This window comes from Saccharopolyspora sp. NPDC049357, assembly GCF_040677225.1.
Taxonomy (GTDB): domain Bacteria; phylum Actinomycetota; class Actinomycetes; order Mycobacteriales; family Pseudonocardiaceae; genus Saccharopolyspora.
Genome location: NZ_JBFAQJ010000028.1, coordinates 1 through 56,621, shown reverse-complemented (window position 1 = coordinate 56,621; position 56,621 = coordinate 1). Strand labels below are relative to the sequence as shown.

Annotated in this window: 50 protein-coding genes, 2 tRNA genes and 1 other RNA gene (1 of these 53 running past the window's edge); 30 read left to right on the top strand and 23 right to left on the bottom strand. The window is 70.3% G+C overall.

From position 1 onward, the window contains the following. Positions 1–655 carry the 5' portion of an MFS transporter gene (locus AB0J91_RS22220; RefSeq protein ID WP_363871934.1) on the bottom strand. It extends 587 nt beyond the left edge of the window, so only the first 655 of its 1,242 coding nucleotides appear in the window; the start codon lies at positions 653–655; its stop codon lies beyond the left edge, outside the window. A 70-nt stretch (positions 656–725) separates the two neighbouring features. On the opposite strand from AB0J91_RS22220, the gene AB0J91_RS22215 reads away from it, so the two are divergent. Continuing rightward, positions 726–1,703 carry a helix-turn-helix domain-containing protein gene (locus AB0J91_RS22215; protein ID WP_363871931.1) on the top strand — a complete coding sequence of 326 codons (978 nt, stop codon included), beginning with the start codon at positions 726–728 and terminating at the stop codon, positions 1,701–1,703. A 48-nt stretch (positions 1,704–1,751) separates the two neighbouring features. Here AB0J91_RS22215 and AB0J91_RS22210 read toward each other — a convergent pair whose 3' ends face one another. The 4 genes from AB0J91_RS22210 to AB0J91_RS22195 all read right to left on the bottom strand — a co-directional run bounded on the left by AB0J91_RS22210 (position 1,752) and on the right by AB0J91_RS22195 (position 4,676). Continuing rightward, complete coding sequence (locus tag AB0J91_RS22210) at positions 1,752–1,958, bottom strand: hypothetical protein (protein WP_363871928.1); 207 nt, start codon at positions 1,956–1,958, stop codon at positions 1,752–1,754. A 314-nt stretch (positions 1,959–2,272) separates the two neighbouring features. Further along, entirely contained in the window at positions 2,273–2,743 is a 471-nt protein-coding gene (locus AB0J91_RS22205) for a YbaK/EbsC family protein (RefSeq protein ID WP_363871925.1), read from the bottom strand. Between the two features lie 44 nt (positions 2,744–2,787). After that, positions 2,788–3,969 (bottom strand): cytochrome P450, encoded by a 1,182-nt coding sequence (locus AB0J91_RS22200; RefSeq protein ID WP_363871922.1) that lies wholly within the window; start codon positions 3,967–3,969, stop codon positions 2,788–2,790. Between the two features lie 23 nt (positions 3,970–3,992). Then, positions 3,993–4,676 (bottom strand): helix-turn-helix domain-containing protein, encoded by a 684-nt coding sequence (locus tag AB0J91_RS22195; RefSeq protein WP_363795167.1) that lies wholly within the window; start codon positions 4,674–4,676, stop codon positions 3,993–3,995. A gap of 210 nt (positions 4,677–4,886) precedes the next feature. Between AB0J91_RS22195 and AB0J91_RS22190 the strand changes: the two genes are divergently transcribed. Next, positions 4,887–5,084 carry an antitoxin gene (locus AB0J91_RS22190; RefSeq protein ID WP_363871918.1) on the top strand — a complete coding sequence of 66 codons (198 nt, stop codon included), beginning with the start codon at positions 4,887–4,889 and terminating at the stop codon, positions 5,082–5,084. Between the two features lie 295 nt (positions 5,085–5,379). Here the strand turns inward: AB0J91_RS22190 and AB0J91_RS22185 are convergent, their stop codons facing one another. Continuing rightward, entirely contained in the window at positions 5,380–6,351 is a 972-nt protein-coding gene (locus AB0J91_RS22185) for a prephenate dehydrogenase (protein ID WP_363795171.1), read from the bottom strand. Positions 6,352–6,473: 122 nt separating this feature from the next. On the opposite strand from AB0J91_RS22185, the gene AB0J91_RS22180 reads away from it, so the two are divergent. The 4 genes from AB0J91_RS22180 to AB0J91_RS22165 all read left to right on the top strand — a co-directional run bounded on the left by AB0J91_RS22180 (position 6,474) and on the right by AB0J91_RS22165 (position 9,649). After that, positions 6,474–6,962, top strand: a complete 489-nt coding sequence (locus tag AB0J91_RS22180; RefSeq protein ID WP_132673303.1) for a tRNA adenosine deaminase-associated protein — start codon at positions 6,474–6,476, stop codon at positions 6,960–6,962. Beyond that, positions 6,959–7,453: a nucleoside deaminase gene (locus AB0J91_RS22175; protein ID WP_363871915.1), complete on the top strand. Its 495-nt coding sequence runs from the start codon at positions 6,959–6,961 to the stop codon at positions 7,451–7,453. The genes AB0J91_RS22180 and AB0J91_RS22175 overlap by 4 nt, the downstream gene beginning before the upstream one ends. Before the next feature lie 169 nt (positions 7,454–7,622). Further along, positions 7,623–7,708, top strand: a tRNA-Ser gene (locus AB0J91_RS22170). Between the two features lie 159 nt (positions 7,709–7,867). Continuing rightward, positions 7,868–9,649, top strand: a complete 1,782-nt coding sequence (locus AB0J91_RS22165; protein WP_363871912.1) for an endonuclease/exonuclease/phosphatase family protein — start codon at positions 7,868–7,870, stop codon at positions 9,647–9,649. A 38-nt stretch (positions 9,650–9,687) separates the two neighbouring features. On the opposite strand, the gene AB0J91_RS22160 is transcribed toward AB0J91_RS22165, so the two are convergent. Both AB0J91_RS22160 and AB0J91_RS22155 read right to left on the bottom strand, forming a co-directional pair. Then, entirely contained in the window at positions 9,688–11,049 is a 1,362-nt protein-coding gene (locus AB0J91_RS22160) for an FAD-binding oxidoreductase (protein WP_363871909.1), read from the bottom strand. 149 nt (positions 11,050–11,198) lie between these two features. Further along, a tRNA-Ser gene (locus AB0J91_RS22155) sits at positions 11,199–11,284 on the bottom strand. A gap of 122 nt (positions 11,285–11,406) precedes the next feature. Here AB0J91_RS22155 and ffs point away from each other — a divergent pair. After that, positions 11,407–11,501, top strand: an RNA gene (gene ffs / locus AB0J91_RS22150) — signal recognition particle sRNA small type. Positions 11,502–11,559: 58 nt separating this feature from the next. After that, complete coding sequence (locus AB0J91_RS22145) at positions 11,560–13,755, top strand: DNA polymerase III subunit gamma and tau (RefSeq protein ID WP_363871906.1); 2,196 nt, start codon at positions 11,560–11,562, stop codon at positions 13,753–13,755. 5 nt (positions 13,756–13,760) lie between these two features. Here AB0J91_RS22145 and AB0J91_RS22140 read toward each other — a convergent pair whose 3' ends face one another. After that, on the bottom strand, positions 13,761–15,563 hold the full coding sequence (locus AB0J91_RS22140) for a S9 family peptidase (RefSeq protein WP_363871903.1): 1,803 nt from the start codon (positions 15,561–15,563) through the stop codon (positions 13,761–13,763). A gap of 240 nt (positions 15,564–15,803) precedes the next feature. Here AB0J91_RS22140 and AB0J91_RS22135 point away from each other — a divergent pair, with 240 nt between their 5' ends. The 8 genes from AB0J91_RS22135 (at position 15,804) to AB0J91_RS22100 (ending at position 23,213) form a co-directional block, all read left to right on the top strand. Continuing rightward, positions 15,804–16,124 (top strand): YbaB/EbfC family nucleoid-associated protein, encoded by a 321-nt coding sequence (locus AB0J91_RS22135; RefSeq protein ID WP_235877941.1) that lies wholly within the window; start codon positions 15,804–15,806, stop codon positions 16,122–16,124. Between the two features lie 16 nt (positions 16,125–16,140). Then, complete coding sequence (gene recR / locus AB0J91_RS22130; protein WP_132673322.1) at positions 16,141–16,737, top strand: recombination mediator RecR; 597 nt, start codon at positions 16,141–16,143, stop codon at positions 16,735–16,737. 345 nt (positions 16,738–17,082) lie between these two features. Further along, a complete protein-coding gene (locus tag AB0J91_RS22125) occupies positions 17,083–18,759 on the top strand; it encodes an ABC transporter substrate-binding protein (RefSeq protein ID WP_363871900.1) in 1,677 nt (558 codons plus the stop codon). A gap of 84 nt (positions 18,760–18,843) precedes the next feature. Then, positions 18,844–19,854 (top strand): ABC transporter permease, encoded by a 1,011-nt coding sequence (locus AB0J91_RS22120; protein WP_363871897.1) that lies wholly within the window; start codon positions 18,844–18,846, stop codon positions 19,852–19,854. A gap of 6 nt (positions 19,855–19,860) precedes the next feature. After that, positions 19,861–20,793 (top strand): ABC transporter permease, encoded by a 933-nt coding sequence (locus tag AB0J91_RS22115; RefSeq protein ID WP_363871894.1) that lies wholly within the window; start codon positions 19,861–19,863, stop codon positions 20,791–20,793. Between the two features lie 12 nt (positions 20,794–20,805). Continuing rightward, on the top strand, positions 20,806–21,804 hold the full coding sequence (locus AB0J91_RS22110) for an ABC transporter ATP-binding protein (RefSeq protein WP_363871891.1): 999 nt from the start codon (positions 20,806–20,808) through the stop codon (positions 21,802–21,804). A 70-nt stretch (positions 21,805–21,874) separates the two neighbouring features. After that, a complete protein-coding gene (locus AB0J91_RS22105; protein WP_363871889.1) occupies positions 21,875–22,957 on the top strand; it encodes an ABC transporter ATP-binding protein in 1,083 nt (360 codons plus the stop codon). A 79-nt stretch (positions 22,958–23,036) separates the two neighbouring features. Beyond that, the gene (locus tag AB0J91_RS22100) at positions 23,037–23,213 is read left to right on the top strand and encodes a hypothetical protein (protein ID WP_363795195.1); all 177 of its coding nucleotides are present in this window, start codon (positions 23,037–23,039) and stop codon (positions 23,211–23,213) included. Positions 23,214–23,251: 38 nt separating this feature from the next. On the opposite strand, the gene AB0J91_RS22095 is transcribed toward AB0J91_RS22100, so the two are convergent. Beyond that, positions 23,252–24,151, bottom strand: a complete 900-nt coding sequence (locus tag AB0J91_RS22095) for an EamA family transporter (protein WP_363871887.1) — start codon at positions 24,149–24,151, stop codon at positions 23,252–23,254. 72 nt (positions 24,152–24,223) lie between these two features. Here AB0J91_RS22095 and AB0J91_RS22090 point away from each other — a divergent pair, with 72 nt between their 5' ends. Next, positions 24,224–25,135, top strand: a complete 912-nt coding sequence (locus AB0J91_RS22090; protein WP_363795199.1) for a LysR substrate-binding domain-containing protein — start codon at positions 24,224–24,226, stop codon at positions 25,133–25,135. Here the strand turns inward: AB0J91_RS22090 and AB0J91_RS22085 are convergent. Further along, the gene (locus AB0J91_RS22085; RefSeq protein ID WP_363871885.1) at positions 25,124–26,740 is read right to left on the bottom strand and encodes a hypothetical protein; all 1,617 of its coding nucleotides are present in this window, start codon (positions 26,738–26,740) and stop codon (positions 25,124–25,126) included. The two genes, AB0J91_RS22090 and AB0J91_RS22085, sit on opposite strands and share 12 nt — an antisense overlap. Further along, positions 26,737–26,949, bottom strand: coding sequence for a hypothetical protein (locus AB0J91_RS22080; protein WP_363795301.1), 213 nt, complete (start codon positions 26,947–26,949; stop codon positions 26,737–26,739). Before AB0J91_RS22080 ends, AB0J91_RS22085 begins: the two co-directional genes overlap by 4 nt. A 434-nt stretch (positions 26,950–27,383) precedes the next feature. Between AB0J91_RS22080 and AB0J91_RS22075 the strand changes: the two genes are divergently transcribed. Next, positions 27,384–28,013 (top strand): DedA family protein, encoded by a 630-nt coding sequence (locus AB0J91_RS22075; RefSeq protein ID WP_363871884.1) that lies wholly within the window; start codon positions 27,384–27,386, stop codon positions 28,011–28,013. A gap of 214 nt (positions 28,014–28,227) precedes the next feature. On the opposite strand, the gene leuA is transcribed toward AB0J91_RS22075, so the two are convergent. Next, positions 28,228–30,021 (bottom strand): 2-isopropylmalate synthase, encoded by a 1,794-nt coding sequence (leuA, locus tag AB0J91_RS22070; protein ID WP_363871882.1) that lies wholly within the window; start codon positions 30,019–30,021, stop codon positions 28,228–28,230. Positions 30,022–30,271: 250 nt separating this feature from the next. Between leuA and AB0J91_RS22065 the strand changes: the two genes are divergently transcribed. Next, entirely contained in the window at positions 30,272–30,622 is a 351-nt protein-coding gene (locus AB0J91_RS22065) for a hypothetical protein (protein ID WP_363795207.1), read from the top strand. Between the two features lie 86 nt (positions 30,623–30,708). After that, entirely contained in the window at positions 30,709–32,568 is a 1,860-nt protein-coding gene (locus tag AB0J91_RS22060; RefSeq protein ID WP_363871880.1) for an FUSC family protein, read from the top strand. Between the two features lie 13 nt (positions 32,569–32,581). On the opposite strand, the gene AB0J91_RS22055 is transcribed toward AB0J91_RS22060, so the two are convergent. The 3 genes from AB0J91_RS22055 to AB0J91_RS22045 form a co-directional block, all read right to left on the bottom strand. Further along, the gene (locus tag AB0J91_RS22055) at positions 32,582–33,676 is read right to left on the bottom strand and encodes an aminotransferase class V-fold PLP-dependent enzyme (RefSeq protein WP_363871878.1); all 1,095 of its coding nucleotides are present in this window, start codon (positions 33,674–33,676) and stop codon (positions 32,582–32,584) included. A gap of 223 nt (positions 33,677–33,899) precedes the next feature. After that, positions 33,900–34,523, bottom strand: coding sequence for a permease prefix domain 1-containing protein (locus tag AB0J91_RS22050; protein WP_363871876.1), 624 nt, complete (start codon positions 34,521–34,523; stop codon positions 33,900–33,902). Continuing rightward, the gene (locus AB0J91_RS22045) at positions 34,520–34,849 is read right to left on the bottom strand and encodes a helix-turn-helix transcriptional regulator (RefSeq protein ID WP_363871875.1); all 330 of its coding nucleotides are present in this window, start codon (positions 34,847–34,849) and stop codon (positions 34,520–34,522) included. Before AB0J91_RS22045 ends, AB0J91_RS22050 begins: the two co-directional genes overlap by 4 nt. A gap of 85 nt (positions 34,850–34,934) precedes the next feature. Between AB0J91_RS22045 and AB0J91_RS22040 the strand changes: the two genes are divergently transcribed. Both AB0J91_RS22040 and AB0J91_RS22035 read left to right on the top strand, forming a co-directional pair. Further along, a complete protein-coding gene (locus AB0J91_RS22040; RefSeq protein ID WP_363871873.1) occupies positions 34,935–35,360 on the top strand; it encodes a DUF2269 family protein in 426 nt (141 codons plus the stop codon). Positions 35,361–35,363: 3 nt separating this feature from the next. Further along, entirely contained in the window at positions 35,364–35,600 is a 237-nt protein-coding gene (locus AB0J91_RS22035; RefSeq protein ID WP_363871871.1) for a DUF3817 domain-containing protein, read from the top strand. 87 nt (positions 35,601–35,687) lie between these two features. Here AB0J91_RS22035 and AB0J91_RS22030 read toward each other — a convergent pair whose 3' ends face one another. Together AB0J91_RS22030 and AB0J91_RS22025 are read right to left on the bottom strand one after the other, a co-directional pair. Further along, the gene (locus AB0J91_RS22030) at positions 35,688–36,278 is read right to left on the bottom strand and encodes a nitroreductase family protein (protein ID WP_363795303.1); all 591 of its coding nucleotides are present in this window, start codon (positions 36,276–36,278) and stop codon (positions 35,688–35,690) included. A 109-nt stretch (positions 36,279–36,387) separates the two neighbouring features. Then, entirely contained in the window at positions 36,388–37,542 is a 1,155-nt protein-coding gene (locus AB0J91_RS22025) for a hypothetical protein (protein ID WP_363871869.1), read from the bottom strand. A gap of 362 nt (positions 37,543–37,904) precedes the next feature. Between AB0J91_RS22025 and AB0J91_RS22020 the strand changes: the two genes are divergently transcribed. The 4 genes from AB0J91_RS22020 (at position 37,905) to AB0J91_RS22005 (ending at position 42,506) form a co-directional block, all read left to right on the top strand. Then, positions 37,905–39,170: an aspartate kinase gene (locus AB0J91_RS22020; RefSeq protein ID WP_363795223.1), complete on the top strand. Its 1,266-nt coding sequence runs from the start codon at positions 37,905–37,907 to the stop codon at positions 39,168–39,170. Beyond that, on the top strand, positions 39,170–40,237 hold the full coding sequence (locus tag AB0J91_RS22015; protein ID WP_363795225.1) for an aspartate-semialdehyde dehydrogenase: 1,068 nt from the start codon (positions 39,170–39,172) through the stop codon (positions 40,235–40,237). Before AB0J91_RS22020 ends, AB0J91_RS22015 begins: the two co-directional genes overlap by 1 nt. A gap of 353 nt (positions 40,238–40,590) precedes the next feature. Continuing rightward, on the top strand, positions 40,591–40,977 hold the full coding sequence (locus tag AB0J91_RS22010; RefSeq protein WP_363871866.1) for a Uma2 family endonuclease: 387 nt from the start codon (positions 40,591–40,593) through the stop codon (positions 40,975–40,977). A 56-nt stretch (positions 40,978–41,033) separates the two neighbouring features. After that, a complete protein-coding gene (locus AB0J91_RS22005; RefSeq protein WP_363871863.1) occupies positions 41,034–42,506 on the top strand; it encodes a gluconokinase in 1,473 nt (490 codons plus the stop codon). 29 nt (positions 42,507–42,535) lie between these two features. On the opposite strand, the gene AB0J91_RS22000 is transcribed toward AB0J91_RS22005, so the two are convergent. The 3 genes from AB0J91_RS22000 to AB0J91_RS21990 form a co-directional block, all read right to left on the bottom strand. Further along, entirely contained in the window at positions 42,536–44,644 is a 2,109-nt protein-coding gene (locus tag AB0J91_RS22000; protein ID WP_363871860.1) for a dynamin family protein, read from the bottom strand. Continuing rightward, positions 44,641–46,461 (bottom strand): dynamin family protein, encoded by a 1,821-nt coding sequence (locus tag AB0J91_RS21995; RefSeq protein WP_363871857.1) that lies wholly within the window; start codon positions 46,459–46,461, stop codon positions 44,641–44,643. Before AB0J91_RS21995 ends, AB0J91_RS22000 begins: the two co-directional genes overlap by 4 nt. 165 nt (positions 46,462–46,626) lie before the next feature. Further along, positions 46,627–48,600 (bottom strand): IniB N-terminal domain-containing protein, encoded by a 1,974-nt coding sequence (locus AB0J91_RS21990; RefSeq protein WP_363871854.1) that lies wholly within the window; start codon positions 48,598–48,600, stop codon positions 46,627–46,629. 300 nt (positions 48,601–48,900) lie between these two features. On the opposite strand from AB0J91_RS21990, the gene AB0J91_RS21985 reads away from it, so the two are divergent. Further along, the gene (locus tag AB0J91_RS21985; protein ID WP_363871851.1) at positions 48,901–50,256 is read left to right on the top strand and encodes an Hsp70 family protein; all 1,356 of its coding nucleotides are present in this window, start codon (positions 48,901–48,903) and stop codon (positions 50,254–50,256) included. A 121-nt stretch (positions 50,257–50,377) separates the two neighbouring features. After that, complete coding sequence (locus tag AB0J91_RS21980; RefSeq protein ID WP_363871848.1) at positions 50,378–52,837, top strand: LuxR C-terminal-related transcriptional regulator; 2,460 nt, start codon at positions 50,378–50,380, stop codon at positions 52,835–52,837. A gap of 121 nt (positions 52,838–52,958) precedes the next feature. On the opposite strand, the gene AB0J91_RS21975 is transcribed toward AB0J91_RS21980, so the two are convergent. Continuing rightward, positions 52,959–54,026 (bottom strand): alpha/beta hydrolase, encoded by a 1,068-nt coding sequence (locus AB0J91_RS21975; RefSeq protein ID WP_363871845.1) that lies wholly within the window; start codon positions 54,024–54,026, stop codon positions 52,959–52,961. Between the two features lie 170 nt (positions 54,027–54,196). Here AB0J91_RS21975 and AB0J91_RS21970 point away from each other — a divergent pair, with 170 nt between their 5' ends. Both AB0J91_RS21970 and AB0J91_RS21965 read left to right on the top strand, forming a co-directional pair. Beyond that, positions 54,197–54,754, top strand: a complete 558-nt coding sequence (locus AB0J91_RS21970; RefSeq protein ID WP_363795243.1) for an NADPH-dependent FMN reductase — start codon at positions 54,197–54,199, stop codon at positions 54,752–54,754. Positions 54,755–54,836: 82 nt separating this feature from the next. Next, positions 54,837–55,376 (top strand): DNA starvation/stationary phase protection protein, encoded by a 540-nt coding sequence (locus AB0J91_RS21965; protein WP_363871842.1) that lies wholly within the window; start codon positions 54,837–54,839, stop codon positions 55,374–55,376. 43 nt (positions 55,377–55,419) lie between these two features. On the opposite strand, the gene AB0J91_RS21960 is transcribed toward AB0J91_RS21965, so the two are convergent. Beyond that, positions 55,420–56,487: an NADH:flavin oxidoreductase/NADH oxidase gene (locus tag AB0J91_RS21960; protein ID WP_363871839.1), complete on the bottom strand. Its 1,068-nt coding sequence runs from the start codon at positions 56,485–56,487 to the stop codon at positions 55,420–55,422. Between the last annotated feature and the right edge of the window lie 134 nt (positions 56,488–56,621).

The following is a 56,621-nucleotide window of genomic DNA, read 5'->3' as shown; positions in this document are numbered from 1 at the left end:
GCAGCGGCAGGGCGCGCACCGCGCGGGCCACCGACGCGGGTGCGGTCCGCGGTTCCGGGTGCGTCGCGCCGTAGGGGAGCAGGCCGACGTCGGCGGGACGGTCCCGCAGCACCGCCCAGGCGAGCGGGGTGACCAGCAGCGCGACCGCGACCAGAACGCCGGTGGCGGCGTGCCAGTCGAAGTCGACCAGCAGCGAGAACACCGGCAGCAGCGCGAACTGGCCGAACACGGTGGCGGCGGTGAGCACGCCCGCGACCAGGCCGCGCCGGGCGGCGAACCAGCGGTCCGCCACCAGCGCGGCGAACGTCGTGGCCAGCGCTCCGCAACCGGTGCCGACGAGCAGTCCCCAGCCCAGCACGAACTGCCACGGCGCGGTCATCGCGGTGGTCAGGCCCGCGCCGGAGGCGATCAGCAACAGGGCTGCGGTGACCACCCGGCGCATGCCGAAGCGATCCATCGCGGCGGCGCCGAACGGCGCGGTCAGCCCGTACAGCACGAGGTTCACCGAGGCGGCCGCGCTGATCGTGCCGTGCGGCCAGCCGAACTCGTGGTGCAGCGGCGCCACCAGCAGCCCGGCGGTCGTGGCGCATGCTCCGGCTCCGATGATCACCACGGCGGTCACCGCGGCGACCCACCAGGCTCGATGAACGGACATGCCCCCACCCTGCGATCAGGTGGGGCTCGCGACGAGTGGCCTGATGGCCAACATGTGAAAGGATCGGGCCATGTCCACTCGGGTGGCGGTGCTGGTCCGCGACGGCGTGATGCCGATGGAGCTCGGTCTGGTCCACCAGCTGTTCGGCAGCGCCCGCTCGCCCTCCGGCGAACCGCTGTACGAGGTCGTGACCTGCGCGCTCGTGCCGGGCGTCGTCCGCACCGACGCGGACTTCCCGATCCACGTCGAGCGCGGACCGGACGCGCTCGCCTGCGCGGACACGGTGGTCCTGCCCGCCAGCCACGAGCCGGACGAGACCGAGACCGAGGGGCGGTTGCCACCCTCCCTGGCCGCCGCACTCGCGCGGATCCCCGACGGCGCCCGGATCGCGTCGATCTGCACGGGCTCGTTCGTGCTGGCCGCGGCCGGGCTGCTCGACGGCAGACGGGCGACCACGCACTGGAAGTCCTGCGATCACTTCCGCCGGCTGTTCCCGCAGGTCGAGCTGGAACCGGACGTGCTCTACACCGACGACGGGAACGTGCTGACCTCGGCGGGGGAGGCATCGGGCATCGACCTGTGCCTGCACCTGATCCGCCGCGACCACGGGGCGGCGGTGGCCAACGAGGTCGCGCGCACCACCGTCGTTCCACCTCATCGGGAGGGTGGCCAGGCGCAGTACATCCGCCGACCGGTTCCGGAACCGCGGGTCTCGACGACCGCTCGGGCGCGCGCGTGGGCGCTCGAACACCTCGACCGGCCGCTCACGCTGCGTGAACTCGCCGCGCAGGACTCGCTGAGCGTGCGCACCTTCACGCGGCGATTCCGCGAAGAAGTCGGCATTTCTCCGCTGCAATGGCTGACCCGGCAACGGGTGGAGCGAGCGCGGCAACTGTTGGAGGAAACAGACCTTCCGGTCGAAAAAATTGCATGCGATTCAGGATTTGGAACAGCTGCGTCGCTGCGCCAGCACCTGCAAAGCGAACTAGGTGTTTCCCCGAGCGCCTACCGCGCGACATTTCGCGGCGTGCCCAGGTCCGACCCGTAGGTGAGGCCCCGCCGGGTGTGGCCGGCGGGGCCTCGGTCCGCGAGCGGGTCAGCCGATGATGCCTGCGTTGATGATGGAGGTGTCGTTGTGGTTCACGGTGGTGTCCCAGTCCCACCAGTTGCAGGAGTGGTGGACGCACTTCCCGTGGCCACCTCCGCGCGTCTCCATGTCGCCTGCGGAGGCAAGGCCTGCTCCGGCGAAAGCGAGCGGCAGGATGAACGCACCGACGACAATGGGACGAAGCAGCGAGCGCATAATTGCCTTCCTTCCAATTCGGCTTGCCCGGGGGTATTTCTGGATCAGGCTGACCCGGAATCGGGCAAATCAAGGTGTACCTGCCGGACCTCCGGGCCGCAGATGCTCCGACGGGGTCTTCACCGAAAAGTGTTCCTCCTCGTGAATGATTGCCCGACGCAACTCAATTCATCCGGCGAAAGGGTGACTTCCGCGTGGTTGTCACCTTGAGTGTTGAAAGCGAATCCAAAAGGGTGGTTTGCGGTGACGTGGCGCTGATGCCGCCGTCAGGTCGCCTCGCACCAGTCGTAAAAGGTTCCCCCTGACGGTGGCGTTCAGGATTGGGCGACGTCGGCCGCGGATCCGCCGGTGATCCGCAGCAGCTCGGCGAAGTTCGTCGGGAACATCGCGTGCTTGCTGCCGGCCCCCGCCCAGACCGTCGGATGCGCGGCCAGCGCGCGGTCCACCACCGTCCGGATCGCCTGCGGGTGCCCCACCGGCCCGACGCCGCCGACCGGCTGACCGGTCGCCTCCGCGACGAACTCCGGACTGGCCCGCCGGATCTTGCGGACCCCGAGCGACCGCTCCAGACCTCGCGTGTCGACCCGGTGCGCGCCGCTGGCGATCACCAGCAGGGGGTCGCCGTCCGCGGTGAACACGAGGCTGTTGGCGATCGCCCCGACCTCGCAGCCCAGCTGCTCGGCGGCCGCCGCGGCCGTGGGCACCCCGGTGTCGAACTCGACGACCTCGCCCTCGGCGCCGAGGGCGCGCAGCCGTTCGGTGAACGCGTCCGTCATGTTGCTCATGCCGCGCAGACTATTGATCTGCGCGGCACGACGGCCAGCGGGTTTCACCGCAGCAGCAGCGGCAGCTTGCGGACGCCGGTCATGTTCGGGCTGGGCAGGAACTCCGGTGCGTCGTCGGGATCGGTGCGCAGCTGCGGGAAGCGGTCCAGCAGCAGGTTCAGGGCGACCTTGCCCTCCAGCCGGGCCAGCGGAGCGCCCAGGCAGAAGTGGATGCCGCGGCCGAAGCCGAGCTGCGGGTTCGGATCGCGCGTCACGTCGAAGACGTTGGGGTCGGCGAACTGCCGGGGATCGCGGTTGGCCGCGGCGATCCACAGCAGCAGCATCTGGTCCGCCGGGATGCGCACCCCGCCGAGCTCGGTCTCCTCGTTGGTCACCCGCGACACCGCCGCGAACGGGCTCAGGAACCGCAGCGACTCCTCGATCGCCGCCGGAACCATCGACCGGTCGGCCCGCACCGCCGCGAACTGGTCCGGGTGCGCGTCCAGGCACAGCAGCGTGTTCCCCAGCAGCATCGTGGTGGTGATGTGCCCGGCCACCAGCAGCACCATGCCGAAGTTGGTGATCTCGGCGTCGGTGAGCCGGACACCGTCCACCTCGGCCTCGACCAGCTTGGTCAGCAGGTCCTCGCGGGGCTTGGCGCGGCGTTCGCGGACGTGCTCGGTCAGGTAGTGCGCGAGCTCGCCGACCTGCTCCATGGCCGAGGCGAAGTACGCCTCGTCCTCGGGTGAACGTTCCTTGATCGAGATCTTGTTGGTCGAGTTGAACATCCCGTCGACCCACCGCTTGAACTTGTCGCGGTCGCTGGCGGGAACCCCGAGCAGTTCGGCGATGACGATCACCGGCAGCGGGTAGGCCAGGTCGGCCACCAGTTCCGCTCGGTCCTCCATCTGATCCATCAGCTCGACGGTGATCTCGGCGATCCTCGGCTCCAGGTCGGCCACCACCTTCGGGGTGAAGGCGTGGCTGACCAGCTTCCGGAGCTTCTGGTGGTCCGGCGGGTCCAGCTGCGTCAGGTTGCCCTCGGAGAACCCGCTCGCCTCCGGGACCATTCGCTGGGTGTTGGAGGAGAAGGTCGCCGGGTCGCTGAGCGCCCGCAGGATCTCCGGGTACCCGTGGACCTCCCACATCCCGGTCGCTTCGTCGTAGTCGACCTCGCGGTCCGGCCGTTGGCCGCGCAGCCAGAACTGCGCGGCGTTGATCCCCCAGGTGTCGGCCAGTGCGGTCATGTGATGCCCCCAATCGCGGCCGGTCAGCCGCGTTGTTGTGGTGTGTAGATCCACTCCCGGAACTGCTCGTTGAGCTCGTCGAAGAGGCTCCCGATCTCGTCGGCGACGGTCGTCAGCGACTCGGGATCGGGGTCGCCCGCCGGCTCGAACGCGTTCCGGATGGTGTGTTCCAGCGCCCTCGCCTTGGCCTCGTCGTCGAGGGCGGCGAATTCCGGGTTGATGTTGTCGGTGAGGTGGAAGCCGGTCGCGGTGGCGACGACGGCCATGTAGACGTCCGGCACGTCGTCGCGCAGCAGCCGGTGCTTGAAGATCAGCTCGCGGTAGCGGTCGCCGAACCGCTGGGACTGCCCCTGGTGCGCGGACTGCTTGATGCTGCCCAGCAGCTCGGTGTCGCCGGTGACGAGCGCTTTCATCAGCGGATCGCGCATGGCGGCCAGGAAGCTGCGGGCGAAGAACCGGTGCGGCAGGACCTCGGTCGGATCGGCCCGGAACGCCTCCACCAGGCCGTTGAGCACGCCGATCGACTCGCGCATGATCAGCGCCTCGAACAGCTGCTCCTTGGTGCGCCAGTGCAGGTAGACGGTGCCCTTGCCGATTCCGGCGCGGCGGGCGATGTCGTCGATGGTGACCTTGCGGTAGCCCAGCCGGACCATCAGCTCGGCGGCCGCGTCGAGGATGCGGTCCGCCCGGTCGGTGGGCTGTGTCATGCGGCTACCTCCGTGACTCGTTGACCAGAATTGCAAATCTGGTCATCAGGTCACTTCAAGGTAGACCCGTGGTCGACCGCGCGCAAGGTGTCACCTGGACGAGTCATTGGCCCTGCCCTGGCGGGTGTTGCGTCGAGCAGGAACCGACGATCGGGCTTAGCTTCGCCGGGGACTGAACGATGCTTTCCACGAGGCGCGGGAAGGAGCACCATGGGCTTCGGAGACTTCAAGGACAAGCTGCAGAACCTCGGTCAGGAGCACGGCGACAAGGTCGAGCAGGGCATGGACAAGGCCGGTGACGCGGCCAAGGACAAGTTCGGTCACGAGGACCAGGTCGACCAGGCCGTGGAGAAGGGCAAGGGCTTCGTCGGCGGAGACCAGCAAGAGCCCCCGCCGCCCGGCCAGTAGGACAACTCGAAGCAACGGCGCTGCGGCCCAGGCTGGCGGCGGGACCAGGCGAGAGCCGTCCCGACCAGTGGTCGGAGCGCACCATAGAAGAGGTCGCCCCCACGCACAGGGCGACCTCTTCTTCGTGTTCTGTCCGTGGCGCTGTGGTCGGTTTGCTTAGCGGTGCGGGTGCGCCACTCCTTGAGTATGCGGAATACGCGGCGTCGCGGCGTGCTCGCCACGAAGCCGCTCAGAACCCCCGGCGGTGCCAGCTGCTCAGGTGGGGTACTGAGAAAGCACCTTCGGTGCTTGCCTGTTAGGCCACGGGGACTTGGGTCGTCGCCTGGTCCTCTTCGATGGCTGTGATTCGGCCGCCGAGTTCGCCGAGGTCTCGGAGTCGGGACAGGGCTTCGGGGCGGAGGCGGACCGTCGAGGTCGTCGTGCCCTCGCCGGTGGCCAGGTCGTCGAAGCGCTTCCGGGCTTCGTGGCCCGAGTCCAGAGTGGACTTGAGGCCGCCGGTGGAGGCGAGCGAACCGCGGGTGGCGCCCAAGCGACCCAGGGCGTCGTCAACGGCGTCGAGCAGCGCGGCCTTGTTGCCCTCGGTCATGGCGCGCACCAGCTCCGGGTCGCTGCCCGCGACCCGGGTTCCGTCCCGGAAGGAGCCCGCCGCCAGCGAGAGCGCGAGCGGGCCGCCGTCCGCGCCGACGGTGGCGAGGATCGCCGCGAACAGGTGCGGCAGGTGGGAGATCCGGGCCACCGAGTCGTCGTGCGCGGCGGCGCCGGTGGGGACCACGTGGGCGCCGCAGTCCAGCGCCAGCTGAGCTGCCTCGCGCCACGCGTCGATCGTGGTGGCCTCCTCGATGGTCACCGCCCAGGCGGCGCCCTGGAACAGCTCCGCCGAGCTCGCCGCGAAGCCCGAGGCCGAAGTTCCCGCCATCGGGTGGCCACCGGCGTAGCGGGCGTTCGGCACGAGCTTCCGGACCTCGAAGTCGACCGGGTCCTTCACGCTGACCACGTCGGTGAGCCAGGCGCCCGGGTGGACCTCGGCGATCTCGCGCAGCACCCCGCGCAGCGCGGTCAGCGGCACCGCGACCACCACCAGCGCGTCCTCCTGCTTGGCCCGGCGCAGCGCGGCATCGGTTTCGAGCACCTCGAAACCGTCGTCGCGGGCTGCTGCGGCATCCGCTTCCGACGCGGTGGCACCCCACGAGGGGCGCCCGGCGCCGGAGGCGGCCCGCAGCACGGATCCGCCGATGAGTCCCAGTCCGATCACGCACACGGCACGCATCCGTCCATCCTGCCCGACGGAGCCACATCGCACGCACCCGGTTGAGCGCATTCCGTCCCCTGATGGATACGACAATCGCAATAGTGCTTTCGGGTGGCCTTCGTACGCTTTACGGTGTCTCCATGACGGTGCAGGAGCCGGTCGCAGGCTTCGCCGTCGCCGTGGTCCGGGAAGACGGGCGGTGGCGGTGCAGCGCGATGGACAACTCGGTGCTGACCGGCCTGGACGCTTCGATCACGGCGTTGCGCGAGCTGCGTTCCACCGGCGCGGTGTTCGGAATGTGCAATGTGGACGACGAGTTCTTCGTGCTGATCCGCCCGGTCCCGGGGGGTGTGGACCTGCTGCTGTCCGATGCCGCTGCGGCGCTGGACTACGACATCGCCGCGGACGTGCTCGACCTGCTGCGCGTGGACGCTCCGGACGAGGACGACGAGGAGGTCTGGCCGGAGGGCAACCTCGCGGTCCTGTCCGACCTGGGTCTTCCCGAGGGCGAGCTGCTGGTCATCATCGAGGAGGTCGACCTCTACCCGGACGAGCAGCTGGAGATGATCGCCCAGCGCTGCGGGTTCGGCGACGACTTCTCGAAGCTGTTGGAGAACATGTACCGGTGAACACCACCGAGGCCCGCGCCGGCGACGTCGAGCTGGTGCGGGCCGCGCTGCGGGTGGCCGCCGACGCGCCGTCCACGGGCGACGTGCCCATCGGCGCCGTCGTCGCCGATGCCGAAGGCCGCGTGCTGGCCGAGGCCTGCAACCGGCGCGAAGCCCACGGCGACCCCACCGCGCACGCCGAGATCCTCGCCCTGCGCGCCGCCGCCCAGGTCCACGGCGACGGCTGGCGGTTGGAGAACTGCACCCTCGCGGTCACCGTCGAACCGTGCACGATGTGCGCCGGTGCCCTGGTCCTGTCCCGGGTGGCCAGGGTCGTCTTCGGCGTCTGGGAACCGCGCACCGGGGCCGTCGGTTCGCTCTGGGACGTCGTCCGCGACAACCGCCTCAACCACCGCCCGGAGGTCGTCGGTGGTGTCCTCGCCGACGAGTCGGCAGCCCTCCTGGAGTCCTTCTTCGCCACCCACCGCTCCCACGGGCCTCACGCGCTCTGACTCCGCCTCGGGGACCTCGCCGATGGGCGGTTCTGGTCCGGACTGACCGGGCAAAGCGGTCGTTGATCATGGACGGTTCGGACCGGAACCACCCGTTGCCGCGGGGTGCGCGCCGGGAGGCGCACCCCCCTTTGCAGGCGTCGAGGAGGCGGCCGGTAGCCTTATCGGCGGTAGCGTGTCCGAGCGGCCTAAGGAGCGCGCCTCGAAAGCGCGTGTGGTTAACAGCCACCGTGGGTTCGAATCCCACCGCTACCGCTCGCAAGGGCCGGTCCTCTCGGGGACCGGCCCTTTTGCATGCCCCGCCCCTGTGGATCGTGGCGAGTTCTGCTCAGGGGGTTCGGTGTTCACGCTGTCGTCGATTTGGCTGTTCAGCGTCCGCGTTGATCGGCTCTTCGACTTCAGGGGGAACGCGACGTGCGCGTCTTACCGTTGATCGCCACGGGTTTGCTCGCCACCACCGCCTTACCGGCCACGGCCTCGCTCGCCGCTGCGCAGCAGGCCGTGCGCATCCACGACATCCAGGGCACCACGCGGGTCTCCCCGCTGAACGGGCAGCAGGTGAGCGGGGTGACGGGCGTGGTCACCGGCGTCCGGGCGACCGGCTCGGCGCGGGGGTTCTGGTTCCAGGACCCGCAGCCCGACACCGACCCGCGCACCAGCGAGGGGCTGTTCGTCTTCACCGGGGAGCAGACGCCGCAGGTCGCGGTGGGTGATGCCGTCACCGCCTCCGGGACCGTCGTCGAGCACTACCCGGGCGGCCAGGACGGGCCGAACCAGTCCGTGACCGAGCTGACCTCGGCGACCTGGCAGGTCAGCGGCACCGGTGAGATCCCGCCCGAGCTGCTGGCCGCCGACACCGTGCCGGTCGAGCACGCTCCCGCGGGGGAGATCGATTCGCGCGAGCTCGAACCGCAGCGGTTCGCGCTGGACTTCTACGAGTCGCGCGAGGCCATGGCGCTGCGGGTCGACGACGCCCGCGTGGTCGGTCCGACCGACGAGTACCGGTCGCTGTGGATCACCAGCAAGCCCGAGCAGAACGCCAACGAGCGCGGCGGCACGACCTACACCGGCTACGCCGACCCCAACGCCGGACGGCTCAAGGTCGAATCGCTGCTGACCGGCGAGTTCCCGGCGGCAGCGGTCGGCGACCGGCTGCAGGGGTCCACCTCCGGCCCGCTGGACTACAGCTCCTTCGGCGGGTACGTGCTCGAAGCCGCGCAGCTGGGCGCGCACGTGCCCGGCGGCACGCGGCCCGAGACGACCCGCGCGCAGCAGTCCGACGAACTCGCCGTCGCCACCTACAACGTGGAGAACCTCGACGCGGCCGACGAGCAGACCAAGTTCGACCGGCTCGCGCAGGGCGTCGTCGGCAACCTCGCCGCCCCCGACGTCCTCGCGCTCGAAGAGGTCCAGGACAACACCGGCGCCACCGATGACGGAGTGGTCGCCGCCGACGAGACGCTCCAGCGCTTCACCGACGCCATCGCCGCTGCGGGCGGCCCGCGCTACCAGTGGCGGCAGATCGACCCCGAGAACAACGCCGACGGGGGTGAGCCCGGCGGCAACATCAGAGTGGCGTTCCTGTTCAACCCCGCCCGGGTGTCCTTCGTCGACCGCCCAGGCGGCGACGCGACCACTGCGGTGCAGCCGGTGGCCGACGGCGACCGCGCCGCGCTGAGCGTCTCGCCCGGCCGCGTCGAACCGGGCAACGCCGGGTGGACCGACAGCCGCAAACCGCTGGCCGGTGAGTTCCTGTTCCAGGGGCGGCCGGTGTTCGTGGTGGCCAACCACTTCAGCTCCAAGGGCGGCGACCAGCCGTTGCACGGCCGCTTCCAGCCGCCGGCCCGGTCCTCCGAGCAGCAGCGCGCCGAGCAGGCGAAGGCCGTGCGCGGGTTCGTCGACCAGACCCTCGCCGTCGATCCGCAGGCCGCGGTCGTGGTGGCGGGCGATCTCAACGACTACGGCTTCTCCCCGGCGCTCGCGCCGTTGACCGAGATCCTGACCTCGCCGGCCGACGCGCTGCCGCCCGTGGAGCGCTACAGCTACGTCTACGAGGGCAACTCGCAGCAGCTCGACCACATCCTGCTGGCCGGGCCGCTCACCGCCGACTACGACATCGTGCACGTCAACGCCGAGTTCCCCGACCAGATCAGCGACCACGACCCGCAGGTCGTCCGCCTCCGCGCCGCCGAATGACCCGCTGGGTGGCGGAGTTCCGGCTTCGCCACCCCGGGTCAGGGCGCGATGTTCTGGTTCAGCCGGAAGAGGTTGTGCGGGTCGTAGTGGCGCTTGGTCGCCGCCAGGCGGTCGTAGTTCTCGCGGTAGTTCGCCTTGACCCGGTCCTGATCGTCAGCGGCCATGAAGTTGACGTAGCCACCCTCTTGGGAGTGCGGAGCGGTCGCGGCGTAGTAGTCCCGCACCCAGCTGATGTTCGCCTCGTTGTCGACGGGATCCGGCCACATGCCCGCGATGACGGTCGCGAAGTTCGCGTCCCGGTAGGCGAAGGCCGTCTCGTCGGGTGCGATGCGGTGGCAGGCGCCGTTGATCGGGTAGATGTGCACCGTCGAGTTCACCACCGGAACCCGTGGTCCGTGCTGGACGTGCGCGGCGATCATCTCGTCGCTGAGCTCGGTGGCGAAGTTGGCCTTCCAGTAGTGCTGCAAGCCCGGTGGGACCAGTGCGTCGAAGGCGGCGTTGAGCGCCGGGTAGGGCATCGGGCCGACGTGTTCGGCGGCCACCGGAGCCAGGTCGCGCAAGGCGGCCACGGCCGCCGGCCCTTCCTCGACCGGGCCCGCCCAGCAGGTCACCAGCGCGATGTGCGGGACGCCGTGCCGATGCTCGGGGATGAACGGCAGCGGCGGGGCGATCTGGAACGCCGGGAACGCGCCGAGTTCCTCGGGCGCCTCGGCGATCAGGTCGCGGAACCCGCGCAGCACGTCCGCCGCGTGTTCCAGGTCGAAGAAGATCGGGCCGCCGTAGATCTCGCTCACCGGGCTGAGCCGGTACTCGAACGACGTCACCGCGCCGAAGTTGCCGCCCCCGCCGCGAAGCGCCCACAGCAGGTCGGTGTTGTGCTGCTCGTCGGCGACCACGAAATCCCCGGAGGCCAGCACGACGTCGGCGGAGATGAGGTTGTCGCAGGACAGGCCGAGTCCCCGGGCCAGGTAACCGATCCCGCCGCCGAGGGTGAGCCCGCCGATCCCGGTGGTGGAGATGATGCCGCCGGTGGTCGCCAGCCCGTAGGCGTGCGTGGCCGCGTTGAAGTCGCCCCAGGTCGCGCCGCCCTCCGCGCGAGCGGTTCGCCGCTCGCCGTCGACGCGCACGCCGCGCATCCCGGACAGGTCGGCCACCACGCCGCCTTCGCAGGTGCCGAAGCCGGGCACGCTGTGCCCGCCGCCGCGCACCGCCAGGTCGACGGCGTTCTGCCGCGCGTAGGCGACCGCGGCCCGCACGTCCCCGGCGTTGGCGCAGCGCACCACGGCGGCCGGGTGAAGGTCGATCATCGCGTTGTGGACCCGCCGCGCCGCCCCGTAGCCGGCGTCGCGCGGTGTGAACACCGGACCGCGGACCCGTTCCCGCAGTTGTTCGATCGTCATGCCCACGACAGCCGCCCCCGCTCCACTCCTGTGCGTTCGCCTCGCTCGCACCGTGCGCCACCTGCGGTGCGCTGCACAGAGACGTTCTGCCCGGAACGGGGGAGAAAAGCGAAGAGCCCCGGACCGAGTGGTCCGGGGCTCTTCGCGAGCGGAGGATACGGGATTCGAACCCGTGAGGGCTATTAACCCAACACGATTTCCAATCGTGCGCCTTAGGCCGCTCGGCCAATCCTCCGTGCGGAAGCCTAGCAGGGCGTTTCAGCCATTCGGATAGGGGGCCTGAGCTGCGGTGACCACTGGTGACGCGAGTCGTGGGCCCCGGTTTTACGAGCGGGGGCCGCGTCTGGGTACACTGTCCGTGGACCTCGTGCGGCGTCCATCCTGTGAACTCCCCCAGGGCCGGAAGGCAGCAAGGGTAAGCGGGCTCTGACGGGTGCACGGGGTCCCCTTACTTTTCAGGGAAGCTCACCCTGGTCCGAGTTGTCAGTCCGACCGCGTAGGGTTCCGACCGTGGCGCTCGCCCTTTACCGCAAGTACCGTCCGGCGACCTTCGCTGAGGTCGCCGGGCAGGAACACGTCACCGAGCCGTTGCGGACCGCGCTGTCCGCCGGGCGGATCAACCACGCGTACCTGTTCTCCGGACCGCGCGGCTGCGGCAAGACCTCCAGCGCGCGCATCCTGGCGCGGTCGCTGAACTGCGCGCAGGGCCCGACGGCGGACCCGTGCGGTGAGTGCGACTCCTGCGTGTCGCTCGCGCCCGAGGGCGGCGGCAGCGTCGACGTCGTCGAGCTCGACGCGGCCAGCCACGGTGGTGTCGACGACACCCGCGAGCTGCGGGACCGCGCGTTCTTCGCGCCGGCCCAGTCGCGGTACCGGATCTTCATCATCGACGAGGCTCACATGGTCACCACGCAGGGCTTCAACGCCCTGCTGAAGATCGTGGAGGAGCCTCCGGAACACCTGATCTTCGTCTTCGCCACCACCGAACCGGACAAGGTGCTGACCACCATCCGGTCCCGGACCCACCACTACCCGTTCCGGCTGATGCCGCCGGGCGTGATGCGCGAGCTGGTGGAGCGGATCTGCGCCGACGAGGGCGTCAAGGTCGAACCGGCGGTGTTCCCGCTGGTCATCCGTGCTGGTGGCGGTTCGGCGCGCGACACCCTGAGCGTGCTCGACCAGCTGCTGGCCGGTGCCGGGGACGAGGGCGTCACCTACGAGCGGGCCGTCGCGCTGCTCGGGGTCACCGACGTCGCGCTGATCGACGACATGGTCGACGCGCTCGCGGCCGGTGACGCCGCCTCCGTCTACGGCACGGTCGAGCGGCTGGTGGAGGCCGGGCACGACCCGCGCCGCTTCGGCTCCGACCTGCTGGACCGGCTGCGCGACCTGGTGCTGCTCAGCTCGGTTCCGGACGCGGGCGAGCGGGGTCTGGTGGAGACCACCGGCGACGAGCTCACCCGCATGCAGCAGCAGGCCGAGCAGCTGGGCGCGGCGACGCTGTCGAGGTTCGCCGAGATCGTCCACACCGGACTGTCCGAGATGCGCGGGGCAACGGCGCCGCGCCTGCTGCTGGAACTGCTGTGCGCGCGGATGCTGCTGCCGGCCGTGTCGGACTCGGAAACCGCTTTGCTGCAACGGCTCGAACGCGTCGAGCGTCGGATGACCATCGCACCTGGCGAGGCCCCGGCCGCGGAAACCGCTGCTGCGGCACCGGTTTCGAGCGACGGCGACAAGCCGAAGCGGGTCTTCCAGCGACCGCACGAGCGCGCCGCCGCCGAAACCGCGCAGGAGGCGCCCGCCGCGCCGAAACCGGCGGAAACCCCTCCCGCGCAGGAGAAAACCGCTCCCGCTCCGGCTTCTGAACCGGCACCGCAGCGGCCCGCCGCGCAGGCCGAAAAGCCCGCCGCGGCACCGCAGCCGCAGCGTCCTGCCGAGCCGCCGCGCCCGCCGGAACCTGCCCAGCCCACCGCGTCGCAGCCCACCGCGTCCGCGCCGAACGGGTTCGACGCCGCAGCCGTGCGCCGGGTGTGGACCGACGTGCTGCAGGGCGTCGCCAAGCGCAACCGGCCGACGCAGGCGCTGCTGCTCAACGCCACCGTGCAGGACCTCGACGGCGGCGTGCTGGTGCTGTCGATGCCGACGTCCGGGCTGGTCAAGCAGCTCGCGCAGCAGCGGCGACTGGACTTCGTCCGGGAGGCGCTGCGCGAGGTCGTCGGCGGCGAGTGGGACATCCAGTGCGTCGAAGCCGGGGCGGCCCCGCCGGCCCGGCCTGCCGCCCCGAAGCAGCCGCCGCAGCCCCCGCAGCGCCCGTCGCAGCAGCAGGCCCCCGCGCCGCCGCAGCAGCAGCCGGCGGAGCAGCGCCCGCCGGAGCCGAAGCCGTCCCAAGGCAACGGGCAAGGCCCCAACGGTGCTGCTCAGCAGCGCAATACCGGTGGTGCGCGCGGTGGTTCGGTCCCGCGCCCGCCGGAACCCGATGACATCCCGCCGCCGCCGGAGCCCCCGGACGAGGAGCCCCCGCCGGACGACATCCCGCCGCCGGAGCCGCAGCGCCCTGCGGCACCGCCGCCGGACGAGGAGGACCCGGAGTCGATGCTCGCGGAGTCCTCACCGATGGAGGCCGGAACGCGCGTCGGCCGCGATCCCGACTCGGCGGCCGTCGAGCTCTTCGAACGGGAGCTGGGCGCTCGCCGCATCGAGGGCTGAAGCCGTCAGCCGAGGTGTCGGCCCAGGAAGGCGAGGGCCTTCGGGTAGGCGTCGAGGCGGTTGGAGCGCTTGGCGAGACCGTGGCCCTCGTCGGGGTACACGTGGAACTCGCACGTCACGTCGTTGCCGCGCACGGCTTCCACGATCTGCTCGGCCTCGGTCAGCGGCACGCGCGGATCGTTGGCGCCGTGGAGGACGAACAGCGGCGCCGCGATGGAGGAGACGCGGGTGAGCGGGGACGCCTCGCGGAGGAAGTCGGCGTCGACGGCGAGGCTGCCGTACTCGCGTTCACGGTGGGCCCGCCGGTAGGGCGCGGTGTTCTCCAGGAACGTGACCAGCGAGGAGATGCCGACGATGTCCACGCCCGCCGCCCACAGCTCGGGCTGGAAGGCCAGTCCCGCGAGCACCATGTAGCCGCCGTAGGAACCGCCCCACAGCGCCGCCCGGGACGGGTCGACGCCCACCGCGGGCAACCACCGGTGCAGATCGGCGAGATCGTCGACCGACTCGAGCCGGTTGCGGGCGTCGTCGGCCGAGTACCAGGTCTTGCCGTAGCCGGTGGAGCCCCGGACGTTGGGCACCAGCACCGTGTGGCCGCGCGCGACCATCGCCTGGACCAGCGGGTGGAACGCGCGCACCGACTGGCTCTCCGGGCCGCCGTGGATGAGCAGGACGGCCGACCCGTCCGGCTCGGCCGGGGTGTAGCGGAAGCACGGGATCTCCTGCCCGTCGCGAGCGGGAACCCGGTGCACGGTCGGCTCGGCGAGGACTTCCCCGGCCAGCTGCGCCGCCGAGAAGGTCAGCGGTGCGCAGGTGCGGGCGGTGGTGTCGACGAGCAGCACGTCACCGGGAGAGGTGGGGGAGCTGAAGGTGAGCGCGGCGAACCGGGAGTCCGGTGACCAGACCGGCTCGGGCAGAGGGAAACCGCACCAGCCCTCGGTCGGCAGCGCGATGTCCAGCAGGTGCTCACCGGTCTCGGCGTCGTGCAGGGCGGGCCGGTGCGCGCCGTCGACGGCGGTCAGCACCAGCAGGGTGCGGCCGTCCGGCGACAACCGGCCGGTGAGGTCGTGCGAGGAGGAGGTCACCAGCCACCGGTGCTCACCGGTGCGCGGGTCCAGCCGTGCGATGCCGGTGTGCTCGCGCTCGGCATCGCTGGTCACGACCAGCTCTCCGGACCGCCACCCGGGGTTGAGGTGGCGTGCCGCGAGGTCGCGGCCGGTGAGCGCGCGCATCCGGTCGGCGCCGGTCTCGGGCATCGTGTCGGCCAGGATCACCTGGTCCGACAGGGGTTTCGCGGCGGGCACGGTGATCGCCGCGTAGCGGGAGTCGGGGGAGACCGAGACCTCGGCGACCATCCCGCCGCCGTCGTAGACGACGTGCTCCTCGCCGGTGACGACGCTGCGGATCACCACGTCGAAGTCGACGCCGTTGCGGCGGTTGGTGGCGTAGACGATGCGGCCGGGCAGCACGTCGAGCAGCCGGTGCACGTGCTCGGGGTCGCGGACCAGCGGCTCCAGTTCGGACAGCTGAGCCGGTCGACTCCGGCGGTCGTCGAGGCGCAGCAGCGAGAGCTGGCCGCGTTCGTTGCCGTCGCTGTCGTGCTGCACCACCACGGCCCGCTCGCCGGGCAGGTAGCGGCCGGTGACGGCGCCGGCCAGCGCGGTCAGCTCGGTGCGCCGGTCGTCGGCGAGCTCCACCAGCTGCACCGACCCGGACTCGTCGCAGCCCGCGAGCACCCGTCCGTCATCGGTCACGTCGAACGCGCGCCAGGTGGTCAGTTCCAGCAGCCGCGTGATGTCCAGCGTCACGTGATCACCCTGTCACGTCGTGTGATGGCGACCAAGGACGGGAGCCAGCGCGTTCGTCGTGCGAGGGCGTGGCCAGAAGACGTGAAGGCCTCTCCCGAAGTCGGCACCCTGTCACCCGAATCGCCAAGCAAGGTGAGTTCAGAGCGGGAACGGCAGAACCTCTACGCTGGTCTTGTGCCCCGTGTGGGGCACTCACCCGGGCGATGAGGAGTAACGGTGCAGCCAGGTGGCCAGCCGAACATGCAGCAGATCATGGAACAGGCGCAGAAGATGCAGGAACAGCTGATGTCTGCGCAGCAGGAGCTCGCCGATGCGGAGGTCACCGGGAGCGCCGGTGGCGAGTTGGTGACCGCGACCGTCACCGGTGCCGGGGAGCTCAAGGGACTGGTGATCGACCCGAAGGCGGCCGATCCGGAGGACACCGAGACGCTGGCGGACCTGGTCGTGGCGGCCGTCCGCGATGCCAACCGCGCCGCGCAGGAATTGCAGGCGCAGAAGATGGGCCCGCTGACGGGCGGTCTGGGCGGCGGCCTGGGCGACCTCGGCCTGCCGGGCCTGTGATCCGGGGCGAGTCGACGTGTACGAGGGTCCGGTACAGGATTTGATCGATGAGCTGGGACGTCTTCCCGGCATCGGTCCGAAGAGCGCGCAACGCATCGCCTTTCACCTGCTGGCCGCCGAGCCGGCGGACGTGACCCGGCTGCAGGAGGTCCTGCAGCAGGTCAAGGAGGGCGTGGTGTTCTGCGACGTCTGCGGCAACGTCTCCGAGGAGACGACCTGCCGCATCTGCCGGGACGCCCGGCGGGACAAGACGCTGGTCTGCGTGGTGGAGGAGCCCAAGGACGTGCTCGCGGTGGAGCGCACCCGCGAGTTCAAGGGTCGCTACCACGTGCTCGGTGGTGCGCTGGATCCGCTCTCGGGCGTCGGCCCGGATCAGCTCCGGGTCCGGGAGCTGCTGGCGCGGATCGGGACCGACGAGATCAGCGAGGTGATCATCGCGACGGACCCGAACACCGAGGGCGAGGCGACCGCGACGTATTTGGTGCGGATGTTGCGCGACTTCCCGGGACTGAACGTCACGCGGCTCGCTTCCGGACTTCCGATGGGTGGCGACCTCGAGTTCGCCGATGAATTGACGCTCGGTCGGGCGCTGTCCGGTCGGCGTTCGATGTAGTAGGCGTAAACGTTTAAAACGCGAACAAATCAATAGTCAGAACGGCGGCGCCTTTCTTCTCGGACTCTCGGGAGGTCAGGCGCCGTCTTCGTATCCGAGGAAACAAGTCGCCAGGGTCTTGACTAGGTCGATTCATTCCTCTATTCGCCCGCGTTTAGCGCAGATATCGCAGTTCTGGCAAGCCTCATCCTTTGTCCGATTGCTCCCCGTTCGATAAGGATCGCCTAAGTAGCGCGATCGTAACCTTGATTGTTCCATTCCCCTCCTTTCGAGGGTTACTCTCACGGAACTCTGCTGCCTATGGACACAAACGGGTGGGTAAATCCAATGAGTAGAGCTCCATCGGTGCAGCGAAGCGGAACCCGCTCTCTGCGTCGGATCATCACGGTCGGCATCGCTTTCGCAACTGCTGCGTCCCTGGCGGGCTGCGCGCAATCCGAGCGCGGGGCCGGTGGCGGAGAGGGCGGCACCTTCACCTTCGGTGCCGCCGGTGCTCCGGACCTGTTCGACCCCTTCTACGCCTCCGACGGGGAGACCTTCCGCGTCACCCGCCAGCTGATGGAGGGCCTGGTCAACTTCAAGCCCGGCTCGGTCGAGGTCGAACCGTCCCTGGCCGAGAGCTGGGAGCACACCCCGGACGGCAAGACCTGGACGTTCAAGCTGCGCAGCGGCGTGAAGTTCCACGACGGCACGGACTTCAACTCCGACGCGGTCTGCAAGAACTTCCAGCGCTGGTACAACCAGACCGGGGCCGGGCAGAACAACGCGCTGTCCTACTACTGGATCGAGAACTTCGGCGGCTTCGCCGACGGCCAGGCGCCCTCGCTGTTCCAGAACTGCGAGAACCCGGACCCGACCACCGCGGTCGTGCACCTGACCCGCGCTACCTCGAAGTTCCCCGACCTGCTGGGACTTCCGTCGTTCAGCATGCAGTCGCCGACGGCGATGGAGAAGTACAAGGCCAACGACGTGCAGGCGCAGGGCGACAGCTTCGTCTACCCCGAGTACGCCAAGGCCCACCCGACCGGCACGGGGCCGTTCAAGTTCGACTCCTACGACCAGTCCAACGGCACCATCAAGCTGGTCCGCAACGACCAGTACTGGGGTGACAAGACCAAGGTCAACGAGCTGATCTTCCGGATCATCCCGGACGAGACCGTCCGCAAGCAGGAGCTGGAGTCGGGCGCGATCGACGGCTACGACTTCCCCAACGCCGCCGACCTGAAGGCGCTGCGCGACGCGGGCCACAACGTCCAGGTCCGCGACCCGTTCAACATCATGTACCTGGGGATCACCCAGAAGAACAACCCGGCGCTGCAGAACCTCAAGGTCCGGCAGGCCCTGGCCTACGCGGTGGACCGGGAGACGCTGGTCAAGGCCAACCTGCCGGAAGGCGCCTCGGTGGCCCGCCAGTTCTACCCGGAGAACGTCGACGGCTACGCGCCCGACGTGCAGCAGTACCCGCACGACCCGGCCAAGGCCAAGCAGCTGCTCGCCGAGGCCGGCGCGTCGAACCTGACGGTGAACTTCTACTGGCCGACCGAGGTCACCCGGCCCTACATGCCGGACCCGCAGGGCATCTACAACGCCCTCGCCGAAGACCTGCGCGAAGCCGGGATCACCGTCAACCCGGTGAGCAAGCCGTGGAACGGCGGCTACATCGACGACGTCGACAACGCCAAGGCCGACATCTTCCTGCTCGGCTGGACCGGCGACTACAACACGCCGGACAACTTCATCGGCACGTTCTTCGGCACGCCGACGAACCGCTTCTACACCGCGGGCGCGCCGTGGGGCGAGGACCTGGCGGGCCAGCTGAAGGCGGCCGATTCCGAGCCGGACGAGGCCAAGCGCACCTCGATGTACCAGGACATCAACCGCAAGTTGCTGTCCGAGTACCTGCCCGCGGTCCCGCTGTCGCACTCGCCGCCGGCGATCGTGACGAGCTCCCGAGTCCAGGGTCTGGTGACCTCACCGCTGACCGCCGAAGAGTTCGCTTCGGTGAGCGTTTCGGAGCAGTGATCCCGAGGTGCTGCGCGCGGGGCCGGTGCGAACCGGTTCCGCGCGCAGCACCCGGTTCGCTGACTTGAACACGGGGGTTTTCGCGTGCTCCGCTTCACTGTTCGACGACTGGGACAGCTGGTGCTGGTCGTCTTCGTCCTGTCGATGCTGCTGTTCGGATGGCTGCGCATGCTGCCGGGCGGGCCGGTCTCGGCACTGCTGGGCGACCGCGCGACACCAGCCGCGCGGGAGCAGCTCGAGAAGGCTCTCGGGCTCGACCAGCCGATCTTCGTGCAGTACTTCAAGTTCCTCGGCCGGGCGGTCACCGGCGACTTCGGCACCTCGACCGGGGTCCAGCGCGGTGACTCCGCGCTGGACGTGTTCATCACGCGCTTCCCGGCGACGCTGGAGCTGTCCATCCTGGCGCTGTTCCTGGCCGTGGTGGTCGGCATCCCGCTGGGATACCTGGCCGCCCGCAAGCGCGGGGGATGGCTGGACAACCTGAGCATCACCTGGTCGCTGGTGGGCGTCGCCGTGCCGGTGTTCTTCCTGGCGTTCCTGCTGAAGTTCATCTTCGCCATCGAGCTCGGCGCGCTGCCCGCGTCCGGGCGGCAGGACTCGGCGATCAACGCCACCCGCGTCACCGGCTTCTACATCCTCGACGGGTTGCTGACCCGCGAGTGGGACGCCTCCTGGAACGCGCTGGTGCACCTCATCCTGCCCGCCATCGCGCTGTCGACCATCCCGTTCGCGGTGATCTTCCGGATCACCCGGGCCGCGGTGCTCGACGTGATGGACGAGGACTACGTGCGCACCGCGCGCGCGAAGGGCCTGGGGCAGATGGTGATCCGGCGCAGGCACATCCTGCACAACGCGATGCTGCCGGTGGTCACCACCATCGGCCTGCAGACCGGTGCGCTGCTGGCGGGGGCGGTGCTGACCGAGCGGGTGTTCAACATCGCCGGCATCGGGCAGGCCGTCGCGATCGGCTTCGAACGCAAGGACTTCCCGGTGCTGCAGGTGGTCATCCTGGCCTCCGCGATGGTCTACGTGCTGGTCAACCTCGTCGTCGACCTCTCGTACGCGTTGATCGACCCACGACTGCGGACACGGTGAGGGACGATGGTGCTCAACACGCAGCGCAAGGACAAGCTCGACGCGCTGGCGGAATCGGCCTCCGACGCCGGCGTCAGCCTCGCCGCGTCCGCCTGGCGGAGGTTGCGCCGCAACCCGGTCTTCATCGTCGGTTCCCTGGTCATCGTGGCGTTCGTGCTGCTGGCCCTGCTGGCGCCGGTGCTCGCGCCGCACGACCCGGCGCAACGCCTGCTGGAATCGCAGGTCTCCCGCGCGGAGAACACGATTCCGCCGTCGCAGCCCGGGTTCCCGCTCGGCGGTGACCAGTACGGCCGCGACCTGCTCTCCCGGCTGCTGCTGGGTTCCCAGCAGACGCTGCTGGTGGCGGTGCTGGCCACCGTCATCGGTCTCGGCGGCGGTCTGGTGCTCGGCTTGCTCGCCGGCGCCTTCGGCGGCTGGGTGGACTCGCTGGTCATGCGCATCGCCGACGTGATGCTGTCGGTGCCGTCGCTGCTGCTGGCGGTCTCGATCGGCGCGCTGTTCGCCGAGCAGACCCAGTTCACCGTGATCCTCGCGGTGGCGATCGTGCAGGTGCCGATCTTCGGGCGGCTGCTGCGCGGCACGATGCTGGCGCAGCGCAGCAGCGACCACGTGCTGGCGGCGCGGGCGCTCGGCGTGAAGGAGAGCGCGATCGTGTTCCGGCACATGCTGCCCAACGCGCTGGGACCGGTGATCGTGCAGGCCACGCTGGTTCTGGCGGTGGCCATCATCGACGCGGCGGCGCTGTCCTTCCTGGGCTTGGGCGCGGCCGACGACTCGGTGCCGGAATGGGGCCAGATGCTCGGCGGCGCGCAGGACATCATCGACTCGCATCCGCAGCTGGCGTTCTGGCCCGCAGGGTGCATCATCCTGGTCGCCTTCGGGTTCACGCTGGTCGGCGAGTCGCTGCGCGACGCGCTGGACCCCAAGCGACGCCGGTAAGGGGAGTTGGCAATGGCACTGCTGGAAGTTCGCGACCTCTCCGTGGTCTTCGCCCGCAAGGGCGAGCCGCCGGTGACCGCGGTGGACGGGATCTCCTTCGACGTCGAACCGGGCAAGACCGTCGGCCTGGTCGGCGAGTCCGGCTGCGGCAAGTCGGTGACCTCGCTGGCGATCATGGGTTTGCTGCCGCCGCGCGGAGCGGAGGTGTCGGGCTCGGTTTCCTTCGACGGCACCGATCTGCTGACGCTGCCGAAGAAGGAGCTCGACGTTCGGCGCGGCAAGGACCTGAGCATGGTGTTCCAGGACCCGCTGACCTCGCTGAACCCGGTGGTGCCCATCGGGTTGCAGGTCTCCGAGGTCATCGAGCGGCACCGCGGTCTGCCCCGCAAGCAGGCGATGCCCGAGGCCGAGGAACTGCTGCGCAAGGTGGGCATCCCGGACCCGAACCGGCGGCTCAAGGAGTACCCGCACCAGCTCTCCGGCGGGATGCGGCAGCGGGCCCTGATCGCGATGGCGCTGGCCTGCAAGCCTCGGCTGCTCATCGCCGACGAGCCGACGACGGCGCTGGACGTGACGATCCAGGCGCAGATCCTCAAGCTGCTCTCGGAACTCGTCGCCGAGACCGACACCGCGCTGATCATGATCACCCACGATCTCGGCGTGGTGGCCGGGCTGTGCGACGAGGTGAACGTGCTCTACGCCGGTCGCGTGGTGGAACGAGCGGCGCGGCACGAACTGTTCGCCCGGCCCAAGCACCCCTACACCGCCGGCCTCCTGGCCTCGATCCCGCGACTGGATTCGCCCCGAGGGCAACGCCTGTCGCCGATCACGGGATCGGTGGCCGACAACATCCCGTGGGACACCGGGTGCGCGTTCTGCCCGCGCTGCCCGAACGCCACCGAGGTGTGCGAGCGCGAGACCCCCGAGGTCAGCGTCGACGCGGCAGCGCGGTTGCTGCGCTGCCACAACCCGGTTCGCGATCCGATCACGAGCAGCATGGAGGCGTCATGAGCGAAAATCTTGTCCCCGGCGCTCGTGTGAGCCGACCGGGTGCGGGTGGCCCGCAGAGCGGAGTGGCGTCATGAGCGAAAATCCTGCCCCCGGCGCTCAGGGTGTGAGCGAGGACGTGCTCGTCGAACTGAACGACGTGAAGGTGCACTTCCCGATCAAGAAGGGCGTGGTGCTGGACCGGACCGTCGGTCACGTCTACGCCGTGGACGGGGTGTCGCTGAGCATCAAGCGCGGTGAGACCTACGGTCTCGTCGGGGAATCCGGTTGCGGCAAGTCGACCCTGGGCCGCGCGGTGCTGCGGTTGGAGAAGCCGACCGGCGGTGAGGTCGTCTTCGACGGCACCGACCTGTCCGGCATGAGGGGCGAGAAGCTGCGCACGATGCGGCAGCGGATGCAGATGGTCTTCCAGGACCCGCTGTCTTCGCTCGACCCGCGCCAGTCGGTGGAATCGCTGCTGGTGGAGGGCATGCGGGCGCACGGTCTGGCCGAGGACAAGGCGTCCACCGACGAGCGGCTGCGGGAACTGCTCGACGCCGTCGGGCTGCCGCCGACCGCGCTGCGCAAGTACCCGCACGAGTTCTCCGGTGGGCAGCGCCAGCGCGTCGGCATCGCCCGCGCGCTGTCGGTCGGCCCGGAGCTCGTGGTTGCCGACGAACCCGTTTCGGCCTTGGACGTCTCGGTGCAGGCGCAGGTGCTCAACCTGCTGGAGGACCTGCAGGAGGAGTTCGGCCTGACCTACCTGGTGATCGCGCACGACCTCGCTGTGGTGCGGCACATCGCCGACCGGGTGGGCGTGATGTACCTGGGCGGCATCGTCGAGGAGTCCACATCGGACGATCTCTACGAACAGCCGCTGCACCCCTACTCCAGGGCGCTGCTGTCGGCGGTTCCGGTGCCGGACCCGCAGGTCGAGGACGGTCGCGAGCAGATCCTGCTCACCGGCGACCTGCCCTCACCGGCGAACCCGCCGTCGGGCTGCCGGTTCCACACCCGCTGCCCGTGGCGGCAGGAGGAGCGCTGCGACACCGAACGCCCGGTCCTGCGGGAGATCGGAACGGGTCACCGGGTCGCCTGTCACTTCGCCGAGGAGATCCGCGACGGCGAGCTCCAGCCCCGCTCGGTGACACCGGAGGCGGTCGTCCCGACGGCATGATCCTGGCTGTTTCCCGCGAGCCCGTTCCGTCGCGGTCGACGTCCACATAGGATCTCCGGCTGGGGAAGGGAGGTCGCGCGTGAGGTACAGCAGCGCGCTCCGGTGCTCGGCCTGCGAGCACCGGGCGATTCTGGACCGAACCGTCGCCACCCGGCTCGTCGCCGAGACCAACCAGGCGCTGGTGCTCTACGACTGCCCGGTGGGCAACGGCGTGCACGTCAAGAATCCAGGTTTCGAGAAGGGCCCGACCGCTTAGAGCGAGGTGGGGAATTTCAGATCGGGCCCACCCGACCGTCACACCGGTGTCGGCTCCAGCGCCGGTCGGCGGCGGGCGATCCGCATGCTGCCCAGCAGCACCCCGCCGACGACCACCGCCCCGGCGGCCAGCTCGAACGGGTGCGGCTGCTCGCCGAGGATCAGCCAGGCCGTGCTGAACCCGACCACCGGCACCAGCAGCGAGAACGGAGCCACCGTGCTCGCCGGGTACCTGCCGAGCAGCGTCGTCCACAGGCCGGAGCCGACCACGGTGGCCAGCAGCGACGTGTAGGCGAGACCGGCGAGCGCGGCCGTTCCGGTCGGGGAGTCCAGCACCGTCGTGACCGCGTGCCAGCCGGTCGTCGGCCCCTCGAGCAGCGCGGACGCCGCGAACATCGGCAGCGGCGGGACGATCGCGATCCACAGCGAGAGGTGCAGCGGGTTCGGCGCTTCGGCCTTGCGGCTGCACAGGTTGCCCAGCGCCCAGGAGAACGCGCCGCACAGCGTGATCAGCATCGGCAGCAGCGTCGCGGTCTGCGCGCGGTGCCAACCGATGGCGATCATGCCCAGCACCGCCGTGGTGATGCCCAGCACCTGCACCGGCGTGAGCTTCTCGCGCAGCAGCAACGCGCCCAGCAGCACGGTGAACGGCGCCGAGCCCTGCTGCACCAGCGAGGCCAGCCCGGTCGGCATGCCGATCTTCATCGCGACGAACAGGAACGCGAACTGCAAGGTCCCGAAGAACAGGCCGTAGCCGATCAGCCAGCGCCACTTCACCTGCGGGAACGGCACGAAGAACAGGATCGGCAGCAGCACGGCGAAGCGCAGCCCGGCGAAGAAGAACGGCGGGAAGTGCCCCAGACCCTGGTCCAACGCGATGAAGTTGCCGCCCCAGAACACTGCGACGACCACAGCCAGCAGGCGATCTCTCGTGGTCATACCGCTCAGCCTGCTGGGGCCGTCTGTGAAGAACAAGCAATACTATTTTCAAGTACTGTGTAGCATTCCTCTATGGACGTTCGCAGGTTGAGACTCCTGCGCGAGCTGGCCGATCGCGGCACGGTCACCGCGGTCGCCAATGCGCTGTCCTACACGCCTTCTTCGGTGTCGCAGCAGATCCGGGCCCTGCAGGCCGAGGTCGGGGTGCGACTGACCGAACCGGCCGGACGCGGCCTGCGCCTCACCGACGCCGGCTGGGCGCTGGCCACCCGCGCCGACGAGGTGCTGGCCGCGCTGGACCGCGCCGAGGCCGAGCTCGACGCCCACCGCTCGTCACCGCGCGGCGTGGTGCGCGTCGCGATGTTCCCCTCCGGTGCGTTCCTGCTGCTCCCGGGCGTGCTGCGGCGCATCGCCGAGCACCCGGAAGTCCGGCTGGAGGCTCGCGACGTCGACATGGTGCCGTCGGAGGTCCCCCGCCTCACGGCCGACTTCGACCTGGTCGTCACGCACCGGGACGACCAGGCCCCGCCGCACGACGGCGAGCGGGTCGCGGTCACGCCGCTGCTGCGCGAGCCGCTGGACGTGGCGATGCCGCTCGGGCACCCGCTGGCCGGCCGCGAACGCGTCGAGCTCACCGAACTGGTCGGCGAACCCTGGCTCAGCGTCGACATCGGCTTCCCGGTCGACGACGTGCTGCGCTCGCTGGCGGTGCGCACCGGTGTGCGCCCGACCGTCGTCCAGCGCATCAACGACTTCCGGGTCACCGAAGCGCTCGTCGCCGCAGGTCACGGCATCGCGCTGCTGCCCAGGTACACGGTGAACAGCTCGCAGCTCGTGATGCGCCCGCTCGCCGGGGTCCGCGCGGGCCGCAACATCGAGGTCGTCTCCCGCAAGGGCGCCACCGAACGCCCGGCGGTGCAGGTCGCTCTCGACGCGCTCACCGCCGAAGCCCGCGCGCGGACGGAGGCCAACTCACCGGGGTGAGTTGGCGGCCGCCCAGCGGCAGATCGCGGCGAGTTCGTCGCCGTGCTCGGCGAGCGTGTCGTCCACGACGCCCACGACGGGCAGGTGGCCTTCGCGCATCACGTCCGGCGGCCTCGGGATGTAGCCCTTCTCGTGCACACCCGTGCTCCCCGGCCCCGGGGTGCCCTCGGCGAGGTGTCCGGTGGTGCGGGCGTAGCGCGACAGGACCCGGGGTTCGCGCAGGTCGCGGTCGGTGCCGAACCACTGCTGGCTCAACGGGAACAGCGCGCTGAGCGCGTCCCACCAGCCCTCGGCGGCCAGCACCAGCCCGGGATGCCGCCGGTGCAGCTCCTCGACCAGCAGCCGGTACCCGCCGAACACGTCGTGGCGGGGGTCGTTGAAGTAGTAGCCCACGGTGTCCAGGAACGCCGCGTCCACGCCGAACTCCTCGACCAGCGCGGAGATCGACTCCACCAGGTGCGCGCGGAACCCGGGCTCGGCGGGGTTGAGGAAGACCTGATCGCCCTCGCCAGAGCGGTCGGAGTCCCAGTCGGGCCGGTTGAGCAGCTCCACGTAGCGGTCGGAGTCGTTGCGCATCACCGCCCGCTCCCAGTCCGGGTACTGCGTGACGTTGGCGCCGTGCCCGCCGAACATCGGCATCAACCGGAACCCCAGCTCGTGCGCGGTGCGGACGAGCTCGGCGAACCCCTCGTCGCCGCCGAGATCCGCCCCGGGCCGGTAGCGCGGGTAGGCGTAGTAGTAGCGGCCTTCCCAACCGGGCAGGTAGGCGAGCGCGCGATGCGGGTCGATGTGCTGCGCTATGAAGCGAAGGGCCTCGCCCATCTGCGGAAACGTGTTGAACACGTAGCCGGTCCAGTGCTGTCCGTGCAGCGTCACGACCAGCGCTGTGTCGCGCAGCCAGTCCGGCACGTCCGGCCGCGACTCCCACGGCCGCAGGCCGTGCGCGTCCTCGACGAACCGCAGGTGCTCGTCCAGGTCCTGGTCCGGCGACGAGGCGTCCTGGCGCAGCCGGATCTCCGGGACCCGGCACGTCGTCGCGCGCGCCGACGCGGCAGGCACGTGCAGCAGCTCCACGATCGGCTCGGGGGAGTGGGCGGGTGTGTTGACGTGCAGCACGTGCCTGCGCACCGACGGGTCCCGGACGCTGAGCAGCGAGCAGTCGGACTCCGCGCCGACGGCGACCCACGGCGTCGCCCAGTCCGGGCTCGGGTACTCCAGCTGGAAGCGCTCGTGGTGGCTGTGCGAGCGGCCGGTGTTCGGCGCCCACCAGCCGGCGCTCAGCTGCCGTTCCGGCAGACCGCGCAGCAGCAGCTTGACGGCCTTGATCGGCTCGGTGTGCTCCGCGGTGATCGACCAGGTCAGCACGCCGTCCCGGAGCGCGACGTCGACCTCGACGACACCGGCGTCGACGTGTCGCTGCTGCCCGAGCGCGGCGTAGCCGGTGCGCAGGTGCACGCGACCGGAGTCGACGAGCGGTTCGGCGGGCCGCAGGCCGTAGCCGTTGGTCGTGGTGAACACCTGCACCGACCAGCTCAGCGGCCCGCCCGGCACGGGGAAGCGCGGATCGCGGGGATCGAAGCTCAGGTCGGTGTCGATCAGGCTCAAGTCGGCACCGATGCGTAGCCGGTCGCCTTCTCCACCAGGTAGGCCAGGCTGTCGGCTTCCTCAGCGGTGAAGATCAGGGTGTCCCCGGGCGGGAGCACGATTCCGACGCGGTCACCCATGACCAGCACGGTCACGTTCCCGCAGCCGTTCGACGTGGCGCACTCGATGCGCCACCGCAGCTGCTCCGTCGGATCTTCGGTCGGCCACATAGCCACATCACTGAACCGTGCGAACTCTCGAACATCAAGTTTCATAGACCGTTCGAGTGATGGCCTGCTGGAGGAGATAGAAGAGGAGAAGCGGCCGTGCCCCGACGTTTCCCCCGTCTGCGCCGCTTCTCCTCAACTAGTTCTCCCCCAGGGGGCCGTCTGCATCCCTGCGACGTGACTCCATGATGCCCGTTCGCGGCGGCGGGCAATACCGACTTTGGTCGAGTCCGTTCCCCGATTTAGCGTGAGGGTCGGCCTCGGCCGTTGGGCCGTGCGGGCTAATGGGCCCCCGGGTCCGGTCCGCTCTGCGCTGTTGCCGGAGTCGTGCCCGTGACCGGCGATTTTCCGCAACCCGGTGCCCGGTGGCGGTCGAGCGGCAGTCCGTACCCTTGCAGGAGCCGAACTGCGCTTGCCCCCGACCAGAACGGATTTCCATGATCGAGTGGCTGAACACGATCCCAGCCGGGGTGATCTACCTGGTGGTCGCGGGGATCATCGGGCTGGAGAGCGTGGGAATCCCACTGCCCGGTGAGATCTTGCTGGTCAGCGCCGGTGTCGCGGCCTCGCACGGGGTCATCAACCCGATCCTGCTCGCCACCTTCGCCTCGATCGGGGCGATCGTCGGCGACTCGATCGGATACGCCATCGGCAAGCGCTTCGGCCGCAAGCTGCTGACCTGGCTGGGCACCAAGCTGCCGAAGCACTTCGGTCCCAAGCCGCTGGCCCAGGCGGAGAAGCTCTTCGAGCGCTGGGGTGCCTGGACGGTGTTCGGCGGCCGGTTCGTGGCGCTGCTGCGCATCCTCGCCGGGCCGCTCGCGGGCAGCCTCGGCATGCCGTACCGCAAGTTCCTGCTGGCCAACGCGACCGGCGGCATCGCGTGGGCGGGCCTGGTGACCGCAATGTCCTACGGGTTCGGCCTGGTCGCGGGCCAGTGGTTCCACCGCTTCTCGTGGATCGGCCTCGTCATCGCCGTCGCCTTCGCCTGGTGGAGCACCCGCATCATCCAGAAGCGAGTGGAACGAGCCGAAGCAGAGGAAGAACCCCACCCGGCCCAATCCACCTGACCAGGCCACCGGCCGAGCGCCCACCCCTCCCGGGATCACCACCCGACCCGGGGACGGAGCTACCCGGTACACCCCGGTACTCGGTCCCCCGATCACGGCGGTAATCCGGCTGATGACCGGAATAACGCCGTGATCAGGACCCGGAATACCGCAGTGTTCGGGTCCCGGATTGCGGCGGTATTCCGGGTTGCCGAGCCGGGGACGGCTGGGTCGGTCAGCGAGAGGCCCGGTTGGCGGCCGAGACGACTGCGCGGAGCATGGCCGTGATGGTGGAGGTGTCCACTCCGACGCCCCAGAAGACGTCGTCGCCGACGGCGCACTCCAGGTAGGCCGCCGCACGCGCGTCGTCGCCCGAGGTGAGCGCGTGCTGGTGGTAGTCCAGGACGCGGATGTCGTAGCCCACCGTGCTCAAGGCGTCGACGAACGCCGATACCGGCCCGTTGCCGCGACCGGTGATCTCGCGCTGCTCGCCGTCCACCACCACCGACGCGGTGATCGTCTCGTCGCCGGACTCACCCGACGAGCTCTGCCGGACCAGCTTCAGCGGAGCGTTGGCCTCCAGGTACTCGGCGGAGAACGCCGTCCACATGTCGGCCGGGCTGACCTCGCCGCCCTCGCCGTCGGTGTGGGCCTGCACGGCCTTGGAGAACTCGATCTGCAGCTTGCGCGGCAGCTCCAGCTGGTGCTCGGTCTTCATCACGTAGGCCACGCCGCCCTTGCCGGACTGCGAGTTGACCCGGATGACGGCCTCGTAGCTGCGGCCCACGTCCTTGGGGTCGATGGGCAGGTACGGGACCTCCCACGGGTGCTCGTCGACGGACCTGCCCGCCTTCTCGGCCTCGGCGCCCAGCGCGTCCAGGCCCTTGTTGATGGCGTCCTGGTGGCTGCCGGAGAACGCGGTGTAGACGAGCTCGCCGCCCCACGGGTGCCGCTCGGCGACCGGCAGCTGGTTGCAGTGCTCGACGGTGCGCTTGACGTAGTCGATGTCGGAGAAGTCGATCTGCGGGTCGATGCCCTGGCTGAACAGGTTCATGCCCAGCGCGACCAGGTCGACGTTGCCGGTGCGCTCACCGTTGCCGAACAGGCATCCCTCGATGCGGTCGGCGCCGGCCTGGTAGCCCAGCTCCGCGGCGGCGATGCCGGTGCCGCGGTCGTTGTGCGGGTGCAGCGACAGGATCACCGAGTCGCGGCGGGCCAGGTTGCGGTGCATCCACTCGATGGAGTCCGCGTAGACGTTCGGGGTGGCCATCTCGACGGTGGCGGGCAGGTTCAGGATGACCGGCCGCTCCGGGGTGGGCTGCAAGATCTCGGTGACCGCGTCGCACACCTCGACGGCGTAGGACAGCTCGGTGCCGGTGTAGGACTCCGGCGAGTACTGGAACCGGAAGTCGGTGTCCGGGTACTTGCCCGCCAGCTCCAGCGCCAGTTCGGCACCCATCTTGGCGATCTTCTTGATGCCTTCGCGCTCCTCGCGGAACACCACGCGGCGCTGCAGGATCGACGTCGAGTTGTAGATGTGCACGATGGCCTTCGGCGCGCCCTCCAGGGCCTGGAAGGTGCGCTCGATCAGCTCCGGTCGGCACTGGGTCAGCACCTGGATGCGCACGTCTTCGGGGATGGCGCCGTCCTCGATGATCTCGCGGACGAAGTCGAAGTCGGTCTGGCTGGCCGCCGGGAACCCGACCTCGATCTCCTTGTAGCCCATCTGCACGAGCAGCTCGAACATGCGGCGCTTGCGGGCGGGCGACATCGGGTCGATCAGCGCCTGGTTGCCGTCGCGCAGGTCGACGGCGCACCACAGCGGGGCCTGGGTGATCCGCTTGTCCGGCCAGGTGCGGTCGGGCAGCGAGACGTCCTCGACGAGCTCGTGGAACGGCTTGTACCGGTGGAAGGGCATCGAGCTGCCCCGCTGCGGGTTCCACGAGGGCTGGCCGGCGGGCGCGGGCTTGGACGGCTTGCGCACTCGGCCGGTGAACGGGGCCTGCGCGTCGGGGGTGTTGCTGCTCATGAGAGGCGTTCTCCTGGTCGCTACCGGTTCTCGGACTGCATGGGAGACCGGCGCGTTCGTACCCCGCGACGAGGGGCCGGTCTAGGAGACCCCGTCGCGGCGGCGAAGCAGGAGAACGCGAGCCACGGAGCAAGGCTAACCGCAACAAGGGCCTGCAACGCAAGCGGCCTTTCCAGATCGTGGGACCCGGTGGCCGGTCGCGGGCGAAGAAGCTTGCCGATTTCGCCGGTTCTCGTGCCACACTGTGATCGTGACCGAGGAAGTTCGTACCGGCGCCCACGAGAGCGGTGTGCGACGCGCTGACCTGCGACGCGGGTGGGGCCGATTCGTCGACGTGCTGATCCTGGTGGTGCGCTGGGCCGGGCTGGTGTGCGCCTCGCTGCTGGCGATCCATGTGATCCTCACCATCGGCAACGCGAATCCGGACAACGGCATCACCCAGTTCGTGGCCTCCGTCGCCGATCCGCTCGCCCTCGGGTTCCAGGACCTGTTCACCCCGGCCGACCCGCAGCTGGCGGTCCTGCTCAACTACGGCATCGCGGCCCTCTTCTGGCTGGTCATCACCTCCATCGCCAGGCGGATCCTCGCCGCCCTGCGCTGATCCGCGCCGGCGCGGTGTGACGCACACCGTCGTGTGATCCCGTCTTCGCGGCGACCGTCGCGGCGGCTCGGCTTGGCAGGATCGGGGTGACCCCCGGTCGCTCGGCGTGGAGCGCAGGCCCCGCCGACCCGAAGGGATTGCGGTTGACCAGCGGCGCGCTCCCGAGACTCGAAGCACCTCCCTGGCTGCGGCGGATGCTGCGCCCGATCGCCATCCCGACGGACTGGACCCGCGTCGTCGCGGCGGCCGTCGGAGTCGGGGCCCCGCAGGTGGTCGGCCTGCTCACCGGACGCATCGACGAAGCCGTGCTGGCCTCGGTCGGTGCGTTGTGCGCGAGCTTCTCCGACGTCACCGGCTCCTACCGGTTCCGGCTGCGGCGGCTGGCGATCGCCGTGGTGCTCGGCGCGATCGGTTTCGCCGCGGGCGCGCTCGCCCCCGATCCGCTGTGGGCGATGGGGGCCGTGCTGGCGGTGTCGGTGCCGTCGGTGCTCGCCAGCAGGCTGGGGGAGCTGTGGTCCTCCGGCGGCGCGCACATGCTGACCTTCTGCGTGGTGGCGACCGGGCAGCGCTCCCAGGTGCTCCCGCTGCACGACCAGGTCGCCTGGTTCCTGGCCGGTGAACTGCTGGTCCTGGCGCTGGCGGCGGCGACCTGGCCGCTGCGCGGAACGGCCCCGGCCAGGGACGCGGTCGCGGAGGTCTTCACCGCGATCCTGCGGATGTTCGGGCCGGGCGAGACGGCCACCGCCCGGCAGCGGCTGACCAAGGCGCTCGACACCGCGCACGACGTGCTCATCGGTGGCGCGTCGATGTCGCGCAGCCGGGTCCGCGACCGGCTGCACCTGATCTACCTGCGCGCAACCCCGGTGGTGGAGGCCGCGGTGTCGGTCGCGCACGCCGGGATCACCCCGCCGCTGCGCACCCGCGAGGCGCTGGCCGGACTGGCCCGCTGCGTCCGCACCGGGGAGATCCCGCCCCCATTCCAGCCGGGGTCGACCGAATCAGCACTGGTCAGGGCGCTGGACGAGGGGATCGCCGAGCTCGTCGACGCGTTCCGCGACGCCAAGCGCTCCCCGGCCCCGGGCAGGCAGCGGAAGCGGCTGAGCATCGGTGCCACGACCTGGTGGCAGGTGCTGCGGATGCTGCTGTGCCTGGCGCTGGCCGAGGGGTTCGCGCTGATCGCGGGCCTGGAGCAGGGCTACTGGATCGCGCTGACGGTCGCGCTCGTGCTGCGTCCCAACTCCGGATCGGTGTTCGCCCGGACCGTGCTGCGCGCGCTCGGCACGATCCTCGGCGTGCTGGTGGCGTGGGCGCTGCTGGCGCTGCTACCGGCCGGTTGGTGGCTGGTGCCGTTCATCGTCGCCCTGGCCGGGAAGCTGCCGGTCGCGCTGAGCAGGCACTACGGGTTGTTCAGCGCGGTGGTGACGGCGCTGGTGCTGCTGCAGATGAGCCAGCAGGCGCAGTTCTACCCCGCTGCCAGGCTGGTGGACACCTTCGTCGGCTGCGCGATCGTGCTGGTGGTCGGGTTCCTGCTGCGCGGCGTGCGGGGCGGACCGTCGTTGCGGGACGGTGTCGCCGACGCGGTCGAGTCGGTGGCCGACTACCTGTCCCGCTCGCTGTCGGGCGCCGAGCACGGTCGTCCCGCGCTGCGCCGCCGCACCTACCGGCAACTCGCCGACCTGCGCTCACGACTGCAGCAGCTGCTGATGAGCCCGGACCGCCACGCCGAGGCCGAGGCGTGGTGGCCGACCATCGCCGTGCTGGAGCGGGTCGTCGACGCGGCCACCGAGCAGGCCGTCCGGGCCGACGACACCGACCTGCAGCAGGCGCAGCGCCTGGTCTCCGCGATGCGCACGGTCAACCGCCGCCTGCGCGTCGACCCCGAGGTCCGCCCGGACTCCCTGCACGCCGAGATCGACGCGATCTACCAGCACCTCGCCACGAGGTGACCGGGATACCGGGTCAGGCGATCTCGTGGAGGGTGGCGTGCAGGCGTTCCGCGGCTTGCCAGACGTCGACGTGCGAGAGCCAGGCCGGGGCGAAGTTGAACCGGATCAGGTCGGGCTCGGCGAACTCCACCAGCACGCTGCGGTCCGACAGCAGATCGGTGATGCGCTGCGCCTGCTCGTGCCGCAGGCAGACCTGGGCGCCGCGCGGGGAACCGGCGGTGCGCACCTCGATCGCGGCCTCCGGGCAGAACTCGCCGATGCGCTCCAGGAACAGCTCCACCAGGCCCGACGTCTTCGCCGCGAGCGCTCCGACCGGGACGCCGTCGAGGTTGGCCAGCACGTCCCGCAGTTCGGCCGCCGCGAGAGTCGCGGCCGGCCCGGCGAAGCCGTCGGCGAGCGGGTGCCGCAGGACGCCGGTCGGGGAGGACGCCATGTGCCGTTCGGCCACGAAGCCGAAGGACGGCGCGGTCGTGCTGCCACCCAGGAACTTGTGCCCGCATCCGATCGCGAAGTCCGCGTCCCACCCGTGCAGGTCGACGTCCAGCGCTCCGGCCGAGTGGCTGAGGTCCCACAGCGTCAGCGCTCCGCCACCGTGGATCCGGGCGGTGATCGAGCCGGCGTCGCGCACGGCGCCGGTGCGCAGGTCCACGTGCGACAGCGCGACCACCGCGATCTGATCCAGCGGCAGCGAGGCGAGCTCGTCGACGCCGTCGATCAGCTGCAACCGGCCGCCGATGTGGTCGGCGGCGGACTGGGCGAGGCAGCGGTCGATGCCGAAGCAGTCGCGTCCGACGGCGAGCACCGGCCGTCCGGGGCGGAGCTCGGCAGCCGCGACCAGGGCCTTGAACAGGTTGATCGAGGTCGATTCGGCGACGGTGAGCTCGCCGGCGGCCGAGCCGACCAGCGGGGCCAGGGCGTCCGCCGCGAGCCGCGCCTCGCGCCGCCACTCCGGCTCGCCGGAGGTGCGGCCGCTGCGCGGTTCCCAGCGGTGCTGGACGAACCGGCGCAGCCGCGCGGGCGAGGTGCGGGGCATCGGACCACCGCTGTGGCCGTCGAGGCGGATGACTCCGGGGACGAGGTCGTAGCGCAGGCGCAGTCCAGCGATCACGTCGGCGTCATCAAGCGCTTCCGCAGTCGTTCTGATACTCGTCCACACGAGTGAAGTCATACCGCATTACAGAACCACATGTAACCAAAGTGGTGATCAATTGCCGAAAATGGAAGTGGACATAATGCGACCGGACCATTGTTCTGGTCCGTTCAGCTCCGGTCGGTCGCAGTGGGGGATGTTCCCGTTGAACTCCCGCCGGTTCCGGGAATTCGCCACCTGCTCAGCGCGCTTGCTCCGCGCACTCCCGGCACGTCTTCGCCGAGTTCGCCAGCGCCGAGTGCGCGGCCACGGTCCCCGCGGCGATGATCAGCAGCAGCGGCCAGTTGTCGGCCAGCGGTAGTGCGGTGGCCAGGGCGATCGTGGTCAGCGGCATCGCGATGCTGGCCGCGGTGCCGGTCCATGCCATGATCAGCGGCAGCCGGTCCGGCACCGAGAGTCGCCGGGTGATCAGCAGAGCGGCGCAGCCGACGACCGCGGCGGTGCCGGCGATGGTGGCCAGCAGTTGCGCGGTCTGCGACGGCGGGATGCCCTGATCGCGGCCGATCGTCCACGCCAGGTGCCAGCAGCCGAGCAGCACCGGCACGGTCGCCAGCAGCGCGAACGCGGTGTGCCGGGTCTGGGCGACGGTGAGCTCCCGCTGGCAGCTGGGCGCGACCTCGGCGGGTGTGCCGAACTCGCGCATCGCGTCCCGCACGGCCTCCTCGGAAGGCAGTCCGGCTTCGACGCGCGCGGCCGCGGTGTCGGACAGGCCGTCGCGGATCTCCTGCACCATGCGCGCCTTGGCGCGCGCGGGCCCGCGCAGTTCGGCGGCGAGCTCGTCGGCGTAGCTCTCGATCGCGTTCACGCGTTGCTCCCGGGATTGAGCACGGCGCCGATCGCGGCGGTGAACTGCCGCCACTCGGCGCGCTCCCCGGCCAGGCTGCGCCTGCCTTCGTCGGTGAGCCGGTAGCAACGCCGACGCCGTTCGCCGATCGATTCCCAGCTGCTGGTCAGCAGGCCGAGTCGTTCGAGGCGCTTGAGGGCGGGGTAGATGGTCCCGGTGCGCAGTTCGAGCGCACCGCCGCTGCGGTTCATGACCGCGGTGATGATCGCGTAGCCGTGCAGCGGTCCGGCTTCGAGCACGGCGAGCAGCAGTCCGTCCAGGTGCCCTCGAACCGCGTCCGCCTTCATGCGTCTCATCATATCGGGTGAAAGTAGCCAGGGTATATATTGTCTGCCAACCTATTGGTGCGCGATGACCCACGGAGGTCCTGAGATGACCGCGCTGCTGCTGTCCGTGCACGTCCTGGCGGCGATCGTGCTGATCGGTCCGATCGCCGTCGCCGCCTCGCTGTTCCCGCGCCACGCCCGCACCGAACCGGACTCCGGCGTTCCCCGGCTGCTGCACCGGATCTGCCGCGGCTACGCGCTGGCCGGCATCGCCGTCCCGGTGTTCGGCCTGGCCACCGGTCTGCAGATGGGCGTCCTGGGAGACCCGTGGCTGCTGATCTCGATCGTCCTGACGGTGATCGCGGCGGCCCTGCTGGCGCTGGTGATCCTGCCCGCGCAGGCCGCGATGCTCACCGAACCGGTCGCTGCCGCCGCCAAGCGGCTGACCATGACCACCGGCGTCTTCAACCTGCTGTGGGCGGCCGTGGTCGTGCTCATGATCGTCCGCCCCGGCTCGTCGACGGGAGCCTGAGGCATGCGCGCCCTCAAGATCGCCGCGGCTGTGGAAGCCCTGACCCTCGTGCTCCTGCTGGGCAACCTCGTCACGGTCCACGTGCCGGAGCTCAGCTCGCTGCTCGGCCCCGTGCACGGCACGGCCTACCTGATCACCATCGCAGCGGCCCTCGCCGCGATCCCCACCCGAGCCCGCTGGTTGTCCCTCATCCCCGGGATCGGCGGTCTCCTAGCCCTCTCGCGCCACCCGGCCGGGTGAGGAATTCGAATTTCGCGCGAAATTGGAGTCGAATCTTCCGGGCTCGAACTTCGCGCGAAATTCGAATCCCACCTCGAAAACCGCAGGTCAGAAGAGGGGAGTGCCCCACGATTCGGTGAAGACGAGGTCGGTGAGCGGCTTGCGGACTCGGGGGCGGAGCTCCTTCTCCACGAGGCGTTCCGGCATGTCGTCCAGATTGCCGAGGTCGCCGATCGCGATCGCCACCACGGGCTCGAAGTCGTCCGGGACCGCGAACTCCACGCGGGCCGCGTCGCGGTCGAAACCGGCCATCTGGTGCGCGTGCCAGCCCTCCGCCACGGCCTGCAGGACCAGGTTCTGAGCGGCCAGCGCGAGTCCGTACTCGCCGTAGGGCATCGGTTCGCCGTCGGAGTTGACCGACTGCGCGACGCCGATCGCCAGCGCGGCCGCGTCGCCGGCCCAGCCCTTGTTGCCGCGCGAGAGGGTGCCGTGGATGCGGTCGAACGTCGACTCACCGCGGCGCGCGGCGATGAACCGCGCGGGCTGCGTGTTGCCCCAGGACGGAGCCCACCGGGCGGCCTCGAACAGCGCCGTGAACTGCTCGTCGTCGATCGTCGCCGCCGGGTTCAGCGCGCGCGGGCTCCAGCGCTTCGCCAGCAGCGGGTGCAACGGAACCGAGGTGTCCGCGGTCTTGTCCAGTTCGGTCACCGAAACCTCCCGGCAGCAGAGTTAGTTCCTTGAACCGCGAGGACCAGCCTTGCAGCTTGGCCGCTGAGGTTCCACCACCCTTACCGCTGGGCGAGACGGGTCAGATGGCGTAGTCCCAGGCGGTCAGCGAATAGGCGCCGAGCCAGGAGCCGAAGAGCACCAGCAGCACCGCTGTGGTGACGGCTGTGGCCGGAGTCCTCTTGCTCAGTCCGATCGCGACCGGGATGAGCAGCGGGAACGCGGGCAACATCAACCGCACCTTCGAGTACATCAGGCCGTCCGAGCCCAGGTCCAGCACCAGCACGGCGGCGGCGAACAGGACCAGCGGCCACGGCAGCCGGTGCCAGACGCACAGCGCCAGCAGCACGATCGCCGCCAGCACCACCCAGACCGTGAAGGTCTCGAAGACCGACTTGTCCTCGGTCAGCGCCTCGACCACGAACTGCGCGGTCTTCGCCCCTCCGTCGAACGCCGACGACCAGCCGCGGGCCTGCAGCTCGAAGTAGCCGTTGATCTTGCCGGTCTGCAACCCCACCCAGCCGATGTAGGCGATCATGCCCAGCGGTGCGAGCAGCACGGCCAGCCACGGCCGCCAGGAGTCCCGACGCTGGACGATCGCGATCACCGCGGCCAGCCCGATCACCCCGACCAGGGCGGCGGCGGTCGGCCGGATCAGGCCGGCCGCCGCGCAGCACAGCCCGGCCAGCGGCCAGTTGCGCTCGATCACGCCGATCAGCGCCCAGATCGACAGCGCGCAGAACAGCGCCTCCGAGTAGGCCATCGACAGCACCACCGACATGGGCGCGGCGGCGAACAGCACCACCAGCAGCAGCCCGACCCGGCGGGTGCCGCCGAGCCGTTCGCCCAGCCGCGCCAGGCCGTAGGCGGCGACGACGCCGCAGACCAGGCTCGCGGTGATCGCAGCGCCGATCGTGCTCACGCCCGGGACCAGCGCGATCGCCATGATCAGCAGCGGGTAACCGGGGAAGAACGCCAGCGGGGTTTCGGGGTACCGGTTCCCGAAGCCGTCGACCATGCTCCCGTTCACGCCGCCGTAGCCGTGGGCGGCGATCTCGGTGTACCACTGCCCGTCCCAGGCGTTGAGGTTGTCCAGCAGGGATTCGTCGTTGACTGCGGAGAGCCAAGCTAGTAAGAGCAGTCCCACCAGCCGAATTGCGAGGTAGACCACAGCCGGGGTCAGCGCGATGATCATCCGGCGCTGCTGCGGTGTGCCCGGTCGCGTGCCGCCGCTCACTCGCGACGCCTGCTGTTTCCGCTGCGTAGCCGCAGTGTTTCCGGTATCCCCCAGGGGTGGTTCCAGCGCGCCCTGCGTGGTGGACAACCCTACGCTCCGCTCTTGTCGACAATCGCGTCCAACAGGGTAGACGTGACGTTCGTGATTGGGGTTCACCCCCGGTGGTCGGTAGGCTAGTCCGGCAGCGGAGCGACCTGGTAGAAGGCCGTTTCGGTCGTGATCGACCGACGCTGTCTCCCGCCGGTCGCGGGGCGGAGGGCGCATCCCACCGGGGATGTCCCACTGCTCTTCGTCCACCCGGTGTCAGCACGGGGACAACCCGTGCCCGGGACGGCCGCAGCGGTCGAGGAGGTTTGTTTCACGTGGCGCTCGTCGTCCAGAAGTACGGCGGTTCCTCACTCGAGAGTGCTGATCGCATCAAACGGGTCGCCGAACGCATCGTCGAGACCCGCAAAGCGGGCAACGACGTCGTGGTCGTCTGCTCCGCGATGGGTGACACCACTGACGAGCTGCTCGACCTCGCCAAACAGGTCAACCCGGCACCGCCGGAGCGGGAACTCGACATGCTGCTGACCGCGGGGGAGCGGATCTCCAACGCGCTGGTCGCGATGGCCGTCGAGTCGCTCGGCGTGGAAGCCCAGTCGTTCACCGGCTCGCAGGCCGGCATGATCACCACCTCGGCGCACCAGAACGCGCGGATCGTCGACGTCACGCCGGGCCGCGTCCAGGAGGCGCTGGCCGAGGGACAGGTCGCGCTCGTCGCCGGGTTCCAGGGCGTTTCGCAGGACACCAAGGACATCACCACGCTCGGTCGTGGCGGCTCGGACACCACCGCGGTCGCGGTGGCGGCCGCCATGAACGCCGACGTGTGCGAGATCTACACCGACGTGGACGGCGTCTACACGGCCGATCCGCGCATCGTGCCCGACGCGAAGCACCTCGACCACATCACCTACGAGGAGATGCTGGAGATGGCGGCGACCGGCGCGAAGGTGCTGCACCTGCGCGCGGTGGAGTACGCCCGCCGCTACGGCGTGCCGCTGCACGTCCGCTCGTCTTACTCGCCCAAGCCCGGCACGACAGTGTCCGGTTCAGTGGAGGACCTTTCCGTGGAACAGGCGATGATCACCGGCGTCTCGCACGACCGGTCGGAGGCCAAGGTCACCGTGCGCGGTGTGCCGGACAACCCGGGCGTCGCGGGCCGCATCTTCCGCGTGGTCGCCGACGCCGAGATCGACATCGACATGGTGCTGCAGAACGTCTCCGGCATCGCGTCCGCCAAGACCGACATCACCTTCACGGTGGCCCGCAGCAACGGTGCGGTCGCGGTGGCGGAGCTGGAGAAGATCTCCGGTGAGGTCGGCTTCGAGGAGGTCGTCTACGACGACCAGGTCGGCAAGGTCTCGCTGGTCGGCGCGGGCATGCGCTCGCACCCGGGCGTGACGGCCACGTTCTGCGAGGCGCTGTCCAACGCGGGCGTCAACATCGACATCATCAACACCTCGGAGATCCGCATCTCGGTGCTGATCCAGGACACCCAGCTCGACACCGCCGTGCAGGCCCTGCACGCGGCCTTCGAGCTCGGTGGCGACGAGGAAGCGGTCGTGTACGCGGGGAGTGGTCGCTGATGAGTTCCGCACAGGTGGGTCCCACCTTGGCCATCGTCGGCGCCACCGGTGCCGTCGGCACGGTCATGATCGACATCATCAACAACCGCGACTCGGTGCCGTGGGGCGAGATCCGGCTGATCGCGTCGCAGCGCTCGGCGGGCAAGAAGATCACCGTGCGCGGCGAGGACAACACCGTGGTCGCGCTGGCCCCCGAGGCGTTCGACGGCGTGGACATCGCGCTGTTCGACGTGCCGGACGAGATCTCCGCCGAGTGGGCCCCGGTGGCCGCCTCGCGCGGCGCCGTCGCGGTCGACAACTCGGGCGCCTTCCGGATGGACCCCGAGGTGCCGCTGGTGGTGCCCGAGGTCAACCCGGAGAAGGTGCACGAGCGCCCCAAGGGCATCATCGCCAACCCGAACTGCACGACGCTGTCGATGATGGCGGCGCTGGGCGCGCTGCACCGCGAGTTCGGTCTGCGCGAACTGGTCGTCTCCTCCTACCAGGCCGCTTCCGGTGCTGGTCAGGACGGCATCGACCGCCTCTACGCGGAGCTGGAGGCGGTGGCGGGCAAGCAACTCGGCGTCCGCGCCGGTGACGTCGCCGACGCCCTGGCCGCGGCCGGTCTGTCCGCCGAGACCCCGTTCAAGGCGCCGCTGGCGCTCAACGTGGTCCCGTGGGCGGGTTCCCGCAAGGACGACGGCTGGACCTCCGAGGAGCTCAAGGTCCGCAACGAGTCCCGCAAGATCCTGGGGATCCCGGAGCTCAAGGTCTCCGCGACCTGCGTCCGCGTCCCGGTGCTGACCACGCACTCGCTGGCGGTGCACGCCACCTTCGAGCGCGAGGTGTCGGTGGAGCAGGCGCACAAGCTCTTCTCCGACCAGCCGACGATCGTGCTGGACGACGACCACGACAACGGCGTGTTCCCGACCCCGGCGGCCGTCGTCGGCGGCGACCCGACCCACGTCGGCCGCGTCCGCCAGGCGCTGGACTTCCCGAACACGCTGGACTTCTTCGTCTGCGGCGACAACCTCCGCAAGGGTGCGGCCCTCAACACCTACGAGATCGCCGAAACCCTCGCCAAGTGACCTGATCACCGGCACGACAAGGGCGCCTTCCTCCTGGCCACAGGGGGTGGGCGCCCTTATTGCTTCCATTGCGGTGGATTCAAGAACCACTCGAACGTGCGTTTGTCCTTCGTGGAGCTTGGAGCTTGGAGCGCGTGATCGGCGCGGCTATTGGTGGAGGCATGTCCGTGATGACCTGGCCCGACCACCTGATGACCTCGGGGAGTTCGACGAACTCCCCGAGGACAACTCGCGGCGCTACGAGCTCCAGGAAGGCGTCCTCCAAGGGACCCCGAAAGCCGCTGGTTTCCACCAGTTCGTCCTCACTCGGCTCTCCGCTGCGCTCGGACAGGATCCTGCCGGAAGGCTGGGCGGTGATCAGCGAGCCGGAGGTCGTGATCACCCGCACTTACCCGCCCACGGTCCGGGTTCCTGACGTGATCGTGCTGGGATTGGATCGGATCCTGGAACGGCCGACGCGGTTCCACGCGCAGGACGTCGCGCTCGCCGTCGAGGTGCTGTCTCCCGGTTCGCGGCGCGTGGACAACCTGGTCAAACGATCCGAGTACGCCGAGGCGGGGATTCCCTTCTACTGGGTTCTCGACATCACGGACCAGCCGAGGCTCGCTGCGCATCGCCTGGTGGACGGCGTCTACGAGGAGGACTTCAACGGCACCGGTGTGTTCATGACCGGGGAGCCGTTCGACCTGCGGATCGATCTCGATGCGCTGGGCACGCGGATCGTGCCGAAGCGGGAGTGATCCTGGGCACGCCGCCTGGGCCGAGCGGGTGCCATCCGGGCGGATAGGTTCGTGGCATGAGCTCTGTCCCGGTCGTTCTGGGTGTCGATCTCGGCACCACTGCCACCAAGGTCGTCGCCGCAGGCACCGATGCGCGGGTGCTGCACACCACCGAGCGCGGCTATCCGCTGCGCACCGACGAGTCGGGTGAGGCCACCCAGGACGCCGCGGAGGTGCTGCGGGCCGCGATCGAGGCGCTGACCGACTGCGTGGCGTGGGCCCGGGAGCAGGGTCACGAGGTCGCCGGGCTGTCGTTCAGCAGCGCGATGCACACCCTGGTCGGGCTGGATTCCCGAGGTGAACCCGCCACGCGCGCGTTCAACTGGGCCGACACGCGGGCCGCCGACGTCGCCGCGCGGCTGCGCGCTGAGCCGGAGACGTCCTCGGCGCTGCACCGGGCGACCGGAACGCCCGTGCACACGCAGTCGGTCATGGTGAAGCTGGCCTGGCTGACCTCGGGCGGAGCCGCCATCGGCGAGGTCGAACGCTGGTGCGCGCTCAAGGATTTCGTGGTCACCGCCTTCACCGGCGAGTTCGTCACCGAACACTCGCTGAGCTCCGGCAGCGGCCTGCAGGACATGCACTCGCTGACCTGGCACGAGCCCGCGCTGGAGGTCGCGGGCATCCGCGCCGAGCAGCTGCCCGAACTCCGCGAGCCGACCGCCTCGGTCCCGCTCGCGCCGCAGGTGGCCGAGGCCGTCGGACTCCCGGCCGGGTTGCCGGTCGTGCTCGGCGGCGGTGACGGGCCACTGGCCAACCTCGGTGTGGGCGCGGTGGCCCCCGGCGTGGCGGCGCTGTCGCTGGGCACCAGCGGCGCGCTGCGGGTGACCCGGGACAAGCCGGGCGTGGACGACCGCTGCCGCACCTTCAGCTACGCGATCGCCGACGGCCTGTGGGTGATCGGCGGGGCGGTGAGCAACGGCGGCGTCGCCGGCCAGTGGGCCGCGGAGGCGTTCGGCGTGGACGTCGCCGACCTGCTCGACGAGGCCGCCCAGGTCCCGGCCGGGGCCGACGGGCTGATGGCCCTGCCGTACCTGCTCGGCGAGCGCGCGCCCTGGTGGGAACCGGGCCTGACCGGGGCCTTCCTCGGTCTGCGCCGCTCGCACGGCCGCGCCGAGATGACCCGCGCCGTGATCGAGGGCGTCGCCCAGCAGCTCGCCCTGGTCCGCGACGCGGTCACCGAATCCGGCGCCGAGGTCCGCGCGGTGCGCGCCACCGGCGGGGGTTTCCGCAGCCGCATCTGGGCCGAGACCATCGCCTCAGCCCTGAACATGAACCTCGACCTCGCCGAGGGCAGCGGGGGCTCGGGTCTGGGCGCGGTCCTGCTGGCCTGGCGAGCTCTGGGCGAGATCGACTCCCTGGCCCACGCCGCGGAGCTCGTCGCCGTCGAATCCCGGGTCGCCCCGGATCCGGCCGCGGCGGACCTGCTGGCCCGCCGCCGACCCCTCATCGACCAGCTCCACCAAACCCTCCGCGACCTGTCCCTCTGACTTCGGACCCCCGGCCCGGTCTTGAGGGATCAGCCTCGGGAGTGGCGGCCCGAGGGGGTTGGGTCGACGTAGTGGGAGGGCTCGTCCGGGTCCGGCTTGGCGTGGCTGCCGGTGGGCTGGCTGACCGCGGAACGGGTGCGGGATTCGGCCTGCTCCGGCTCGGCGCGGCGTCGGCGGCCCGTGCTGGTGCCGACCTCGCGGAGCGCTCGGCGTCCGGTGGGGTGGTCGTTCTGCTGCAGGAACTGGGTCGCCGGGGTCTTCCCGGGGGTGTCCGTGCTGCGTGCCGAGGTCGACCCCTCGCCCTGGCGGGTGTGGGCGGCGGCCTGCTCCTGGCGGGCTCGTTCCGCTTCGGCGGCCTGGCGGGCCTGCTCCGCCTCCGCGGCCTGGCGGGCCTGCTCGGCCTGGCGGGCCTGCTCGGCTTCAGCGACTTGGCGGGCGCGCTCGGCTTCGGCGGCCTGACGGGCTCGTTCCGCCTCCGCGGCTTGCCTGGCCTGCTCGGCTTCGGCGGCTTGCCTGGCCTGCTCCGCTTCGGCTGCCTGGCGGGCCTGCTCGGCTTCCGCTGCGCGCCTGGCCTGCTCGGCCTCGGCCGCTTGCCGGGCACGCTCGGCCTGCGCCTGCGCCTGGGCGGCGCGGGCTTGTTGCTGGGCTTGGGCCTGGGCCGCCTGCTGCGGGTTCCCCTGGGTCTGGATCTGGTGCAGGATCACGCGTTCCGCGCTGCGCAGGACGGTGCGGACGGCGTCGCGGTGGGCGCGGTCGAGCATCGGGTTGACGGCCTGCTCGCGCCAGCGGGAGAGCGTGGCGGTGGCCTCGTCGGCGACGTCGGCGACCATCGCCGTCTCGTCCAGGCCGAGCCGTGCGTGCGGTGAGTGCCCGGAGGCTCCGAGCAGCCGCTTGGCCTCGGCCTGCAGCGGGCGGGCGAACCGGATCTGCCCGGCGTCCAATGCGGACAGAACGCGCAGCTCGTTCCACTCGTGGGCGTTGGTGAGCACCCGCTCGAACTCGCCGAGCAGCTGCTGCACCCCGGGTCGCGGGTTGGCGCGCAGCACCATGTCCACCGCCAGCAGCGCGGATCGCGCCCGCAGCGCGTCCTGGCGTTCCACGAACTGCGAGTGCAGCGTCTCCTGCAGGGTCGTGAGACCGCTGGTCTCCAGCAGTTCCTGCTGCAGCTGCTGGGCAGTGCCGACCCCGCCGCGCAGAAGGTCCAGCGAGCGCGCGATGCCGTAGTGGCCGAAGCGCTCCAGCAGCCGCTGCCGGATCTCCGACGGCACGGCCTCCAAGCCCGCCTTGACGAACCGCTCCGCCGACAGCAGCAGCGTGTCCCGGTCGGTGTCGGAGAGCCGCGCCAGGTAGGCGAGGATCTTGAAGTCGTCCTCGGTCATCGTCGACGACGCCTGCCCGAGCAGGCCGACGACCGGGATGAAGTGCTGGGCGAACGCGCTCAGCGTCGGGTCGGCGCGGTAGCGGTCGGCGATCCGCTCGGCGGCGGCCAGCGCGTCGGCGCCGCCGTCGCCGGTCTCGTCGGCGCGGGAGAACGCGACGATGGTGTTGATCGGGACGCAGCGCGCGGTCTGCAGCTCGTTGACCGACTGCAGGAACTGCAGGTCGGTCTGGCGCGGGTAGCGGGTCAGGTAGAGCACCGCGTCGGACTCGGAGAGGATCTGCGCGAGCGCGGAGCGGCCGGTCTCCTGCACGGCCGCCGAGGCGACACCGGGCGTCTCGATCAGCGTGATGGCCTGCAGGCCCGGTGTCGGGGATTCGATGACCAGCCGGGAGACCTCGTCCGGGCGCCAGTGCTGCAGATCCCGGATCGTCGCCGAGTCCAGTGTGGACACCGGAACGTTCTGCACCGCGCCGTGCGGGGTGTGCACCAGGATCTTCGGTTCCGGCCCGTACTGGTAGAAGGTCGTGACCTGGGTGCGCTCCTCGGCGTCGGTGGGCGCCAGGTCGGTTCCGATCAGCGCGTTGATCAGCGTCGACTTGCCCGACTTCACCCGCCCGCTGACCGCGATCCGCAGCGGTTGGTCGAGCCGTTCCAGGCGGTCGCGCAGCCACGTCGACGTGCGCGGGTCGTCGCGGTAGAACGTCATCGTCCGCATCAGCAGGCCCTTGGCCCGCTCCAGCAGCGCCTCGGTGCTCATGCGGCGGTGATCCGGTTCTGCGTGAGCTGGGTGACCCGTCGGCGAAGCACGGTGATCTCCTCGAGCTTCTGCTTGATCTCCCGCGCCCGCTGGTCGCGGTCCACCGCGCTGCGCTCGGCGGAGCGCTTGATCGCCTGGATGGACTGGCTGATCTCCATCTGGGCGTCCTCGGTGATCCGGGTGAAGTGCTTGTGCAGCGCCTTGTGGATCGCGCGGATCGTGTCCTTCGAGTCCTTGTTGACCTGGAAGATCACCTGCTCGATGTGCCGCTGCACGTTGCTCTTGGCCTCGGTCTGGCGGCGGCGCAACCGCATGTCCTTCTCTTCCTTGAGGCTCTTGGAGCCCAGCAGCACACCGGCCGAGATCGACACGACGTTCATCAGCGGCAGCCCGGCCATCGTGGTGATCAGGCCGAACATCAGCACGCCGCCGTAGGAACCGCGCAGACCGGTGAGGACCTTGTCGGAGTTCTTGTAGTCGGCGCCGGTCGGCAGCTTCGGGCCGGGGACCTCGTCGAGCGGGTCCGGTGCCAGCACCGGGTTCAGCTCGGGCGGGCGGCTGAGCTGCTGCGGCGGCATCTGCTCCGCGACCATCTCGGCGAGCCGCTGCTGGCGCTGCTCCAGCCAGCCGAAGGTCTCGCTGATCGCATCGGTGAGCCGGGCCTGCATCCACCGGATGAAGTCGTCCCAGATCATCAGCGGGTCGGCGACCTCGAAGATCTCGTTGACCTCGTGCAGCACCGCCCAGGTGCGTTCCCGGAAGTCGTACTCGATGTCGGTGAACAGCTCGGAGATGCCGTCGTTGAGCGTCTTCTGCCAGTGCTGCGAGATGCGGCGCAGGTCCTCGGCACGGCGCTGCGCGGTCTCCAGCTCGACCAGCGTTTCGGCGGCGGTGCGCGGGTTCTGCGCGGCGAGCTCGGCGCGCAGCGAGTCGTTGATCTGGGTCAGCGCCTCGGACACGTTGTGCGCCACCAGCCTTCGCGTGAACTGCTCGTGCTGGCCGGCGAGTTCGGTCTGCAGGAACTCCAGCAGCTGCGGGAATCCCGACTCGGCGTTGAGGTTGGTGTTGCGCGACTGCATGGCGCGCATCCGGATGTCTGCCGAGACCGGGAACAGCTTCGCCGAGACGCCCGCGTTGCTCAGGTGCTTCCGGTTGACCTCCAGGACCTTCCGCCAGTGCGGGGTCCGGTCGATCTTGGGCATCACCAGCGCGATGTTCGGGCACAGCGCGGTGGCCTGCTTGAGGAACGCGAGCTCGTTGGTGGTCAGCTCCTGGGTCGAATCGGACACCATCAGCAGCGCGTCGGCTTCGGCGACCACGGAGAGTGTTGTGCTGGTGAGAAAAGATGAGACGCTCCCCACACCCGGGGTGTCCATCAGCGCCAGACCGTTCTGCAGCACCGCTCGGGGGATGCCGATCTCACCACGGGTCACCGGACGGCCGTTCGCGACGGCGCGCTCCATGTGCTCGCGGACCTGGTCGATCGGGACCGGGGTGCGGTCGAGCGCGATCGGTCCGCGCGCGGGTTCCTGCTCGATGAGCAGCGCGGTCGGTTCGTCGGCGTAGCGCACCAGGGTCGGCACGGTCGTGGTGACGTCGTCGCCGGACGGGCACACGGGAGCGTTCACGATGGCGTTGACCAGCGCGGACTTTCCCTGCTTCGACTCTCCGACGACCAGCACGAGCTGGGTCGGGTCGAGGACTCTGGTTCTGATCTGGCGCAGGCGGCCATGCAGATCGGCGCGCTGCTGCTCGGCGCACTCGGCAGTAGCGCGATCGATCAGTTCCACCAACGCCGTCTCGATCACGGCGGCCATTGTGTCGTGCCGCGGCGGTTAGAGAAACCCAATCGGTTGAACTCACATCGTTATCGCGCACTCGCCGTGTTGGTGAGGCGCGAGAAATTTCCGAAATGTGAAAAATGCCGGGATCCACTCAGGGAGCGGATCCCGGCATCTTCACGACTCAGTCGCGGAGAGCGATCAGAGCAGGCCGTCCAGCGGCAGCGCCTCCGTGGCGGTACCGGTAAGGCCCTCCAGCGGCTCGCCGACGATCGGGCCCGCGACCGGCAGGTCGCTCGGGGCCGGCAGGTGCGAGGCCACGTCGCCGACCGGGGCCAGCGGAGCGGCGTCCAGCGGCAGCGCCGAGGTGACGTCCTCGACCGGCAGCGCGTCGGTGGGCAGCGCGGAGGACAGGTCGTCGACCGGCAGCGCGGTGACGTCGCCACCGGCAACGGTGTCGGTCACGGAGCTGGCGAGGTCGCCGGCGACCGGGACGTTGGCAACCGCGTCGGTGACCGTGCCGGTCACGTCGCCGAGGGCCTCCGGGCCGACCGGGACGTTGTTGACCAGGTTGCCGCCAGCGGCACCCCCGGCAACGTCGCCCACGACCGGGACGCTGCTCAGCGCGCCGGTGGCGGTGTCGGCGACCTCGCCGGCGACCGGGACGTTGGAGACGGCGCCGGTGACGTCACCCGAGGTCACGTCGCCGAGGGCGTCGCCCACGACCGGCACGTTCGCGCCGGCGTCGGTCAGCGTGCCGGCCACACCGGTCACGTCGCCCGAGGTCACGTCGGAGACGGCGTCGCCGACGACCGGCACGGAGCCGACGGTGCTGGTGGCGGTGGAGGCGATGTCGCCCACGACCGGGACGCCGGCCACGACGCCCAGCGGGTCGCCGCTCTCGGCGGCGCCGGTGACGGCACCGGCCAGGTCGCCCACGACCGGGACGCCAGCAGCGGCGCCGGCCAGGTCGCCCACGACCGGCAGGCCGGCGGCGGTGTCGCTCAGGTTGCCGGCGATGCCGGTCACGTCGCCCGAGGTGACCGAGCCGACGACGTCGCCGACGACCGGGGCCTCGGAGACGGTGGAGGTCAGGTCACCGGCAACACCGGTGATGTCGCCCGAGGCGACCGAGCCGACGACGTCGCCCACGACCGGGGCGTCGCCCGCGACCTGGGTGACGTTGGAGGCCACGTCGCCCACGACGGGGGCCTCGGAGAGGGTGGAGGTCAGGTCACCGGCGATGCCGGTCACGTCGCCCGAGGTGACGTTGCCGACGACGTCGCCCACGACGGGGGCCTCGGAGACGGTGGAGGTCAGGTCACCGGCAACACCGGTGATGTCGCCCGAGGCGACCGAGCCGACGACGTCGCCCACGACCGGGGCGTCGCCCGCGACCTGGGTGACGTTGGAGGCCACGTCGCCCACGACCGGGGCGTTGGTGACCACGTCGGTGACGTCGCCCGTGGCCACGTTGCCGACCACGTTGGTGACGTCGCCGTGCACCAGCGAACCGGCGGCCGACGCGACGTTCAGCGAGCTGTCGAACATGTGGGTCGCGGTGCTGGTGACCGAACCGACGGTGGAGGACAGGTCGAGGTTGTCACCGATGTTGACGGCGTTGCCCGACAGGATCTGGTTGCCCGAGAGCACGTCGTGCACGTTGACGACGTTGTGCGAGTCGACGTCGGTGTGCTCGATGTCAACGTTGGTCTCGCCGCTCGGCGCGGGGGCCGGGGCGGGCATCTGAGCGTCGACGTCGCCGCCGGGGCCGAAGTCGTCAGAGGGGGTGTTCTGCAGCATGCTGAGTTCTTCCTGCTCGTGTGGATGTGCGGGATGCAGTTCGCTGATCGCGACATGCTGGTTGCTCGCGGCGAACTTCTCGACGCTGCTCGAAAGCGAGCGGTCGTACGCGTTGACCACCTCGACCGGCGCGTAGTCGAGGACCAGCGACGTGGCTTGCAGCACGTCTGTCGCGCTCATTTCCCCGAGTCCGACCTGATCCAGCGTGGCTTGCGGATCAGCGTCGAAGGCCGACCGTGCGGCCGGATCGCTGACGAGGCGCGTGAGGAACTCGTGCAGCGTCGGTTCCGCGGACAGGCCGGAGTTGGAGTGCGTCCCGGGGTCGGAGATGGGGGACTCGGCCTGACCAAAGGCGTGCTGAGGGTTCGTCATCGTCGGACCTCCCGATGCTCAGCGGTACTCGGCTAGGTGGACCGAGTGAGGTCGTGCCGTTCCCTCACTCCTGTGTTGATCACAGTAGGGACGGGGCTCCCCCCAGCCATCGGGTACGACTCCTAGTTATCGAGATCTCTATTAGGGGATCGGTTAGGTAGTCCGTTGGGGGGTAACTAGGGGAGTCCTGACCCGCTCCGTAATCGAATGCCGCTAAATTGTGGGCACCCCGGCCGCGCGCAAGACCCTCGATCGGGGAACCTGACAGGCACACGCGAGTCGGTGACACGAAGGGATTGCATGCCTTACGTCCTGGGCGTTCACCTGGGCGCGACGGTGACGACCGCCGCCACGGCCAGGCGCGACGGTGGCCGCTGGACGGCGACCGTTCCCGTGCCCTTGGCGACCAGCGGCCCTGTGGTGCCGACGGTGCTGTGCAAGGTCCAGGACGGATCTTTCGTGGCCGGGGAGGCCGCTGCCCGCCAGGAGATCAGCCACCACGAGTGGGTCGCCCGCGGCTTCACCAGCAGGCTCGGCGACGACCTGCCGCTGGTGGTCGGCAGCGAGTTCGTCCCGGCGCAGCGCCTGGTCGCCGCGATGATCGAGTGGGTCTCCGACGCGGTCACCCAGCGGCAGGGGCACCCGCCCGAGCACATCGCCGTGGCCCACAGCTCCAGCTGGGGCCCGCACCGGGTGCACCTGGTGCAGCAGGCGCTGGCCCAGCTCGGGATCACCGAGGTCACCTTGATCCCCGAGCCGATCGCCGTGGCCCTCGACTACGCGAGCAAGCAGCGGGTGGACGAACAGCATCCGCTCGTGGTCGCCAACGTCGGCGGCAGCGGCTTCGACGCCACCGTGCTGCGCCGCCGCCACCCCACCTTCGAGGTCGTCGGCTCGCCGCTGAGCACCGACCACCCCTCCGGCCAGGACCTCGACGACGCGCTGTTCGAGCTGGTCGGCGAGCAGTTCCCGGCGCAGATCGGCGAGCTCGACCCCTCCGACGTCAACCACCGGGCGGCGCTGGCCAAGCTGCGCGGCGAGTGCGTGCGGGCCAAGGAGGCCCTGTCGCACCAGGCCGGTGTGTCGATGTGGGTCGACCTGCCCGGCGTGCGCACCGAGTTCGGCATCTCCCGCGCCCGCTACGAGCAGTTGGCGCGCCCGCACCTGGAGCGGGTGCCGGAGCTGATCTCGCAGGCCGTGCAGTCGGCGTCGTTGCGCCCCGACGACGTCGAGACGGTGGTGCTGGCGGGCGGGACCGCGCGCACCCCGATGCTCAAGCAGCTGGTCGCCGAGCGGTTGCAGACCCCGCCGCTGGTCGACGTGGCCCCGGAGCTCACCGCGGCCGGCGGAGCCGCGCTGGCGGCGCAGCAGGTGCTGTCCACCGACACCGACCGGAGTTCGGTCGCCGAGACGAGCGTGCTGATGCGCATCGAGGGCTTCGACACCGACGACGACGTCGACGACGAGCCCGAACCCGTCGAACGCCCGCCGATCGACGTCGAGCCGATGCCGATCGAGCCCCCCGACGAAGCGCGGGCGAAGCGCATGAAGATCATCAAGCTCGTGATCGCGGCACTGCTGATCGCCGTGGGCGTCGTGATCACCTTCATGACCAAGGACCACTCGATCACCGGTGTGATGGATCTCGTCAAGTAGCTCCGTGATCGCTATTTCGTTAACGGAACGGCATACCGCGCAACTGAATCGACCCCCACCACCGTCAGCCAACTGATCAGGACCGCAGGACCCAGGTGACCGGACGACAAGGAAGGCAGGCGTGAATCACCCGACGACATCCCGCGCCGCCCTGGTCCCGGACGGGCACGCGGCCGGATTGCGGTCGGCCATCGAGGCCTCCCCGGGCTCGCCGATCGTGGCCGGAATCCAGGGCGCAGGTGGGTTCGGCAAGACCACGCTGCTCGACACCATCGCCGCCACCTACCGCGAGGCCGACGTGCCGGTGCTCGGCGTCCGGGACCTCGACCGCGCCGAGCACGGCGCGCTGCTCGTCGACGACGCGCACCGGCTCGACGACGAAATGCTGCTGCGGCTCAGCGAGATCGCCCGCCGGCCTGGTATCCGGCTGCTGGTCGCCTACCGGCCCGGTCCGCGCAGCGCGGCGCTGGGTGAGCTGATCGCCGAACTCGGCGCTCCCGTGCTGCTCGCGACCCTCGGGCTGGACGAGATCGCCGAGCGGACCGCGGGCAGCGCGCTGGACTGGGTCGGTTGGGTGCAGACGCAGACCGGCGGTGTCCCTCGCTACGTCTCCCGGCTGCTGGCCGAGGCCGTGCCCGGACGCGTCGAGCTGCCCGCCCGCGCGCTCGACCACTTCCAGCACGACCTGGACCAGCTCGGCGAGGTCGGCTGGGGGTGCGCGACGGCGATGGCCGTCGGCGCCACCCCGCACCCCGACCTGCTCGCCGTCGTGGTCGGCACCGACAGCTCGACGGTCGGTGCCGTGGTGTCGGCCATGCGCTCCGGCGCGATGCTCGGCTCCGAGGACGTGCTGCTGCCGATCGTGCGCGCCGCGGTCCTGAGGTTGACGTCGTGGGACCTCCGGCTGCGCATCACGCGAAAACTGGTGGAACTCCAGCTCTCCCGGGGCGGACCGGTGCTGCCGCTGGTCGCGCCGCTGCTGGAGGCGCCGATGGCGCTGCTGCCGGAAGCGACGCTGGCAACGGCCTTCGAGCGCGCCGGCGAGGAGGCCGTGCAGGTCGCCCCGCACCTGGCCGGGCGGATGCTCGCCGCCGCGGTGTCGGCCGGTGTGCCCGCGGGCTCGGTGGTCGCGCGCCAGGCTCGGGCGGCCGCCGTGGCCGGGAACCTCGACGAGGCGCTGCGGCTGGCCGACCGGGTGATCGTCGACGAGAACGCGCCGGACCGGGAACTGGGCGTCCAGGTCGCGGCGGGCGTGCTGGCGCACCGCGGGCTGCTGGAGCGCTCGGCGGAGCTGTGCCGCTGGTCCGCGGCGAAGCTGCGCTGGCCGGGGGACAGGGCGTTCGCGGCCGTCGGTCTGATCGGCGCGGGCCGGCTGACCGATGCCGAAGAGCTGCTCAAGACCGGCGACGACGCGGGACCGCCGACCTCGATGACCGGTGCGGCAGCCCAGATGGCCGCGGGCGTGCGCGAATCCGTCGTCGGATCGGCCACGACCGCCCTGTCCACGCTGGTGCGCGCGGCCTCGCTGTCCGAACCGCTGGGACGCGGTGTGTTCGTGCCCGACACCCCGGCGGCGGTGGCCGCGCTGGTCGCGCTGCACTGCGGTGAGCTCGACGTCGCGCAGTCCACGCTGGACCGCGCGGTGGAGACCGGAGCTGGAGGTGCCCTGCTGCACAACCGGCACCGGCTGCTCGCGGCCTGGTTGCCGCTGGTCAAGGGCGACACGGTCACCGCGCGCGCGAAGCTCCCCGAAGCGAGCGAGATGGCGGCCCGCGACCGGCTGATGGCCACCGCGATCGAGGCCGGGATCGCCAGCCGGGACAACGACATGACCGCCCTGGCCACCGCTCGCGCGCAGGCCAGGCAGGTCGCCGCGGAGCACTCGGTGGACCTGTTCTCGCTGCTGCCGCTGGGCGAGCTGGTGGTGGCCGCGGCCCGGTTGCGCGACCAGGAGTGGATCACCCCGTACCTGAACGAGGCCGAAGCGCTGCTGGAGCGGCTCGGCAACCCTCCGCTGTGGACGTCGATGCTGCTGTGGAAGCGGTTGCAGGCGGCCATCGTCCTGGAGGAGAACGACTCCGCAGGCCGCTTCGCCGACCAGCTCGACGCTCTCGCGCACCACAACGCGCTGGCCGCCGCGATGGCCGAGGCCGCCCGGATGTGGCTGCGGGTCCTCGGTGGCGAGGTCGATCAGGACGAGGTCGAACGCATCGCCCGCGGCCTGCACGGCGCGGGTCTGGCCTGGGACGGCGCCCGTCTCGCCGGGCAGGCCGCCATCCGCACGCACGACCGCCGCGCCATGCTCGCGCTCCTGGAGTGCGCCCGCGCCCTGCAGGGCAAGCCGCCGCGCCCCCGGGCGGTGAACGCCGGCGGCGCCGATTCGGAACTGCTCTCCGAGCGGGAGAAGGAAGTGGCCGAACTGGTGGTCGCGGGCCTGACCTACAAGCAGGTCGGCAAGCGCCTGTTCATCTCGGCCAAGACGGTCGAGCACCACATCAGCCGGATCAAGCAGCGGCTGGGTTCGGCGAACCGCGAAGAACTCCTCACCCGCCTCCGAGAGCTCCTCGCCGACCCCGAGTGACCCCCGCTGGGTGGAGCGTTCACCAGGGGGCGGTTCTGGTCCGAGCTGACCTGACACATCAGACGTCGATCATGGACGGTTCGGACCACAACCGCCCCGCGGCGGCGAGGTGTACCCCAGATCAGACCTTGTGCAGGTCCAGCGCCGCTCGGACCGTGCCGACGATCTCGAAGAGCGCTTCCTCGAAGCGTTGACCCACCGGGCGGATGTTGGCGAACCCGTGGATGAGGTCCGGGAAGCGCCGCGCCACCACCGGCACACCGGCGTCGGACAGCGCCTTGGCGTACGCCTCGCCCTCATCGCGCAGCGGGTCGAACCCCGAGGTCACGACGTAGGCCGTGGGCAGCTCGGTGAGGTCGTCGGCCAGCAGGACCGACAGCCTCGGGTCGCCGCGCTCGGACTCGACGGGCGAGTACTGGTCCATGAACCAGGTCATGTCGTGGTCGGTGAGCAGGAATCCGTTGCCGAACAGCTCCCGCGAGCGGCGCCGCCGGGTCGCGTCCACAGCCGGGTAGAGCAGCACCTGCAGCACCGGCTTCTGCTCACCCGATCGGGTCGTCTGCAGCGAGACCGCGGCGGCGAGGTTGCCGCCCGCCGAGTCGCCGCCGACGGCGATCGCGTCGCTGGAGGAGCCGAGGTCCGCGGCGTTGTTCACGGCGTAGTGGTAGGCCGCCAGCGCGTCGTCCAGCGCGGCGGGGAACGGGTACTCCGGGGCCAGCCGGTAGTCCACCGACAGCACCCGGATCCCCGTGTGCCTGGCGAGGAATCGGCACAGGTCGTCGTGGCTGTCGAGGTCGCCGATGACCCAGCCGCCGCCGTGGTAGTAGACCAGCAGCGGACCCGTTTCGGTGAGGTCCTGGGGCCGGTAGAGCCGCGCGGGCAGGTCGCCGTTGTCGGTCGGGATGGTCCGTTCGGCGACGACCACGCCGCCCAGCGGAGCCGCTGAGGTGATCTTCGTCGCGTGCGCCATGCCGGCGCGGGCCTTCTCGGCCGTCGAGGCGGCCAGCCCGGTCTGGCCGGTCAGCCTCTGCAGCTTGAGCAGCAGCTGCGCGTCGAGCGCGAGTTCCTGTCCGTCGATCCGGATCGGCGCCCCCGCGATGAGGCGGCGAATGGGCTGGGGCAGTGCGAAAACGGCGCGCATCGCGGCGCCTTCGAGCGTCGGTTGCAGCGCTTCGATGACGTTGGGCATGGGCGTGACCTTCCCGCGAAGGTGATGGACGGCTAGTAGGTTACCCGCAAGTAGCCAATTATCGGCGTCAGCTCGCCGATCTTGACCTCCAGCGGACTGGAGGTTCTAGCGTGACCCGCAGAGGCACATCGGGGGCGACAGTTCCCAGGTTCGGGTGAAAGGATCGGCACATGACGGTGACCGTGGTGGGGATCGGTGGCTCGGTCCGCCCCGACTCGCAGTCCGAGCGCGTGCTGCACACCGCGCTGGAGGGCGCCAGGGAGTCGGGGGCGAAGGTCCGGGCGATCACCGGTGCCGACCTGGCCCTGCCGTTCTACGACCCGCACGTGACCGACCGCTCCCCGCTGGCCACCGAACTGGTCGAAGCGCTGCGCGGCGCCGACGGAGTGCTGATCTCCTCGCCCGGCTACCACGGAACGGTGTCCGGCCTGGTCAAGAACGCCCTCGACTACGTCGAGGACCTGCGCGGCGACTCCCGCCCCTACTTCGACGGACGAGCCGTCGGCTGCATCGGCGTCGCCTACGGCTGGCAGGCCACCGTCACCACGCTGCAGGCGCTGCGCTCGGTCGTGCACGCGTTGCGCGGCTGGCCGACCCCGCTCGGCGGGGCGGTGAACTCGGCCGAGACCCGCTTCGGCCCTGGCGGCGCGTGCGACGACGAGAAGGTCGGCGCCACGTTGCGCACCATCGGGCGACAAGTGGTGGAGTTCGCCGAGCAGCGGGTGTAATCGCCCGAAGTGCGCGGGTACCTCCTGGGCAGCACCCTGATTCCGGTCTGCACGTTCTCGTCGAGGAGGTTGTGCGAAACCCATGGCTCAGAAGAGTGCATCCAAGGCCGCTCCGAAGAAGAGCGCGCCGAAGAAGAGCTCCGCGAAGAACGCGGCGCCGATCACAAGTCCGCTCAGCAATTCCGACCGCGACATCACCGGTCGGGTGCTGCAGGACACGCTGCTGGACCTGATCGATCTGCACCTGGTCGCCAAGCAGGCTCACTGGAACGTCGTCGGCAAGTTCTTCCGCGACGTGCACCTCCAGCTCGACGAGCTGGTCAACTCGGCGCGGGGTTTCGCCGACGACGTCGCCGAGCGCGCTGTGACCATCGGCATCTCGCCGGACGGTCGCGCCTCGACCGTCGCCAAGGGCTCCGGACTGCCGGACTTCCCCGCCGACTGGCGCACCGACGGGCAGGTGATCGAGGCGATCGTGGACACCCTGGGCGAGGTCGTGGGGCGCTTGCGCAAGCGCATCGACGAAACCGACAAGACCGACCTGGTCAGCCAGGACCTGCTGATCGCCATCTCCAGCGACCTGGAGAAGTCGCACTGGATGTGGCAGGCCCAGCTCGCCTGAACGAGCGGGTGGGGAAGTTCGGCCGAGCTTCCCCACCCGTTGCTCAGCGGGCTCGCTCGTACTGGACGGGCCAGATGTTGTCCGCGCGCAGCCGGTCCGCCGCGTGCAGCGGCCAGTGCGGGTCGCGCAGCAGCTCGCGGGCGAGCAGCACCGCGTCGGCCGAACCCGAGGCGACGATCTCCTCCGCCTGCTCCGGAGCGGTGATCAGGCCGACCGAGGCGGTCGGGATCTCGGCGTCCAGCTTGATCTGCCGGGCGAACGGGACCTGATAGCCGGAGCGCACCGGGATCTTCGCGTCCGGGATCGCACCGCCGGTCGAGGCGTCGATCAGGTCGACCCCGCGCTCGGCGAGCAGCTTGGACAGGCGCACCGAGTCGTCGCCGGTCCAGCCGCCCTCGGTCCAGTCGGTCGCGGACAGGCGGGCGAACAGGGGCTTGCCCTCCGGCCACGCGGCGCGTACCGCTTCGGTGATCTCCAGCAGCACCCGGACCCGGTTCTCGAAGTCGCCACCGTAGGCGTCGGTGCGGTCGTTGACCAGCGGCGAGTAGAACTGGTGCGCCAGGTAGCCGTGCGCGAAGTGCAGCTCGACGACGTCGAAGTCGGCCTCGTCGGCGCGACGCGCGGCCGCGGCGAACTTCTCGGGCAGCTCGGCGACCTCCTCCGCGGTCAGGGCTCGCGGAGCGGCCAGGTCACCGAAGGCGTTGCCGGTGGAGCTGACCGTCTGCCAGCCACCCTCCGACTCGTCGACGGTGGCACCGCCGGCCCACGGCTGGCCGGTGGACGCCTTGCGGCCCGCATGCGCGAGCTGGATGCCGGTGGCGGCGCCCTGCGCGTGCACGAAGTCGTTGATCCGGCGCCACGCCGCGACCTGCTCGTCGTTGTAGATGCCGGTGTCGTTCGGGGTGATGCGGCCTTCCGGCACGACGCCCGAGGCCTCGGCGATGACGAGACCGGCGCCGCCGATGGCGAACTGGCCCAGGTGGACCAGGTGCCAGTCGTTGGGAACGCCGTCGGTCGCCGAGTACTGGCACATGGGCGAGACCCACGCGCGGTTGCGGACGGTCAGATCACGCAGCTTGATCGGTTCAAACAGATGGCTCACACCGAGCATGACGACCGCGCGGAACGAGATATTCCGCCCCGGCCAGGGGCCTTCCTCACAACCCCGCCAGGCGCCGCGCGTCCAGGCGGGGGGCTGTCGAATTTCGCGCGAAATTCGAGTCCGAACTCGGGCACTCGAATTTC

Excerpts from the sequence above, each read along its gene's own strand:
- AB0J91_RS22215 (WP_363871931.1), top strand. The coding sequence starts at position 726 with ATGTCCACTCGGGTGGCGGTGCTGGTCCGCGACGGCGTGATGCCGATG.
- AB0J91_RS21970 (WP_363795243.1), top strand. The coding sequence starts at position 54,197 with ATGACGGTGACCGTGGTGGGGATCGGTGGCTCGGTCCGCCCCGACTCG.
- AB0J91_RS22075 (WP_363871884.1), top strand. The coding sequence starts at position 27,384 with ATGATCGAGTGGCTGAACACGATCCCAGCCGGGGTGATCTACCTGGTG.
- AB0J91_RS22005 (WP_363871863.1), top strand. The coding sequence starts at position 41,034 with ATGAGCTCTGTCCCGGTCGTTCTGGGTGTCGATCTCGGCACCACTGCC.
- AB0J91_RS22105 (WP_363871889.1), top strand. The coding sequence starts at position 21,875 with ATGAGCGAAAATCCTGCCCCCGGCGCTCAGGGTGTGAGCGAGGACGTG.
- AB0J91_RS21985 (WP_363871851.1), top strand. The coding sequence starts at position 48,901 with ATGCCTTACGTCCTGGGCGTTCACCTGGGCGCGACGGTGACGACCGCC.
- AB0J91_RS22095 (WP_363871887.1), bottom strand. The coding sequence starts at position 24,151 with ATGACCACGAGAGATCGCCTGCTGGCTGTGGTCGTCGCAGTGTTCTGG.
- AB0J91_RS22045 (WP_363871875.1), bottom strand. The coding sequence starts at position 34,849 with ATGAAGGCGGACGCGGTTCGAGGGCACCTGGACGGACTGCTGCTCGCC.
- AB0J91_RS22015 (WP_363795225.1), top strand. The coding sequence starts at position 39,170 with ATGAGTTCCGCACAGGTGGGTCCCACCTTGGCCATCGTCGGCGCCACC.
- AB0J91_RS22035 (WP_363871871.1), top strand. The coding sequence starts at position 35,364 with ATGCGCGCCCTCAAGATCGCCGCGGCTGTGGAAGCCCTGACCCTCGTG.
- AB0J91_RS22115 (WP_363871894.1), top strand. The coding sequence starts at position 19,861 with ATGGTGCTCAACACGCAGCGCAAGGACAAGCTCGACGCGCTGGCGGAA.
- AB0J91_RS22135 (WP_235877941.1), top strand. The coding sequence starts at position 15,804 with ATGCAGCAGATCATGGAACAGGCGCAGAAGATGCAGGAACAGCTGATG.
- AB0J91_RS21975 (WP_363871845.1), bottom strand. The coding sequence starts at position 54,026 with ATGCCCAACGTCATCGAAGCGCTGCAACCGACGCTCGAAGGCGCCGCG.
- AB0J91_RS22210 (WP_363871928.1), bottom strand. The coding sequence starts at position 1,958 with ATGCGCTCGCTGCTTCGTCCCATTGTCGTCGGTGCGTTCATCCTGCCG.
- AB0J91_RS22080 (WP_363795301.1), bottom strand. The coding sequence starts at position 26,949 with ATGTGGCCGACCGAAGATCCGACGGAGCAGCTGCGGTGGCGCATCGAG.
- AB0J91_RS21965 (WP_363871842.1), top strand. The coding sequence starts at position 54,837 with ATGGCTCAGAAGAGTGCATCCAAGGCCGCTCCGAAGAAGAGCGCGCCG.
- AB0J91_RS22200 (WP_363871922.1), bottom strand. The coding sequence starts at position 3,969 with ATGACCGCACTGGCCGACACCTGGGGGATCAACGCCGCGCAGTTCTGG.
- AB0J91_RS22195 (WP_363795167.1), bottom strand. The coding sequence starts at position 4,676 with ATGACACAGCCCACCGACCGGGCGGACCGCATCCTCGACGCGGCCGCC.
- AB0J91_RS21960 (WP_363871839.1), bottom strand. The coding sequence starts at position 56,487 with ATGCTCGGTGTGAGCCATCTGTTTGAACCGATCAAGCTGCGTGATCTG.
- AB0J91_RS21995 (WP_363871857.1), bottom strand. The coding sequence starts at position 46,461 with ATGGCCGCCGTGATCGAGACGGCGTTGGTGGAACTGATCGATCGCGCT.
- AB0J91_RS22190 (WP_363871918.1), top strand. The coding sequence starts at position 4,887 with ATGGGCTTCGGAGACTTCAAGGACAAGCTGCAGAACCTCGGTCAGGAG.
- AB0J91_RS21990 (WP_363871854.1), bottom strand. The coding sequence starts at position 48,600 with ATGACGAACCCTCAGCACGCCTTTGGTCAGGCCGAGTCCCCCATCTCC.
- leuA (WP_363871882.1), bottom strand. The coding sequence starts at position 30,021 with ATGAGCAGCAACACCCCCGACGCGCAGGCCCCGTTCACCGGCCGAGTG.
- AB0J91_RS22205 (WP_363871925.1), bottom strand. The coding sequence starts at position 2,743 with ATGAGCAACATGACGGACGCGTTCACCGAACGGCTGCGCGCCCTCGGC.
- AB0J91_RS22160 (WP_363871909.1), bottom strand. The coding sequence starts at position 11,049 with ATGACGATCGAACAACTGCGGGAACGGGTCCGCGGTCCGGTGTTCACA.
- AB0J91_RS22180 (WP_132673303.1), top strand. The coding sequence starts at position 6,474 with ATGACGGTGCAGGAGCCGGTCGCAGGCTTCGCCGTCGCCGTGGTCCGG.
- AB0J91_RS22040 (WP_363871873.1), top strand. The coding sequence starts at position 34,935 with ATGACCGCGCTGCTGCTGTCCGTGCACGTCCTGGCGGCGATCGTGCTG.
- AB0J91_RS22110 (WP_363871891.1), top strand. The coding sequence starts at position 20,806 with ATGGCACTGCTGGAAGTTCGCGACCTCTCCGTGGTCTTCGCCCGCAAG.
- AB0J91_RS22090 (WP_363795199.1), top strand. The coding sequence starts at position 24,224 with ATGGACGTTCGCAGGTTGAGACTCCTGCGCGAGCTGGCCGATCGCGGC.
- AB0J91_RS22185 (WP_363795171.1), bottom strand. The coding sequence starts at position 6,351 with ATGCGTGCCGTGTGCGTGATCGGACTGGGACTCATCGGCGGATCCGTG.
- AB0J91_RS22000 (WP_363871860.1), bottom strand. The coding sequence starts at position 44,644 with ATGAGCACCGAGGCGCTGCTGGAGCGGGCCAAGGGCCTGCTGATGCGG.